The 50,101-nt window shown below is 72.4% G+C and carries 40 protein-coding genes; 17 read left to right on the forward strand and 23 right to left on the reverse strand.

The genetic code is table 11. The annotated features are described in order from the left end of the window. Positions 1 to 48: 48 nt before the first annotated feature. Entirely contained in the window at positions 49 to 525 is a 477-nt protein-coding gene (locus tag ABD481_RS40880; RefSeq protein ID WP_344671284.1) for a YqjF family protein, read from the reverse strand. A 314-nt stretch (positions 526 to 839) separates the two neighbouring features. Between ABD481_RS40880 and ABD481_RS40885 the strand changes: the two genes are divergently transcribed. Then, positions 840 to 1,358 carry a DUF3145 domain-containing protein gene (locus tag ABD481_RS40885; protein ID WP_344671285.1) on the forward strand — a complete coding sequence of 173 codons (519 nt, stop codon included), beginning with the start codon at positions 840 to 842 and terminating at the stop codon, positions 1,356 to 1,358. A 281-nt stretch (positions 1,359 to 1,639) separates the two neighbouring features. Here ABD481_RS40885 and ABD481_RS40890 read toward each other — a convergent pair whose 3' ends face one another. Continuing rightward, entirely contained in the window at positions 1,640 to 2,584 is a 945-nt protein-coding gene (locus ABD481_RS40890) for a nitrilase family protein (RefSeq protein ID WP_344671286.1), read from the reverse strand. A 69-nt stretch (positions 2,585 to 2,653) separates the two neighbouring features. On the opposite strand from ABD481_RS40890, the gene ABD481_RS40895 reads away from it, so the two are divergent. Beyond that, positions 2,654 to 3,571, forward strand: a complete 918-nt coding sequence (locus ABD481_RS40895) for a LysR family transcriptional regulator (RefSeq protein ID WP_344671287.1) — start codon at positions 2,654 to 2,656, stop codon at positions 3,569 to 3,571. On the opposite strand, the gene ABD481_RS40900 is transcribed toward ABD481_RS40895, so the two are convergent. Further along, positions 3,526 to 4,506: an ArsR/SmtB family transcription factor gene (locus ABD481_RS40900; protein ID WP_344671288.1), complete on the reverse strand. Its 981-nt coding sequence runs from the start codon at positions 4,504 to 4,506 to the stop codon at positions 3,526 to 3,528. The two genes, ABD481_RS40895 and ABD481_RS40900, sit on opposite strands and share 46 nt — an antisense overlap. Before the next feature lie 188 nt (positions 4,507 to 4,694). Here ABD481_RS40900 and ABD481_RS40905 point away from each other — a divergent pair, with 188 nt between their 5' ends. Both ABD481_RS40905 and ABD481_RS40910 read left to right on the forward strand, forming a co-directional pair. Then, a complete protein-coding gene (locus ABD481_RS40905; protein ID WP_344671289.1) occupies positions 4,695 to 5,216 on the forward strand; it encodes a tetratricopeptide repeat protein in 522 nt (173 codons plus the stop codon). Between the two features lie 62 nt (positions 5,217 to 5,278). Beyond that, entirely contained in the window at positions 5,279 to 6,304 is a 1,026-nt protein-coding gene (locus ABD481_RS40910) for a glycoside hydrolase family 130 protein (protein ID WP_344671290.1), read from the forward strand. A 123-nt stretch (positions 6,305 to 6,427) separates the two neighbouring features. Here ABD481_RS40910 and ABD481_RS40915 read toward each other — a convergent pair whose 3' ends face one another. From ABD481_RS40915 to ABD481_RS40940, 6 genes are all read right to left on the reverse strand, one after another. Continuing rightward, positions 6,428 to 7,906, reverse strand: coding sequence for a carboxyl transferase domain-containing protein (locus ABD481_RS40915; RefSeq protein WP_344671291.1), 1,479 nt, complete (start codon positions 7,904 to 7,906; stop codon positions 6,428 to 6,430). Between the two features lie 14 nt (positions 7,907 to 7,920). Further along, a complete protein-coding gene (locus tag ABD481_RS40920) occupies positions 7,921 to 9,165 on the reverse strand; it encodes a beta-ketoacyl-[acyl-carrier-protein] synthase family protein (protein WP_344671292.1) in 1,245 nt (414 codons plus the stop codon). 104 nt (positions 9,166 to 9,269) lie between these two features. Further along, the gene (locus ABD481_RS40925; protein ID WP_344671293.1) at positions 9,270 to 9,521 is read right to left on the reverse strand and encodes an acyl carrier protein; all 252 of its coding nucleotides are present in this window, start codon (positions 9,519 to 9,521) and stop codon (positions 9,270 to 9,272) included. 64 nt (positions 9,522 to 9,585) lie between these two features. Continuing rightward, positions 9,586 to 10,602 (reverse strand): beta-ketoacyl-ACP synthase III, encoded by a 1,017-nt coding sequence (locus tag ABD481_RS40930; RefSeq protein WP_344671294.1) that lies wholly within the window; start codon positions 10,600 to 10,602, stop codon positions 9,586 to 9,588. A gap of 33 nt (positions 10,603 to 10,635) precedes the next feature. Further along, positions 10,636 to 11,829, reverse strand: coding sequence for an acyltransferase domain-containing protein (locus tag ABD481_RS40935; protein ID WP_344671295.1), 1,194 nt, complete (start codon positions 11,827 to 11,829; stop codon positions 10,636 to 10,638). Between the two features lie 80 nt (positions 11,830 to 11,909). Then, positions 11,910 to 13,151 (reverse strand): PucR family transcriptional regulator, encoded by a 1,242-nt coding sequence (locus ABD481_RS40940; protein ID WP_344671296.1) that lies wholly within the window; start codon positions 13,149 to 13,151, stop codon positions 11,910 to 11,912. A gap of 107 nt (positions 13,152 to 13,258) precedes the next feature. Between ABD481_RS40940 and ABD481_RS40945 the strand changes: the two genes are divergently transcribed. Beyond that, positions 13,259 to 14,887, forward strand: a complete 1,629-nt coding sequence (locus ABD481_RS40945; protein WP_344671297.1) for a Rossmann-fold NAD(P)-binding domain-containing protein — start codon at positions 13,259 to 13,261, stop codon at positions 14,885 to 14,887. A 38-nt stretch (positions 14,888 to 14,925) separates the two neighbouring features. Further along, the gene (locus ABD481_RS40950) at positions 14,926 to 15,699 is read left to right on the forward strand and encodes an alpha/beta fold hydrolase (RefSeq protein ID WP_344671298.1); all 774 of its coding nucleotides are present in this window, start codon (positions 14,926 to 14,928) and stop codon (positions 15,697 to 15,699) included. A gap of 55 nt (positions 15,700 to 15,754) precedes the next feature. Here the strand turns inward: ABD481_RS40950 and ABD481_RS40955 are convergent, their stop codons facing one another. The 3 genes from ABD481_RS40955 to ABD481_RS40965 all read right to left on the reverse strand — a co-directional run bounded on the left by ABD481_RS40955 (position 15,755) and on the right by ABD481_RS40965 (position 20,571). Further along, positions 15,755 to 16,516: an SDR family NAD(P)-dependent oxidoreductase gene (locus ABD481_RS40955; RefSeq protein WP_344671299.1), complete on the reverse strand. Its 762-nt coding sequence runs from the start codon at positions 16,514 to 16,516 to the stop codon at positions 15,755 to 15,757. Between the two features lie 232 nt (positions 16,517 to 16,748). Next, positions 16,749 to 18,194: a peptidoglycan-binding domain-containing protein gene (locus tag ABD481_RS40960; protein ID WP_344671300.1), complete on the reverse strand. Its 1,446-nt coding sequence runs from the start codon at positions 18,192 to 18,194 to the stop codon at positions 16,749 to 16,751. 889 nt (positions 18,195 to 19,083) lie between these two features. Continuing rightward, a complete protein-coding gene (locus ABD481_RS40965; RefSeq protein ID WP_344671321.1) occupies positions 19,084 to 20,571 on the reverse strand; it encodes a peptidoglycan-binding domain-containing protein in 1,488 nt (495 codons plus the stop codon). 213 nt (positions 20,572 to 20,784) lie between these two features. On the opposite strand from ABD481_RS40965, the gene ABD481_RS40970 reads away from it, so the two are divergent. From ABD481_RS40970 to leuS, 3 genes are all read left to right on the forward strand, one after another. After that, positions 20,785 to 22,689 (forward strand): phosphatidylglycerol lysyltransferase domain-containing protein, encoded by a 1,905-nt coding sequence (locus tag ABD481_RS40970; protein ID WP_344671301.1) that lies wholly within the window; start codon positions 20,785 to 20,787, stop codon positions 22,687 to 22,689. Positions 22,690 to 22,720: 31 nt separating this feature from the next. Continuing rightward, positions 22,721 to 23,440, forward strand: coding sequence for a lysoplasmalogenase (locus ABD481_RS40975; RefSeq protein ID WP_344671302.1), 720 nt, complete (start codon positions 22,721 to 22,723; stop codon positions 23,438 to 23,440). A 195-nt stretch (positions 23,441 to 23,635) separates the two neighbouring features. Continuing rightward, positions 23,636 to 26,509 carry a leucine--tRNA ligase gene (gene leuS, locus ABD481_RS40980; RefSeq protein ID WP_344671303.1) on the forward strand — a complete coding sequence of 958 codons (2,874 nt, stop codon included), beginning with the start codon at positions 23,636 to 23,638 and terminating at the stop codon, positions 26,507 to 26,509. 145 nt (positions 26,510 to 26,654) lie between these two features. On the opposite strand, the gene ABD481_RS40985 is transcribed toward leuS, so the two are convergent. Further along, complete coding sequence (locus ABD481_RS40985) at positions 26,655 to 27,959, reverse strand: MFS transporter (protein WP_344671304.1); 1,305 nt, start codon at positions 27,957 to 27,959, stop codon at positions 26,655 to 26,657. A 127-nt stretch (positions 27,960 to 28,086) separates the two neighbouring features. Here ABD481_RS40985 and ABD481_RS40990 point away from each other — a divergent pair, with 127 nt between their 5' ends. Then, complete coding sequence (locus ABD481_RS40990; RefSeq protein ID WP_344671305.1) at positions 28,087 to 29,088, forward strand: LysR family transcriptional regulator; 1,002 nt, start codon at positions 28,087 to 28,089, stop codon at positions 29,086 to 29,088. Between the two features lie 39 nt (positions 29,089 to 29,127). Here the strand turns inward: ABD481_RS40990 and ABD481_RS40995 are convergent, their stop codons facing one another. From ABD481_RS40995 to ABD481_RS41015, 5 genes are all read right to left on the reverse strand, one after another. Then, entirely contained in the window at positions 29,128 to 29,979 is an 852-nt protein-coding gene (locus tag ABD481_RS40995) for a DegV family protein (protein WP_344671306.1), read from the reverse strand. A gap of 216 nt (positions 29,980 to 30,195) precedes the next feature. Beyond that, a complete protein-coding gene (locus ABD481_RS41000) occupies positions 30,196 to 31,143 on the reverse strand; it encodes a hypothetical protein (RefSeq protein WP_344671307.1) in 948 nt (315 codons plus the stop codon). Between the two features lie 185 nt (positions 31,144 to 31,328). Further along, positions 31,329 to 32,027, reverse strand: a complete 699-nt coding sequence (locus ABD481_RS41005) for a response regulator (protein ID WP_344671308.1) — start codon at positions 32,025 to 32,027, stop codon at positions 31,329 to 31,331. Then, positions 32,024 to 34,690: a DUF4118 domain-containing protein gene (locus ABD481_RS41010; protein ID WP_344671309.1), complete on the reverse strand. Its 2,667-nt coding sequence runs from the start codon at positions 34,688 to 34,690 to the stop codon at positions 32,024 to 32,026. Before ABD481_RS41010 ends, ABD481_RS41005 begins: the two co-directional genes overlap by 4 nt. Before the next feature lie 138 nt (positions 34,691 to 34,828). Then, on the reverse strand, positions 34,829 to 36,469 hold the full coding sequence (locus tag ABD481_RS41015; protein WP_344671310.1) for an amidohydrolase: 1,641 nt from the start codon (positions 36,467 to 36,469) through the stop codon (positions 34,829 to 34,831). 332 nt (positions 36,470 to 36,801) lie between these two features. On the opposite strand from ABD481_RS41015, the gene kdpF reads away from it, so the two are divergent. From kdpF to ABD481_RS41040, 5 genes are all read left to right on the forward strand, one after another. Continuing rightward, the gene (kdpF, locus tag ABD481_RS41020; protein ID WP_344656210.1) at positions 36,802 to 36,891 is read left to right on the forward strand and encodes a K(+)-transporting ATPase subunit F; all 90 of its coding nucleotides are present in this window, start codon (positions 36,802 to 36,804) and stop codon (positions 36,889 to 36,891) included. Then, positions 36,891 to 38,552, forward strand: coding sequence for a potassium-transporting ATPase subunit KdpA (gene kdpA, locus ABD481_RS41025; protein ID WP_344671311.1), 1,662 nt, complete (start codon positions 36,891 to 36,893; stop codon positions 38,550 to 38,552). The genes kdpF and kdpA overlap by 1 nt, the downstream gene beginning before the upstream one ends. Continuing rightward, a complete protein-coding gene (gene kdpB / locus ABD481_RS41030) occupies positions 38,552 to 40,678 on the forward strand; it encodes a potassium-transporting ATPase subunit KdpB (protein WP_344671312.1) in 2,127 nt (708 codons plus the stop codon). The genes kdpA and kdpB overlap by 1 nt, the downstream gene beginning before the upstream one ends. Positions 40,679 to 40,694: 16 nt before the next feature. Continuing rightward, positions 40,695 to 41,333 carry a potassium-transporting ATPase subunit KdpC gene (kdpC, locus tag ABD481_RS41035; protein WP_344671313.1) on the forward strand — a complete coding sequence of 213 codons (639 nt, stop codon included), beginning with the start codon at positions 40,695 to 40,697 and terminating at the stop codon, positions 41,331 to 41,333. A 339-nt stretch (positions 41,334 to 41,672) separates the two neighbouring features. Beyond that, positions 41,673 to 42,365: a response regulator gene (locus ABD481_RS41040; protein ID WP_344671314.1), complete on the forward strand. Its 693-nt coding sequence runs from the start codon at positions 41,673 to 41,675 to the stop codon at positions 42,363 to 42,365. A gap of 43 nt (positions 42,366 to 42,408) precedes the next feature. Here the strand turns inward: ABD481_RS41040 and ABD481_RS41045 are convergent, their stop codons facing one another. From ABD481_RS41045 to hemE, 5 genes are all read right to left on the reverse strand, one after another. Continuing rightward, a complete protein-coding gene (locus ABD481_RS41045) occupies positions 42,409 to 43,488 on the reverse strand; it encodes an AI-2E family transporter (RefSeq protein WP_344671315.1) in 1,080 nt (359 codons plus the stop codon). A gap of 301 nt (positions 43,489 to 43,789) precedes the next feature. Continuing rightward, positions 43,790 to 44,203: a hypothetical protein gene (locus ABD481_RS41050; protein ID WP_344671316.1), complete on the reverse strand. Its 414-nt coding sequence runs from the start codon at positions 44,201 to 44,203 to the stop codon at positions 43,790 to 43,792. Between the two features lie 93 nt (positions 44,204 to 44,296). Further along, on the reverse strand, positions 44,297 to 45,046 hold the full coding sequence (hemQ, locus tag ABD481_RS41055) for a hydrogen peroxide-dependent heme synthase (protein ID WP_344671317.1): 750 nt from the start codon (positions 45,044 to 45,046) through the stop codon (positions 44,297 to 44,299). Positions 45,047 to 45,057: 11 nt separating this feature from the next. After that, a complete protein-coding gene (hemG, locus tag ABD481_RS41060; protein WP_344671318.1) occupies positions 45,058 to 46,506 on the reverse strand; it encodes a protoporphyrinogen oxidase in 1,449 nt (482 codons plus the stop codon). Positions 46,507 to 46,638: 132 nt separating this feature from the next. After that, positions 46,639 to 47,667, reverse strand: a complete 1,029-nt coding sequence (gene hemE, locus ABD481_RS41065; RefSeq protein ID WP_344671322.1) for a uroporphyrinogen decarboxylase — start codon at positions 47,665 to 47,667, stop codon at positions 46,639 to 46,641. Positions 47,668 to 48,469: 802 nt separating this feature from the next. On the opposite strand from hemE, the gene ABD481_RS41070 reads away from it, so the two are divergent. Together ABD481_RS41070 and ABD481_RS41075 are read left to right on the forward strand one after the other, a co-directional pair. Next, on the forward strand, positions 48,470 to 49,069 hold the full coding sequence (locus tag ABD481_RS41070; RefSeq protein WP_344671319.1) for a DUF3000 domain-containing protein: 600 nt from the start codon (positions 48,470 to 48,472) through the stop codon (positions 49,067 to 49,069). Between the two features lie 627 nt (positions 49,070 to 49,696). Continuing rightward, on the forward strand, positions 49,697 to 50,101 hold a 405-nt coding region (locus ABD481_RS41075), incomplete at its 3' end, for a response regulator (RefSeq protein ID WP_344671320.1).

Below are 50,101 nucleotides of genomic sequence, written 5' to 3' on the forward strand. Positions count from 1 at the left end.
TCGTATGGCTTCGAGAACCTCGATCATCAGGGTCCGTGCCCGCTTTCATCAAGACTCTGCGAAAATCACACCGGCCACGCCCCAGGCCGACAAACTCGTACCACCAGACGAGAACGCAGAAGCCCTGACGCTGTAGCGGCCGCCGCCTTCGATGACGCCGAACGTGGCGCGGCGCATGCCGCCGAGCGCGGCGGCCAGCGCCGAGTCGGTGTCGCGGCGGAAGACGTAGACGCCGGTGGCGACGCCGTCGGGGGTGTCCCACTCGACGGCCATCCGGTGCGCGACCGATTCCAGGGTCAGGCCGGCGCGGGCCGGCAGGACGGACGGCAGGGCGGCGGGCCGGACTCCGCGCAGCCGGAGCAGGCAGATCCCCCCGAGCGCCGGGCCCAGGCCGAGGTCCGGACGGAACGGGCGCGGCAGCAGCGCGGCGGCGACGTTGGGTTCTATGGAGTACGTGAGCAGAATCCGTCGGGTTATCACCGCGGTGGTGGCGATCGGGGCTCTCGGGCCCGTCCGGCTGCGCATGAGGCGTGTCCCTCCCTGGTACCGCCGACTTGAGCGTTCGCTCAAAGCCCATGGTAGCGCACCCCTTGAGCATTCGCTCAAGGGGACAGAGCGGGTGATATCAACAGTCGTATCAACGGGTTCGAAGGATCACCCGGATGGCGGCCTGCGCGAGCCCTGCCCGGGCGCCTAGAGTGCAAGAGAACCAAGACAACTGGTGCCGCGCCCAGGGCGTGCGGCACAATAAAGGCCGCTGACATGGGGATCCACCGCGTGGCGTGTGGCAAGGCCGCTGGGGAAGGCGAACCTCGCCGCAGCACAGCCAGGAGGTCCCGATGACGGCACAGTCGACAAACAAGACAGTGACAAGCGGAGTCCTCTACATCCACTCCGCACCACGCGCGCTCTGCCCGCATATCGAATGGGCGGTGGCGAGCGTCCTCGGCGTGCGCGTGAGTCTGGACTGGACGCACCAGCCCGCCGAACCGCACATGTGGCGCGCCGAGCTGTCCTGGCGCGGCCAGCCCGGCACCGCCGGGCGCATCACGTCCCAGCTGCGCGGCTGGCAGCAGCTGCGCTTCGAGGCCACCGAGGACCCGGCCGAGGGCAGCGAGGGCGAGCGCTACTCGTCCACGCCGGCGCTCGGCGTCTACCGCGCGGCCACCGGGGCGCACGGCGACATCGTGATCAACGAGGACCGGTTACGCGCCGCCCTGGCCCGCGCCCACCGCGGCGAGTCCACCCTGGAGCGCGAGGTGGAGGCGCTGCTCGGCAAGCCCTGGGACGACGAGCTGGAGCCGTTCCGCTACGCGGGCGAGGGCGCCCCGGTGCGGTGGTTGCACCAGGTCGGGTGATGCCGGGCGGGCGGCCGGAAGCCGACGGAGCCGACGGAGCCGACGGACCGGGGCCGGGGTCACCCGGACGAGTGGTCTTCGGGGACTGATTTCGGGAGCCCGGTTCAGCGGGCGCCCGGCAGCAACCGTGTCCTGGACCACGCTGCCTCCGTCGCACCGGCGGTGGCAGCGGCCTTCGTCAACGGCGGCCACCGTGAGAGCACCGTGGACCATGGCGCTCCAGCCGCCAGCCGCCGGCCGTCAGACGCCAGCCGCCAGCCGTCAGCCGTCAGACCGCCCGCTCAGGTGAAGCGCGCCGTCCGCGCGTCCACCTCGTCGCCGTGCTTCGTGGTCAGCGGCCGGTAGAGCTCGGGTCGTCGGGCCCGGAGCCAGCGCCGTCCGGTGGACTGCGGGATCAGGTCCAGGTCGAGGTCGGCGGTGACCATGGCGTCGGCGGCGGCCCACGTTTCGGCGATGATCCGGCCGTAGGGGTCGATCACCATGGCGTTGCCGGTGCGGACCTCGTCGTCGTCGCGGCCGACGCCGTTGCTGAAGACCACGAACAGCCCGTTGTCGTGGGCCCGGGAGGGCAGCCAGCGCAGCAGCCATTCGCGGCCGTTCGGGCCGCGGAAGGCGTCCTGCACGGCGGCCGGGTCGGTGTCGCGGTTCTCCCAGACGCTCAGCGGGATCGGCTTCATGCCGTGCGGGCTCACCGAGTCGGTGCCGCCGGTCTGGTGCGGGGCCAGCAGGACCTGCGCGCCCAGGAGCGCGGTGGCGCGGACGTTCTCCACCAGGTTGTTGTCGTAGCAGATCAGGACCCCGACCCGGACGTCCCACGGCGTGTCGAACACGGTGTAGCGGCCGCCCGAGGAGATGGCCTCGTGCTCGAAGGCGTGCAGCTTGCGGTGGATGTGGACGGTGCCGTCGGGCAGGCAGACCGCGTAGGCGTTGAACAGCCAGCCGTCGCGCTCGGTGAGCAGTCCCACGCCGATGCCCAGGCGCAGCTCGGCGGCCAGGGCGCTGACCCGGGCGACGGACGGGCCGTCGTCGGGCTCGGCGACCGCGTGCAGGTAGTCGGCGTCGCGCTTGGTGAGATGCCAGTAGCCGAGCAGACACATCTCCGGGAAGGCGACGAGCTGGACGCCGTCCGCGGCGGCGGTCCTGGCGAAGTGCTCGACCCGGGCCAGGTTGTGCTCCTTGTCGCCCGGGCGGGGCTCGAACTGGACGGATGCGGCTCGCAGGATCATGCGTCCATCGAAACGCGCGACGTTCGATGCGTCCAATGACGATTTCCCGCTGTCCGATAACCTGGGGGAATGGAAGACCGGCTGGTCCGGGCGTTCGTCGCGGTGGCGGACCACGGGACCTACAACGCCGCGGCGCTGGCCCTGGCCGTGACCCAGCCCGCGCTGACCAAGCAGATCCAGGCCCTGGAGGCGCGGATCGGCGGCGCCCTGTTCCGGCGCGGACGCCACGGCGCCCGCCTCACCCCGCTGGGCCGCACCCTCCTGCCCGACGCCCGCGACGTGGTCGAGCGCCTCGACGGCTTCGAACTCCGGGCCCGCCGCCTGACCGCCGGCGGCGCGGGCAGCCTGGCGCTCGGCTTCGGCCTGTCCACGATCGACATCGCGCCCCGGGCGGTCGCCGAGTTCCGCCGCCGCCATCCGCGGGTCGCGGTGACGCTCGACGATATGGCCACCGCCGTCCAGCTGGAGCGCCTGCGCGGCGGCCAGCTCGACGCCGGGTTCGTCCGCCTCCCGGTCGGCGAGGACCTGGAGGTGCTGGAGCTCGGCGTCGACCGGCTGATGCTGGCGGTGCCGCCGAACGTGGACACCGCGCCGGGGGCCCGCGAGCTGATGCTGACCCACGGCCTGGTGACCCTGATGCAGACCAAGGGCCCCGGCTTCGTCCACCAGGTGGAGCGCTATCTCGAAGCGATCGGCGTCGAGCCGCGCGTGGCCCAGCGCGCCAACGACCTGCAGACGGTGATGGCCCTGGTCGCCGCCGGGGTCGGGGTGGCCCTGGTGTCGGCGGGCGCGCTCGCGGTGGTGGCGCCGGACCGGATCAACTGGCTGCCGATCGACCACGAGGCCGCGCGGTGGCGGATCGGGGTGGTGTGGGCGCGGGGGGAGCCCGCCGAGCCGCTGGCGGCGTTCCTGGAGGTGACGCGGGAGCTGGTGGCGGCCCCTCACCCGCCTCGGACCACCGCGTCGCCCAGCGCCGTCCGCCGGTAGCGGATCTCGTGCCGGTGCCGCTCCCCGACGACCATGCCGGCCGCGCGCAGCACCGTCAGGTGCTCCGACACCGTTCCGAGGGCCAGCGCGTGCCGGTGGGCCAGCCGGGTGGTGGAGGCCGGCTCCTCCAGCCCGGTGAGCAGCTGGGCGCGGGTGCGGCCGAGCAGCTTCGTCAGCGCCGCGGCGGTGCTGTCCGGGCGGGGCTCCCAGGCGTTGCCGAGGCCGCGGGCCGGGTAGACGAGCGTCGGCTGCCAGGGGGCGTCGGTGACGACGATCACCTCCTCCCACTTGAAGACGCTCGGCATCAGCAGCAGGCCGCGGCCGTCGAGGTCGTGGTGCTCGTCGCCGCCCGGGTCGCGGATCAGGGCGCTGCCGGTCCAGCGGACGGTGGGGTGCAGGTCGGCGAACAGCCGGTCCAGGCCGCCCTCGGCGAGCAGCCGCGACCGGTGGGCGACGTCGGCCTCCAGCAGCGCCAGGATCCGCTGCCACCGCGGCGCCACCAGGGCCTGCCACGCGCCGCGGATCAGCTTCGTCAGCAGGCCGAGCACCTCGGCCGGGTCGCCGAGCAGCAGGCGGCCGGTCGGGGTGTCCGCCGCGCCGGGGGTGTGGCGCAGCGCGAGTTCGATCTCGCGGCGGACCACCGGCGCCGGGGTGGCGGCGATGCGGGTCAGTTCGGCCTCGAAGTCGCCGACCGGGGCGGTGGGCGGCGGCGCCAGGAAGTCGGGGGTGTAGCCGCGGCGCGGCTGGAGCAGCACGATCGGTTCCAGGCCCAGGCCCGGCAGCTCCGCGCGGACGCTCTCCAGCCAGCGCCGATGATGGCCGGGCCCCTGGCTGCCGGTGGCGTCCCGGATCGCCGACAGCGTCTCGAACGCCGGGGAGATCGCGAACCGGCAGCGGGCCAGGTCCGCGGGGCCGAAGCCGAGGCTGATCGCCATGCCGGTCCTTCCTCGCGGGCGTGTCGAACCGGCGCTCCGGTCGCAAGCCGGTGGTCCTGCCGGTCTTCTCCCGGATCGCTTGTCGCCACCGGAGTCCTTCGGCGGTGGCCGAAAGACTTTCGACGATCCTATCGACTGGGGCAGGCTCGTCCCCGCACCGAGAAGCCCCCGAAGACTGGAGCAGCACCGTGACCGCCAGCCCGCAGTCCGCCGCCGAAACCGCCCTCAAAGCCGACGTCAACCGCCGTGCCACCGCCCTCTTCGCCGCCATCGACGACTACGACGAGGCGTCGTTCTTCGCCGCGATCGACGCTCTCGCCGCCGAGCTCCCCGAGGACGATGCCGACGCCCTCTTCCACCGCGCCAGCGCGCGCGACAGCAGGGGCCACTCCGACCGCGCCGTGCCCCTCTACGCCCGCGCTCTGGAACTCGGCGGCCTTACCGGTGAGAACCGCCGCCGCGCGGTCATCCAGATGTCCTCCTCGCTGCGCAATATCGGCCGCGTGGAGGAGGCTCTCGCGAACCTCCAGCGCGAGCGTGAGCTCGGCGCGGACCACCTGTCCGACGCCCTCGACTGCGTCCTCGCGCTGTGCCTGTCGTCCCTCGGCCGCGACCGGGAGGGCCTGTCGCTGGTGCTGGTCGCCATCGCGGCGCATCTGCCCCGCTACAACCGGGCGATGGCGAACTACGGCCGCGCTCTCGTGGAGTAATTCAGGGCACGGAGTTGCCCGGACTGGACGCTTGATCCGCCGGGCTGCGGCAATATGACTGCATGTTGATGAAGCGCCATCCCGCCAATCCGATCCTGACGCGGGACCCCGATCGCCCCTGGGAGGCCGGGTCGGTCCTGAACGGCACGGTCGTCCGAGGTACGGATGGGACCATCCACATGCTGTACCGCGCCACCAACGGCGTGGAGTTCGGCACTGCCGGCGAGTACGTGTCCTCGATCGGCATCGCCGACAGCACCGACGGCGTGCAGTTCGTCCGGCGCGCGGAGCCGCTGATCGTGCCGGACCGGCCCTACGAGGTGGGACTGGGCTGCGAAGACCCGCGCGTGGTGTTCCTCGACGGCGAGTACTACATCTACTACACCGCCGTCGAGGGCACGCCCCCGGACATCAAGGTCCGCATCGCCCTGGCCACCTCCCCGGACCTGCGCACGATCACCAAGCACGGCGTCGTCGGACCGAAGGGCGCGCCGTCCAAGGCCGCCACCCTGTTCCCGGAGCCGGTCGGCGGCCGCTACCTGTGGTTCTTCACCTGGTGCTCCGACACCCCCGGCGCCGCCATCCTGCACACCGTCTTCGACGACCTCGACGCCGTCCGCACCCCGCCGCCCGGCCACGTCGCCGCCGCCGTCGACGACTACGACAACAGCGCGGTCCTGATCCCCGGCGACCGCGTGGAGCCGGCCAAGGTCCGGGTCCGCCGGGGTCCGGAGCTCGGCGCGCCGCCGATCCGCACCGACGCCGGCTGGCTGTTCTTCTACTGCAACTCCGACAGCGAGATCGAGCCGGAGTGGCAGATCAGCGCCGCCCTGCTGGACCTGGAGGAGCCCTGGCGGGTGATCGCGAAAAGCCCGGCCGCGCTCATCACTCCGGAGACGGTGGAGGAGCTGGACGGGGTCGTGAACCGGGTGACGTTCCCCTCGGGCGCGCTGGTCATCGACGGGACCGTGCACCTCTACTACGGCAGCGGCGACCAGGGCATCTGCCTGGCCACCTGCGACCTCGACGAACTGCTGGAGTACCTGGCCCGGCACCCGGTGAAGGGCAACGGCGCCTGCGTGGGCTGAGGAACCAGGCCGGACAACCGGGCCGGACAGCGGTGACGGATCAGCCCTCGACACCCGGCGCGCGAAGGCGGGGTGTCGAGGGCTGATCCGTCAGTCCGGGGCGGCGAGGCGCCCCTTCGACGCCTACAGCGGGATGTTCCCGTGCTGACCGCGCACCAGCGCGTCGCCGCCGATCCCGCCCGGCGCGGCCGCGATCGCCGCCGCGAGCGCGCCGCGCGACCGGTCCGGCGCCACGATCTCGTCGACCACGCCGATCTCGATCGCCCGGCGCAGCCCGCCGGAGACCTGCTCGTGCTCCGCCGCCAGCTCCTGCTCCACCCGCGGACGGATGTCCTCGGAGACCTCTGCGAGCTTGCGGCGGTGGATGATCCGTACCGCGGCGACCGCGCCCATGACCGCGACCTCGGCGGTCGGCCACGCGAAGACCTTCGTGGCACCCAGCGCGCGGGAGTTCATCGCGATGTACGCGCCGCCGTACGTCTTGCGCGTCACCAGGGTCACGCGCGGCACCACGCACTCGGCGAACGCGTGCAGCAGCTTCGCGCCGCGGCGCACCACGCCGTCCCACTCCTGGCCGACGCCCGGCAGATAGCCGGGGACGTCCACCAGCACCACCAGCGGCACACCGAACGCGTCGCACATCCGCACGAACCGCGCCGCCTTCTCGGCGGAGGCCGAGTCCAGGCAGCCGCCCAGGCGCAGCGGGTTGTTCGCGACGACGCCGACGGTGCGGCCGCCGAGCCGGCCCAGCGTGGTCACCACGTTCGGCGCCCACCGCGGGTGCAGCTCCACGCCCGGGCCGTCCAGCACCGCGTTGACGAGCGGATGCACGTCGTAGGCGCGCTTCGGCGAGTCCGGCAGCAGGTGTTCCAGGTCCCGTTCCTCGACCGCGGCCGGGTCCAGGGTGCCCTGGCGGCCCAGCAGCGCGGCCAGGGTCCGGGCGTGGCCGTAGGCGGCGTCGTCGGTCTCGGCGACCACGTGCACGACGCCGGAGCGCCGGCCGTGCGGCTCCGGGCCGCCCAGGCGCAGCGCGTCCACGTCCTCGCCGGTGACCGAGCGGACCACGTCCGGGCCGGTGACGAAGATCCGGCCGGCCGGGCCCAGGATCACGATGTCGGTCAGCGCCGGACCGTAGGCGGCGCCGCCGGCCGCCGGGCCGAGCACTACCGAGATCTGCGGGATCCTGCCGCTGGCCCGGGTCATGGCCGCGAAGACCTGCCCCACCGCGTGCAGCGAGGCCACGCCCTCCTGGAGCCGGGCGCCGGAGGAGTGGAACAGGGCGATGATCGGGCTGCCGTCGGCCAGGGCCCGCTCGTAGGCGGCCAGGATCACCTGGCAGCCGGTCACGCCCATGGCTCCGGCCTGGATGGTGGCGTCGGAGGCGTAGGCCACCGCCGGCACACCGTCGACCAGGCCGGTGGCGGCCAGGAAGCCGGAGTCGTCGACCGGCGTCAGCAGCTCGGTGCTGCCGGCGTCGAACAGCTGCTCCAGGCGCTTGCGCGGGTGGCGCGGGTCGTCGGCCCGGTCGGCCCGGTCGGGCCGGGCCGCGCCGGGGCCCGCGGGCGCCGGGACCAGCGGCGCCGCGGCCTGCGTGACGGTCATCGGGCGCGCCCCGGTCACACGGACCGGAAGGCGACGACCACGTTGTGGCCGCCGAACCCGAAGGAGTCGTTCAGCGCCGCGATCTGGCCCTCGGGCAGCGCCCGCGGCTTGTCGCGGACGATGTCCAGGCTGATCTCCGGGTCCAGCTCGTCGACGTTGATCGTCGGCGGGGCCTGGCGGTGGTGCAGGGCCAGCACGGTGGCCACGGACTCGATCGCGCCGGTGCCGCCGAGCAGGTGGCCGTGCATCGACTTGGTGGCCGAGATGGCCACGTCGTCGGCGGCCGAGCCGAGGATCTTGGTGAACGCCAGGACCTCGGCGATGTCGCCGCGCGGGGTGCTGGTGGCGTGCGCGTTCAGGTGCCGGATGTCGCCGGGGGCCAGGTCGGCGTCGGCCAGCGCGTTGGCGATGGCCTCGGCGACGCCGCGGCCGTCCGGCTCGGGCTGGGCGATGTCGTGGGAGTCGGCGGAGAAGCCGACGCCGGCCGCCTCGGCGTAGACGCGGGCGCCGCGCGCGGCGGCGTGCTCGGCGGACTCCAGGACCAGGATGCCCGAGCCCTCGCCCAGCACGAACCCGTCCCGGCCGACGTCGTAGGGCCGCGAGGCGCGCTCGGGCTCGTCGTTGCGCTTGGACATCGCCATCATGTTGGCGAAGGCCGAGATCGGCAGCGGGTGGATGGCGGCCTCGGTGCCGCCGGCCAGCACCACGTCGGCGCGTCCGGAGCGGATCATCTCGATGGCGTGGCCGACCGCCTCGGCGCCGGTGGCACAGGCCGAGACCGGCGCGTGCACGCCGGCGCGGGCGTCGAACTCCAGGCCGACGTAGGCCGCCGGGGAGTTCGGCATCAGCATCGGCACGGTGCGCGGGCCGACCGCGCGCGGGCCCTTGGCGAGCAGGTCGTCGTAGGCGCTCAGCAGCGTGGTGACGCCGCCGATGCCGGAGCCGACCATCACGCCCAGGCGGGTGGGTTCGGCGAACTTGCCCTCGAAGCCGGCGTCCTTCCAGGCCTCGCGGGCCGCGATCAGCGCGAACTGCGCCGACCGGTCCAGGCGGCGGACCTCGACCGGCTTGAGCAGCTCGGACGGCTCCACCGCGATCCGGGCGGCGAACCGCACCGGCAGCGCCTCGGCCCAGTCCTCGGTGAGGGTGCGGACCCCGGAGCGTCCGGCCAGCATCCCGTCCCAGAACGAGGCGGCGTCCCCGCCGAGCGGGGTGGTCGCACCGACCCCGGTGACGACGACAGACTTGCGAGCAGTCACGAGCCTTTACCTTCTATCTGTGGTTCCGCGGGTTCTACTTCCGGCCGGACGGTCCGGGCCTTCCGCGCCGCGCGCCGTATCGCGCGCGGCGGGTGTTCACAGGCTCAGGCGGCCTGGTTCTTCAGGATGTAGCTGACGGCGTCGCCGACGGTCGAGAGGTCCTTGACCGCGTCGTCCGGGATCTTCACCGAGAACTTCTCCTCGGCGGCCACGACGACCTCGACCATGGTCAGCGAGTCGACGTCCAGGTCACCGGTGAACGACTTGTCCAGCTTGACCTCGTCCTTGTCGACACCCGCGACCTCTTCGACGATGTCGGCGAGGTCGGCGAGGATCTCTTCCTGGGTCAGAGCCATTGTTGGCGCTCCTTCATTGGTTGCTATTTCAGGGGGTACCGGCTTGCCGCGAGGCCGCGGGGCCTTAGGGGAGAGTAACGACCTGTGCCGCGTACACGAGACCCGCCCCGAACCCGATGAGCAGGGCCAGGCCGCCGTGCGGCGCGGAACCGTCCTCCAGCATCCGCTCCATGGCCATCGGAATGGTGGCCGCGGAGTTGTTGCCGAACTCGGCGATGGTGCGGGCGACCGGCACGTGCTCGGGCAGCCCGAGCACCTTCACCAGCCGGTCGGTGATGCGCATGTTGGCCTGGTGCGGGATGAACGCCTCCAGGTCGGCGGCGGTGATGCCGGCCGCCTCCAGGGCCTTCACCGAGACCTCGGCCATCTGGTAGGAGGCCCAGCGGAACACCGCCTGGCCCTCCATCTGCAGGAACGGGCCGCGAACCGCGCCGTCCTCGGCTTCGGACTCCGGCTCCGGCGCCTCGTTCCAGGCGAAGGTCTGGGTGATGGCGCCGTACTTGTCGCCCTCGGAGCCCCACACCACCGGTCCGATGCCGGGGACGTCGGAGGGGCCGATCACCACCGCGCCGGCGCCGTCGCCGAAGATGAAGGCGGTGCCGCGGTCGTGGATGTCGGTCAGGTCCGACAGCCGCTCCACCCCGACCACCAGCACGTACTCGGCCGAGCCGGCCTTGACCATGTCCGAGGCCTGGGCCACGCCGTAGCAGAAGCCCGCGCAGCCGGCCGAGACGTCGTAGGCGGCGCCGTTGGTGCCGAGCCGGTCGGCGATCAGGCAGGCCAGGGCCGGGGTCTGGTGCATGTGCGAGACGGTGGCCACGATCACCGCGCCGAGCTGGTCGCCGCTGACGCCGGCCGCGGCCAGCGCCTTGCCGGCGGCGTGCACGGACATCTCCAGCACGGTCTCCGCGGGGGTGGCCCACCGGCGGGTCTCGATGCCCGAGCGGGTCCGGATCCACTCGTCGGAGGAGTCGATCCAGGTGCAGACTTCCTCGTTGGTGACGACCCGGCTGGGCGTGTAGCCGCCGACCCCCAGAATGCGGGTGTGGGCCGCGCCCCGCTTCTCCTTGATGACTGCCATGATCGGTCCTCTTTTAACGGATGTCGGGCTGGCTCAGGCGTACGAGCCGGTCGGATGGACGCGCAGCAGCGGCTGCCCCGGCGCGACCGGATCCCCGTCCTCCACGAGCCACTCGAGGATCTCGCCCTCGTGCCGCACCGTGATGTCGTGCTCGTCACGCCGGGCGAGCACCGTGGCCACCACCGTGTCCGGCACCAGCTTGGCGCCCTCGGCGAGGCCGCCGCGCCGGATCGTGCCCCCGTGCGGCGCGATGACCAGACGCCAGGTCGGCGCGGTGTCCAGCTGGTGCGCGGCGTTCGGCTCGGCGTGCTTGGCCACGAACTCGCGCGCCGCGTCCAGGTCCTCGGGCGTCTTCAGGGCGAAGGTCTCCACGCCCTTGAGCGCCCGCTTGGCCAGCCCGGTCAGGGTCCCGGCCGGGGGCACCTCCAGCAGACCCGTTACCCCGAGTTCGGCGAACGATTCCTGGCACAGGTCCCAGCGCACCGGGTTCGACACCTGCGCCACCAGCCGGCGCAGCACCTCGCGGCCGTCGTGCACCACCGCGCCGTCGGCGTTGGACACCAGGCGGGTGCGCGGGTCGCGGGTGCTGATGCCCTTGGCCAGCGCGCCCAGGTGGGCCACGGCCGGGGCCATGTGCTCGGTGTGGAACGCGCCGGCCACGCTCAGCGGGCGCAGCCGGGCCGCGGCCGGGCCGTCCGCGCCGAAGGCCGCCAGCTGCTCCAGGGTGCCGGCCGCGACGATCTGGCCGGCGCCGTTGTTGTTGGCCGGGACCAGCCCGTGCTCGGCGATCTTGGCCAGCACCGCGTCCTGGTCGCCGCCCAGCACCGCGGTCATGCCGGTCGGCGTCACGGCCGCGGCCTGCGCCATCAGCCGGCCGCGCTCGCGCACCAGGACCATGGCCGCCTCGGCGGTGATCACCCCGGCCCCGGCCGCGGCGGTGATCTCGCCGACCGAGTGCCCGCCGGCCGCGCCGACCATCCGGAAGGCGTCGGCCGGGTGCGGGAACAGCGCCAGCGCGGCGCCGAGCCCGGCGGCCACCAGCAGCGGCTGGGCGATCGCGGTGTCCTTGATGGCGTCGGCGTCGGCCTCGGTGCCGTAGTGCACGAGGTCCAACCCGGCCACCGCGGACCACCAGGCGAGGCGGTCGGCGAAGCCCGGGACCTCCAGCCACGGGGTGAGGAATCCGGGAGTCTGGGCACCCTGGCCCGGCGCGACGAGAACTAGCACGGAATTCACTCTTGTCCTCTTGCCGCTTGTTTGCCTTTAGCGGCCTGGACGAAGATCTCGGTCCGGATCTTGGAGGGTTCCTACAAACCGTTCGCCGGACCGGCCAGTCTTCCCAGGGCCAGGGCCATGTGCAGGGTGAAGGCGGCGCGCGGCTGCGCGGGGTTCAGACCTGTGAGCTCGCTCACCCTTTTGAGCCGGTAGCGCACGGTGTTGGGGTGTACGAACAGCATCCGGGCGGCGCTTTCCAGCGAGGCGGCCTGTTCCAGATACGCGGAGACGGTTTCCAGCAGCGCGGCGCCCGCGGACTCCAGCGGCCGGTAGACCTCGACCACCAGTTGAGCCTTCGCGGCCTCGTCACCGGCCAGGGCCCGTTCCGGCAGCAGCTCGGCGGCCAGTACCGGGCGCGGCGCGTCCGGCCAGGCCGGGGCGGCACGCAGCGCGGACAGGGCGGCTTGGGCGGAAATGCCCGCCGACAGGAGGTCTTCGACAACCGGGCCGATCACCAGCGGTCCCGGTCCGAACTCGTTGGCCAGCGCGCGGGTGGCGGCCAGCGGGTCGTCGGCGCCGCCGATGATCACCACCAGCCGGTCCGACTGCACCCCGGTGAGCACCGTCAGCCGGGCCCGGCGGGCCGCCCGGTGCACGGCGTCCACCACCAGCGCGGTGTGCTGCCGGACGTCGTCGCGGCCGCCCAGCGGCTCCGGCGTGGCGCCGACGACCACCACCAGGTCCGCCGAGCTGTCCCAGCCCAGCGCGGCGGCCCGGGAGCGGACGGTGTCGTCCAGCACGTCGCCGCGCATCAGCTCGTCGACGACCAGCGCCTCCAGCCGGGCGTCCCACGCGCCGCGCAGCTCCGCGGCCTGCGCGTACACCTGCGCGGCGGCGAAGGCGATCTCCCGGGAGTAGCGCAGCATCCCCTCGCGCAGCGCGGCCTGCTCCGCCGGCCCCTGCGCGATCTGGCCGATGCCCTCCTCGACCACCTCTATGGTGGTGCGCACCAGCTCCACGGTCTGCCGCAGGGTCACCGACCGGGTCAGCTCGCGCGGCGCGGTGCCGAAGACGTCGGCGCTGATCGCGGTGCGGTCCTGGGGATTGCGGAACCACTCGACGAACGCCGCGATCCCGGCCTGCACCACCAGCCCGATCCAGGACCGGTTGTCCGGCGGCATCGCCCGGTACCAGCCCAGCCGCTCCTCCATGCGCTGGATCGCGACCCCGGCCAGCGAACCCGTCGCCTTCTCCAGCCGCCGGACCGCGGCCGCGCGCTGGGCCGGGGTGAGATCGTCGGTGGGGCCGGCGGTACTGGGGGTCACCCGGGCCATTAGACACCACAATCGGATCTCGGGTGGCGTCCGCGCGGCGCGCCCGGGCTGTGCGGCGGACGGCCGACGGAAACGGGCATATAGCAGCAATCTGGTATACGTGGCCTGTGAAGGACACGGACTGCGGCCACCCGGCCACGATCACCGAGCTGCGGGGCACGGCGGAGCAGGGCCGCCTGGTGCTGGCCGGGGTGCTGGACCGGCTGGACGGCGCGTTCCCCGCGGCCGCCCGGCGGCACCGGCTGGGACCGGGCGCGCACCTGGTGCCGCTGGGCGGCGGCAGTTCCCTGCTGATTGCCCTGGCCCCGGCCACCGCCTCGCGCGAGGGCTGGAGCGGGCAGCTGGTGCTGTCCGCGACCGTGCTGAACCGCTCCGGGCTCGGCGACGCCGAGGTGGCGAAAGCCCTGGCCTGCCTGCAATCGGTGCCGTTCACCGGCTCGGAGTGCGAGGCCTTCGGCGAGCAGCTGCCGCTGCTGGCCGGCCTGCCGAGGCGGGTGCCGGACAAGCCGCTGCGCGGCTGCGGGCTGCTGCTGGCCGGGCATCTGCTGTCGGACCTGGTGGTGCAGGCGCAGACGCTGATCGCGCTCGGGGCCCGGCCCGAGACGATGACCGTGCTGGACCGCGGCCGTCCGCACAAGTTCCGGCGGCGGGTCGAGGCGCACCTGGCGGCGCTCGGGATCGCGGTGCTGCCGGCCTCCGACGTGGAGACGGCGCTGCGGCTGCACGCGGCGCGGGTGATGGAGCCCAGCGTCGTGCTCGACGACGGCGGGCTCGTCGCCCCGGCGCTGGCGCTGCTGGCCCCGGAGCTGCTCCCGGCCTACCGGGGCCTGGTCGAGCAGTCGATGGCCGGGGTGGAGGTGCTCGAAGGACTCGGCGCGGACCTGCCGCTGCCGGTGTTCAACGTGGCGCGGAGCAGGGTCAAGCGCGGCATCGAGGCGCACTGGATCGCCGAGTCGGTGGTCCGCGCGATCCGCGAGCTGCTGCCCGGCGAGGGCTTCGACGGCGCCCCGGCGCTGGTGATCGGCTTCGGCACGGTGGGGGAGCAGGTCGCGGCCGTGCTGCGGGCGCAGCGGATGCGCGTCGCGGTCTTCGACAGCGAATGGCCGCGCCTGCTCGCCGCGCACGAGGCCGGCTACCTGACCTCGCCGGAGGTGCCCGCGCTGCTGGACGGGCACCGGCCGCTGCTCATCGTCTCCTCCACCGGCCGCACCGGCCTGGGCGGCGAGGACCTGGACTTCCTGGCCGGCGACTGCTTCGTGGCCAGCGTCTCCGGCCGCGCGACCGAGATCGACCTGCCGGGGCTGGCCCGGCGCGCGACCCGCGTCGAGGACCTGGGCCGGGTCGGCATGCGGTACCTGCTGCCGGCCGGGCCGGTCACGGTGCTGGCCGCCGGCCTGCCGGTGAACCTGCCGCGGGGCGACGCGGCGTCGGCCGCCCCGGCCCGGCAGTCGGACCTGACGATGGCCGCGGTGGTGTGGGGCGCGTGCGCGCTGGCCCGGCCGGGGCACGGGTTCGCGCCCGGACCGGACATGGCGGCCACGGACGCCTCGATCGCGGAGAGCGGGCTGGTGGAGCGGTACTACGGGTTGTACGGCGCGGGGGTCGGCGCCGGGGTGAGGGGGCGGTCGCGGTCGCGGGCCGGGGGGAGCGGCGAGGGGGCGCGGGCGGGGGCCGGGGCGGCGGGGCACGGGACTGCGCGGCGGAGTCGGGGGCGGGCGCGGATCAGTGAGGTTTGACCCTGCCGTGCCAGCACCCTGACGGGTCATACTGAATCATGGCGAATATTCAGCTGAACGATGTGACGACCTGGTACGACGTGCACGGCGAGGGCGACGGCGAACCAGTGCTGCTGCTGCATAGCGGCTTCGTGGATTCGCGGATGTTCACACCTGTTCTGCCCTTTTTCGTCGGAGACTTCCGCGTCTACACCGTCGACCGGCGCGGCCACGGCCGCACCCCCGACGTCGAAGGTCCGTACAGCTACGAAACGATGGCCGATGACGTCATCGCCTTCCTCGACAAGGTGGTGGGCGGGCCCGCGCACCTGGTCGGCCACAGCGACGGAGCCGACGTCGCCCTGCTGGTCGCCCTCAAGCGCCCCGACCTGGTCCGAAGACTGGTGCTCATCAGCGGACTCTTCCACTACGACGGCAATCTGCCCGGCACTCTGGTCGACTTCGACGAGCAGACGCAGAGCCGGATGAGCGCCCGCCACGGGGAGGTGTCCCCCGACGGCGAGGAACATTTCCCGGTCATCGCCCGCAAGGTCCTGGAGTTGGCCGCGACGGAGCCCACTCTCACCTCTGAAGACCTGCGGGCAGTCACCGCCCGTACCTTGGTCATGGGCGGCGACGACGACACGGTCTCGCTGGAACACACCATCGCGCTCTATCGAGGCATCCCGGATTCCGAACTGGCCATCGTTCCCGGCACCTCGCATCTGCTGGTTCTGGAAAAGCCTGACGCGGTGTACTCCCTGGTCGCCGAATTCCTCACCGCACAGCCCACGCCGACGTTCATGCCCGTACGCCGAGCCACGTCGGCCTGACCCGCGAGGATGCGGGCCGTTCGCGGCGTGACCGGCCCGGTCCCGGACGCGGCGGCTACTGCGCGAGGTAGCCGCCGTCGACCGGCAGGACCACGCCGGTGATGAACGACGCGGCGTCGGAGGCCAGGAAGGTGATGGCCGCGGCGACCTCGGCCGGTTCGCCGAGGCGGCCCATCGGGTGGGCGGCGGTGACCGTGGCCAGGTACTCCGGGCCGCCCGGTTCGTCCTTCAGGGCCCGTACCCGCTCGGTGCGGATGGTGCCGGGGGCGACGGCGTTGACGCGGATGCCGTGCGGCGCCCACTCGACCGCGAGGTGTTTGGTCAGCCCGGTGGCGACGAACTTGGCCGGGCCGTAGGCGGCCTGGCGCGCCTGCCCGGCCAGTCCGGAGATCGAGGAGACGCAGACCACGGATCCGCCGCCGCCCTGCCGGTGCATCGCGGCGATGGCGTGCCGGCAGGTGAGGAACATGCCTTTGCCGTCGACCGCCATCACCGAGTCCCAGTCCTGCTCGGTGGTCTCCAGCAGGCCGGACAGCGGGAGGATCCCGGCGTTGGCGACCGCCACGTCCAGGCGGCCGTAGGCGTCGAGCGCGGAGTTCACCATGTTGCGGACGTCGGCGTCGTCGGAGACGTCGCCGGTCACCGACACCACGGTGCGGCCGTCGGCTTCGAGCTCGGCGGTCAGCGCCTCCAGGCCGGCGGTGTCGATGTCCGCCGTGACGAGCCGCGCGCCCTCGGCGGCCAGCGCGAGCGCGGTGGCGCGGCCGATGCCGCTGGCCGCGCCGGTGACGAGACAGGACTTGTCGGACACTGTCATGGGTTCATCATGGCCGACGCGGCGGGCCGGTTCCGGCAGGACGCTCCGGGACCGGCACGACGCTCCCGGACCGGGAAGCCGCTCCGGTTCCGGGAAGCCGCTCCCGGACCGGAAAGCTGCTCCAGTTCCGGCAAGGCGCTCCGGGACCGGCCGCGCCGGGAGCTCCCCGGACCCGGCGCGGCCGGCCGGTGGTGCCGTGCTGGTCCCGGAGCGGTGTTCGTCCTTCTCAGCCTCAGCTCTGTGCCGCGGCCAGAGTGCTGATGGCCGCCGCGGTCGTCGGCCCGCACACGCCGCGCGGGTCGTCGGTGATGTTCAGCTTGTTCTGGACGTAGGCCACCGCGTCGGCGGTCCGGGTGTCGTAGACCCCGGTCACCGGTACCCAGGTCGGCGTCCCCAGCCGGTCCAGCTCGGTCTGGAGGTTCGCCACGTCGGTGCCGGTGTCGCCGGTCTGGAGCACCCGTCCGGTCGGCGCGGGCTGCCCGCCGGTCTCGGTCGGGGTCGGCGTCGGCGTGGTGGCCGTCGGCCCGGTGGGCGTCGGGGTCGGGGTGCTCGGCGGCGGGTCGCTCGGCGTCGTCGGGGTCGTGGCCGGCGGCGTGGGCGTCGGCGTCGTCGGGGTGCTCGGCGGCGTGCCGGTCGGGTCGGTGGCGCTCGGCGGCGTGGCCGTCGGCGGCGTGGTGACCGGCGCCGAGGACTCCGGCGTGCCGGGCAGCGACGGAGCGGAGCTCTGCAGCGGCCCGTTCGCCACCGGCGAGGAGGTGGACGCGCCGGTCGGGGCGCCCGCGGTCGCCGAACCGCTGACCGAGCGGTTGCCGGGCACGGTGGCCGGCGCGCCGGGCGCGTCGGACCGGACCCCGGTCGTCCCGCCGACGGTGTGCGCACCCGGGCCGGGCGAGGTGGCGTCGAACCCGGAGGACGCCGGGTCCGAGCCGGAGGCCGGGCCGTCGCCGTTCGCGCCGTCGACGCCGGAGGGCGCGTTGGCCAGGTTGGTCGTCACCGCCGAGTCGGCCGTGCGCGACGCCGAGTCCAGGGCCTGCGACTCCGGCGTCCCGGACCCGGTGGCGTGCACCAGGCCCAGCGCTCCGCCGCCGGCCGCCAGCACGGCGACCACCGGCACCGCGGCCCGCAGCATGGCGGGACGGCGCGATCCCCGGTGCCGGCCGCCGTTGCCGGCGCGCAGCGAGGGCGGCAGGTCGTCGCCGGAACCGTCGGCGGGCATGATCGCGGTCTCGGATCCCGGCCGGCGGGCCAGATCGCGCCCGGCGGACGGAGTCGTCGCGGGCGGCTGCCCCGACACCCGCAGGTCCGCGGACAGGATCCACTCGGGCTTGCGGCGGGCCGGCTTCGCACCCGGATTCGGCTCCGGCCGCAGGTCGGAGGTGGGGCCGAAGACCGAGGGGAGGGACGGGGCGCCGTCGGGCGGCAGCGGCCGACCGGGACGCGGACCCGCGGGCGCGGCCAGACCGGCGGAGAACCCGGTGTGCTGCGGCGGCCGCGCACCGCCCTGCGGAGCCGGCTGCCGGACGGGCAACGGCGGCGACGCGGGCTGCGCACTCTCCGGACGCGGCTGGAACGACGGGTGCTGATTCGGGTGCTGGCCCGGGTGCTGGCCTGGGTGCTGATTCGCGGCGGTCGGGCCGGGCGCGGCCTGGGACGCCGGGTTCGGCTGCTGCGGCCGCACGCCGGGATTCGGCTGCCACGACGGATGCTGCGCAGCCGGAGCGGCGCCCGGGTGGGACTGCCCTGGATGGGACTGCCCCGGGTGGGACTGCCACGACGGGTGCTGAGCGGCGGGAGCCGTCGGAGCCGGGGCCGGTGCCGCATGGGGACGCGGCTGCCACGACGGATGCTGACCGCTCGCGGCCGCGGCGGGACGCGGCTGCCACGAAGGATGTTGATTCGCAGGCGCCGCACCGCCCCCCGCGTCAGCCGTCGGACGGGGCTGCCAGGAAGGATGCTGATTCGCGGAACCCGCACCGCCCCCCGCGTCAGCCGTCGGACGCGGCTGCCAGGAAGGATGCTGACTCGCGTTCGGCGCGCCCGGTCCGGGTATTCGCGGCCCCGGGTTGGGCTGGAACGACGGGTGCTGGTTCGCCGCCGGGGCCTGGCCGGGGACCTGCCCCGCCGGTGGCTGCGCCGTGAACCAGGTCTCGCTGCGCCGTCCCGCGGCGCTGTCGCCGGGCAGCCCGGTCGGCCGGGCCTGCGGCACCGGCAGGGCCGCCCCGGGTTGTCGGGGATGCGCGCCGGGCGTGGGATTCGGTCTCGGACCGGGCCGCCGTCCGCCGTCGAACTCCGCCACGCTGAACTCCTCGGTACTCGGGCCGGTGCGCGCGGGCATCGGCTCTGGGTCTGGGTCTTCGTCGCGGGGCCCGGTGCGGTCGGGGTCGGGGCGGGAGAGGCCGGCCACGGCTTCCGGCAGGCGCACCGGTATCCGGGGTAAATCAGGCTCCGGTGGCCGGCGCCGCGATGCGGACATCTCTGCCTCCCGATCCTCCGTCGGTCGTGTGGCGCAACCTTAGGGTGATCACAGACGCTATCACTCGGATGTTCCCCCGCGAGGCGGAATGGCGTTATCCGTTCGTAGCCCCCTTGATCGCGTTCTGCAATGCTTGAGCGGTTGCCGCGCCGTAGACACCGTACCCGTCGGCGTCCGCGGTGCCGGGGTGGTTCATCTGGAAATCCTGGACCGCGCGCTTGGTCGGGCGGTCGAACTGGCCGTCCTGGTAGCCGTACATGTCCCAGCCGTAGCCCGCGGCCAACAGGTCCACCTGGAGTTTGCTGACCGCCGGACCGGAGTCGCGGTACTTCAACGCGACGAAGGACGCCGGCGTGGTGGGCGGCGCGGTGGTGGGAGGCGTGCTCGGCGGCGTGCTCGGCGCACTGCTGGTCGGCGCGCTGCTGCTGGGCCGCGGCGCCATCTCCGGCGTGGTCTTCTCGGTGCTCGGCGACGTCGAGGCCTTCGTCGGCGTCGGGCTCTTGGTGCTGCGCGTCGGCGTCGGGGTGGGTGTCGGCGCCGAGCTCGACGACGACCCCGCCGTGGTGCCCGCGGCGCTGCTGGACACGTCCGGCACGGCGGCCACCTGCGCCGGCGCGGCCCCGCTGGTGGGCACCCCGGCGGCCTGCGGCGTGCCGGTACCGGACTTGTCGGACCCGCCGGCGAACGCGCCGGCCACCGCGGCCCCGGCGGCGGCGACGCCGAGCAGCACCGCCGCGACCTTCAGCGTGCGCGGGGAACGCGCCCCGGCGCGGTGGCGGCCGTTGTCGTCGTGGTCGTGGAAGTGCCCGTACTCGCCGGGCGGGGCGTTGCGGACGTCGAGGTCCTCGATCGGCGCGGCCAGGATCGGCATCGTCGTCGTGAGGTCGCTCATCGGACGCCGGGCCGGCGCCGGCGGCCGCTCGCCGGGGCGGATCTGCCGGGCGACGGCGCGCGGCGCGGGCATGGGCGTGGGGATCAGGCTGGTGCTGGGGCCGGAGGGGCCGGGGCCGCCTTGGCCGCCGGGTATGCCGCCTTGTGAACCCGGTATGCCGCCCGGACCGGCCGGACCGCCCGGACCGCCTTGGCCGCCCGGTATACCCCCGGGACCAGGACCCGGAGCGCCCCCGTACCCGGGCTCGCCCCCGCCCCACCGCGGTCCGGCACCGCCGTCATGCGGCTCGGGGTGGTCGTACTGCTCCTGCGGGTACTGCCCCTGCTGAAAAGGTCCCTGCGGGTACTGCCCCTGCTGGAAAGGCTCCTGCTGGTAAGGCTCCTGCGGATACCCGCCCTGCGGGTATTGATCCTGCCCGTATTGATCCTGCGGGTACTCTCCCTGCGGGAATTGCCCTTGCGGGTACTGCCGCCCGTCCCCCTCGGCCTGCCGCACGAACGGCCGCACCACGTTCGGCTGACCGTCGTGCTGCCCTTGGTGCGCGCCGGGCTGCAGGCCCGGCGGCGGTCCGCCCGCCGGCCGGCCGCCGGACTCCGGCTGCTGCTGTCCCAGGCGGGCCATCTCCTCGGCCGTGGGCGGCCGTCCCTGGCCCTGCCGCGCAGGCAGCCGCCTCCCGGACTGCTGGTCCATGGTCACGCCCCCCAACCTTCGGTCCGCAAGTGATCGATAGCCACCGCCCCACCCGCGGCGATGCGGAGGTTACCAGGAAAAGTCCCGGACCCACCCGGTGCGGGGGAGTCGCGGGCCGGTCCGCCGCCCGGCGCACCCGGATGAACCCCGGCGTTGAGTAGATTGGAGCGGGATCGGTGACGAACCATGACATACCCGGAGGTAAGGGCGCGGATGACGGAGACAGCGAGCACCGGCCGGGCCCGGCGCTTCCGGGCCCGGATCCCCGCTGTGCTGGTCTGGTACTGCCGGATCGTGGCGCTGATGTCGATCCTGTCGGCGCTGTCGCCGCGCACCAACGAGCGGATCGACCGGCTGCCCGACTACATCCTGTTCAGCCTGGGCTTCCTGCTCGGCGTGCCCTCGCTCGGCTTCGGCGTGCTGATGCTGATGCTGGCCGCGGCGGTGCGCCGCCGCAAACGCGTGGCCTGGTGGCTGCTGATGGTGCTCGGCGTGTTCGTCGGCCCGCTGGGCTGGCTCGCCGTCAGCTATCTGTTCGACGACCTGACCTGGGCCGACCTGCAGCCGCTGCCCCCGCTGATCGTGTCCTTCCTGATCCAGGCGGTGTTCGTCGCGCTGGTGGTCTGGGCCCGCAAGGAGTTCTACGCGGTCTTCGACGCCGCCAACTTCCGCCTGGCGCTGGTCGTGCTCGGCGTCTCCGCCGCGCTGTCGACGCTGATCGGGATCACCCTGGTGGCCTGGAACGACGCCAACCCCCACACCGACCTCGGCGACCAGGCCCTCTACACGCTCAAGGCGGGCATGGCCGGCACCGGGCTGTGGTGGTACGACACCGCCGTCGAGGTGCCGCACTGGGTGGACGTGGCCGTCAACTTCCTGGGCAGCGTGATGATCCTGGCCGTGGCCTGGGCGCTGTTCCAGCCCCGGCGCGGCAGCGTCCGGCACGAGCCGCGCGACGACGCCCGGCTGCGCGCGCTGCTGGACAAGTTCGGCGACCAGGACTCCCTGGGCTACTTCGCGCTGCGCCGCGACAAGGCCGTGATGTGGTCCCCGACCGGCAAGGCGGCCGTGGCCTACCGCCCGGTCGGCGGCGTGTCGCTGGCCGCCGGCGACCCCATCGGCGACGTCGAGGCCTGGCCCGGCGCCATCGAGGCCTGGCTCGCCGAGGCCCGCCAGCACGCCTGGGTCCCGGCCGTGATGGGCGCCTCCGAGGAGGGCGGCAAGGTGCTGTCCCGCTTCGGCCTGGACGCCATCGAGCTCGGCGACGAGGCGGTGGTCGAGGTCGACGAGTTCACCCTGGAGGGCCGGGCCATGCGCGTGGTCCGCCAGGCCTACAACCGGGTCGAGCGGGCTGGCTACCGCACCCGCATCCGCCGCCACGCCGACATCCCCCGCCCGGAGATGGCCCAGCTCATGCGCCGCGCCGACGACTGGCGCGACGGCGCGGTCGAACGCGGGTTCTCCATGGCGCTGGGCCGGCTCGGCGACCCGGCCGACGGCCAGTGCGTGATGGTGGAGTGCCTCGACGCCGACGGCGTGCTCAGGGCCCTGCTGTCCTTCGTGCCCTGGGGGGTCAAAGGACTGTCGCTGGACCTGATGCGCCGCGAGCGCGGCACCGAGAACGGCCTGGTCGAGTTCATGGTCATCGACCTGATCAACGCCGGCCCGGAGCACGGCGTGGAACGCGTCTCGCTCAACTTCGCGATGTTCCGCAGCATCTTCGAACGCGCCGGGCGGATCGGCGCCGGGCCGTTCCTGCGCCTGGCGCGCGTCGTGCTGTCCGTGTTCTCCCGCTGGTGGCAGCTGGAGTCGCTGTACCGGGCCAACATGAAGTACCGGCCGGTGTGGGAGCCGCGCTACCTGTGCTTCCCGAAGGCCCGCGACCTGGCCCGGATCGCGATCGCTGCCGGGCGCGCCGAGGGCTTCCTGGCGTTCCCGACGCCCCGGTTCCTACGCCGACGGCGCAAGTGCGAACCCGCGCCGGAGCCGGCACCCGCGCCGGAACAGGAGTCGGAACAGGAGTCGGAACCGGCGTCCGAACCAGCATCGGAACCGGCGCCGGAATCGGATCCGCAAACGGACCCGACGACCGCCGCCACCCCTCCGCAGCAGGGCTGACAGCCAAGCTACCCGGTAGTAGCTTTCGGCTGTGCCCCTCACCTCGACCCTCCTCGTCTCCCTCACCCTCCTGGCGGCCCTCACCGACTGGGTCGCTGTTGCCCGGCGTGCCCACGACCCGGCCGCCCGCGCCGCCGAGTACGCCGCCAAGCCGCTGACCCTGCTCCTGCTGATCGGCGCCGCACTGGCCATGGCGCACGACCACGCCGCTCCGAACGTCCCCGCCCCGCACCACGCGACCGCCTATCTGGTCGTCACCACGGTCGCCGCGCTGACCCTGAGCCTGGTCGGCGACATCTTCCTGATGCTCCCCGAGGACTCGCCGGCCGCCGCCCGCAACTTCGTCCTGGGCCTGGGTGCCTTCCTGCTCGCACACGTCGCCTACATAACCGCCTTCGTCAGCCTGCGCGCCCACGGCGGCTACGCCATCTCCTTCGTGCTCACCGGGCTGGTGCTCGCCGGAGCCCTGTTCGCCACCGTCGGCCTGCGCGTCCACGCCGCCGCCAGGGCCGAGGACCAGGCGCTCGCCGGGCCGGTGCTGGCCTACGTCGCCGTCATCTCGCTGATGGTGGTGGCCGCGTGGTGGACCGGCGACCTGCGGATCATCCCCGGCGCGCTGCTGTTCGCCGCCTCCGACGCGATGATCGGCTGGACCCGGTTCGTGCGCCGTGACTGGGACCTGGACGTCCCGATCATCGTCACGTACCACCTCGCGCAGGTCCTGCTGGTCCTGGGGCTGCTGCGCAGGTAGGGCGGATATCCGCGGGGCACCGCTGGTACCCTTGAGGCATGCGGGCTGTGACGCTGCTCCTTATGTAGCCGCGCTGAAAGAGACCGGGCCGAGCACGGGTTCCGGGTCAGCGCGGCTCCCCTCCATGTCCGAGGGGTTTTTTCTTTTCCAGCCCAGTTCTTTCCCATCAGACGTACCCGCGGAGACTTGACCACAATGAGCGAGCAGACTTCACAGCCGAAGCCCAGCGACGAGCCTAAGTTCCGCTACACCGCCGCGGTGGCCGCCGACATCGAGCCCAAGTGGCAGGACTACTGGGCCGAGAACCACACCTTCGAGGTGCCGAACCACCCCGCCGACATGTCCGACCCCAAGGCCTACATCCTGGACATGTTCCCGTACCCCTCCGGCGCCGGGCTGCACGTCGGCCACCCGCTGGGCTACATCGCCACCGACGTGCTGGGCCGCTACAAGATGATGACCGGCCACCACGTCCTGCACACCATCGGCATGGACGCCTTCGGCCTGGCCGCCGAGCAGTACGCCGTCGAGCACGGCGTGCACCCCCGGATCAGCACCGAGGCCAACATCGCCCGCTACCGCGAGCAGATCCACCGCATCGGCTTCGGCCACGACACCCGCCGCGGCGTGTCGACCATCGACGTGTCCTTCTACAAGTGGACGCAGTGGATCTTCCTGCAGATCTTCAACTCCTGGTACGACCGGGACGCCGACCGGGCCCGCCCGATCGCCGCCCTGATCGCCCAGTTCGCCGACGGCACCCGCGCCACCCCCGACGGCCGCGCCTGGGACATCCTGTCCGCGCAGGAGCAGGCCGCCGTCGTCGACTCCTTCCGGCTGGCCTACATCGCCGAGGCCCCGGTGAACTGGTGCCCCGGCCTGGGCACCGTGCTGTCCAACGAGGAGGTCACCGCCGACGGCCGCTCCGAGCGCGGCAACTTCCCGGTGTTCAAGCGCAACCTGCGCCAGTGGATGATGCGCATCACCGAGTACGGCGACCGGCTGCTGGGCGACCTGGACCGGCTGGACTGGCCCGAGCCGATCAAGCTGCAGCAGCGCAACTGGATCGGCCGCTCCGAGGGCGCCCGCGTGCACTTCCCGGTGACCGCCGTGGACGGCGCGAGCAAGACCATCGAGATCTTCACCACCCGGCCCGACACCCTGTTCGGCGCCACCTACATGGTGCTGGCCCCCGAGCACGAGCTGGTCGACTCCTTCGTCGCCCGGGCCTGGCCGGCCGGCACCAAGCCGGAGTGGACCGGCGGCCACGCCACCCCGATCGAGGCGGTCGCCGCCTACCGGGCCCAGGCCGCCGCCAAGACCGAGGTCGAGCGGCAGACCGAGGGCCGCCAGAAGACCGGTGTGTTCACCGGCACCTTCGCGGTCAACCCGGTCAACGGCGAGGGCGTCCCGGTGTTCATCGCCGACTACGTCCTGATGGGCTACGGCACCGGCGCGATCATGGCCGTCCCGGCCCACGACCAGCGCGACTTCGAGTTCGCCCGGGCCTTCGACCTGCCGATGCGGATCGTCGTGGCGCCCCCGGCCGACTGGCCGACGGACGTCACCGAGTGGACCGAGTCCTACGACTCCAAGACCGCGCAGATCACGGACTCCGCCAACGACGAGATCAGCCTGGAGGGCCTGCCGGTCCCGGCCGCCATCCGCGCCGTCTCCGAATGGCTGCGGGAAAAGGGCATCGGCGAGGGCACCGTCACCTACCGTCTGCGCGACTGGCTGTTCTCCCGCCAGCGCTACTGGGGCGAGCCGTTCCCGATCGTCTACGCCGTCGACGGCCCCGACGCCGGCGTCGCCCGCGCCCTGCCGGAGTCCATGCTGCCGCTGGAGCTGCCCGAGGTCGACGACTTCTCGCCGAAGACCTTCGAGGCCGGCGACGTCACCAGCGCCCCCGAGCCGCCGCTGTCCCGCGCCGCCGAATGGGTGAACGTCACCCTGGACCTGGGCGACGGGCCCCGCCGGTACCGCCGCGAGACCAACACCATGCCGCAGTGGGCCGGCTCCTGCTGGTACTACCTGCGCTACCTGTCCCCGGACGACGACAGCCGGTTCGTCGACGCCGAGGCCGAGAAGTACTGGATGGGCCCCCGGGACGCGGCCGACACCGGCGGCGTCGACCTGTACGTTGGCGGCGCCGAGCACGCCGTGCTGCACCTGCTGTACGCCCGCTTCTGGCACAAGGTGCTGTTCGACCTGGGCCACGTCACCAGCGCCGAGCCGTTCCGCAAGCTGTTCAACCAGGGCATGATCCAGGGCGCCTCCTACACCGACGCCCGCGAGGTCTACGTCCCGGCCGACCAGGTCGAGGAGGTCGACGGCGCCCACTACTACCAGGGCGAGAAGGTCACCCAGCACTTCGGCAAGATCGGCAAGTCGCTGAAGAACGTGATCTCCCCGGACGACATGATCGACGAGTACAGCGCCGACACCCTGCGGATCTACGAGATGTCGATGGGCCCGCTGGACATGTCCAAGCCCTGGGACACCCGCGCCTCCATCGGCTCCTTCCGCTTCCTGCAGCGGCTGTGGCGCAACATCGTCGACGAGGAGACCGGCGAGGTCACCGTCACCGACGCCGAGCCCGACGAGGCCACGCTGCGGATCCTGAACAAGACGATCGACGGCGCGCGCAACGACATGGAGGCGATGCGCTTCAACACCGCGATCAGCAAGCTGATCGAGCTGAACAACCACCTGACCCGACTGCCCGCGGTGCCCCGCCCGGCCGCCGAGACCCTGGTGGTGCTGACCGCCCCGTTCGCCCCGCACATCGCCGAGGAGCTGTGGTCCCGCCTGGGCCGCACCGACACGGTGGCGCACGCCGGCTACCCGGTCGCCGACCCGGCGTACCTGGTCGACGAGACGGTGACCTGCGTGGTCCAGGTGGCCGGCAAGGTCAAGGACCGCCTGGAGGTGCCGCCGGGCATCGCCGAGGACGCGCTGCGCGAGCTGGCGCTGGCCTCCGAGGGCGTGCAGCGGGCCCTGGAGGGTCGCGGGGTGCGGACGGTCATCGTGCGGGCGCCGAAGCTGGTGAACGTGGTGCCCGCGTAACCGCGGCCGGACGACGTTCTGCCGGGCCTGGTGCCGATCGCGAGCGCGATCGGCACCAGGCCCTCGGCGTTTATGGGCTCAGAGTTGGAACTCAGGGCTGGAGCTCGGAGTCGGAGTCGGAGTCGGAGTCGGAGTCGGAGTCGGCTCAGGGCTGGAATTCAGGGCCCGGATTCGCGAACCGCGCCCGGGCCCCGGCCCCCAGCAGCACCGCCGGCGTCAGTAGCAGGAGCGTGCCGGCCAGGCCGAGGCCGAAGCGCGGGCTCGTCGCGGCGGCCAGCAGGCCCCAGGCCGCGGTGCCCAGAGCGATGCCCGCCTTGGTGGTGACCGACCAGGCCGCCAGGACCCGGGCGACGTGCGTGGATGCGGTCTGCTCCAGCCGGAGGGTGGCCACGACCGGCGCGTAGACCGCGGAGCTGGTGATCAGGACCGCCTCGACGGCGATGACGAGCAGCAGGCCGGCCAGTCCGGGTCCCAGGCAGACCAGGCCGATCGGCGGCAGGACGCGCAGGGTGCCGGAGACGGTCAGGACCCGCTGCCGCCCGAAGCGGGCCACCAGCGGCGCGGACAGCCGGGAGCCGATCAGGCCGCCGACGCAGGGGATCGCGAAGGCCAGGCCGTACTGCCAGGGCGGGAAGCCCAGGCGGCCGAGCATGAGGACGGCCAGCAGCGGCTCGGTGGCCATGATCAGCGAATTGACGACGACGTTGGTGAAGTACAACGGGCGCAGCGCCGGGTTGCCGAGGATGTGGCGCCAGCCGTCGAGCAGGCCGGCTTTCGGCGCGGCGGTCGGTGGGTTCGGTGGGTTCGGTGCGGTCGGCGTGGTCGACGCGGTCGGCGCGTCCGCCGCGGCCTTCTCGGCCGCCTCCGGCCTCGCCTCCTCGCCGCCGATCGCCCGGATCCCGAGCGCCGACAGCACATAGCTGACCGCGTCCGCCACCACCGTCACCACCGGACCGAGCGTCGCCACCGCCAGACCCCCGAGCGGCGGCCCGAGCACGATCGAGGCCCACGTCGTCGACTCGAACCGGCCGCTGGCCACCATCAAGTCCTCCCGCGCGACGATCGACTTCACATAGGCCCCGGAGGCCGCGCCGAAAGCGATGTCGCAGGCCCCGACGACGACCGACACCGCGAGCAGCTGCGCGAACGTCAACGCGCCGAACGCGTATGCCACCGGGATCGTCAAGAGCGCGGCGAACCGGACCAGATCCATCGCCACCATGACCGGACGCTTGCGCCGGACCTCGATCCACGGCCCGAGCGGCACCGCCGCCAGCGCCGCGACCGCCGGACCGGCCGCCGCCAGCATCGCGACCTCGACCGGGCCGGAACGCAGCACCTTGATCAGGATGACATTGAACGCGTTGAAGGCCAGCCAGGTGCCCAGACTGCTCACCGCGTACGCGGACCACAGCCACCCGAACCGCCGACCCAGCCGCCTGCCCGCCACGCGCACTCCCCGTCCGCCCACAACCCGACGATGACCACTGAATCAAAGCGAGAAAAGAAACCCCAGGTCAAACAACCAATAGGCGGCCTGAACACAACCAATCGTTGTGATACTAGGCTGACCCGTCATGGAACTCGACGCAGTGCGGACCTTCGTCGCCGCAGCCCGCCTCGGCAGCTTCCAAGAGGCCGCCACCGAGCTCGCGATCACGCAACAAGCGGTGTCGAAACGCATCGCCGCGTTGGAGCGGGAGCTCGACGTCCGGCTGTTCACCCGCGGCGCGCGCGGCGCCCAGCCCTCCATCGACGGCCAGGCGTTCCTGCCCCACGCCACGGCACTGCTCCAGGCTGCGGAACGCGCCGTCGCCTCGGTGCGGCCCGGAAGCCGGACGCTGCGGGTCGACGTCATCACCATGAAAAGCCAGCCGAAGATGCTGCTGCGCGGCTTCCACGAGGCGCACCCGGACGTGGGCCTGGACGTCGTCACGCTGTTCGACGGCGACTCCGCGATCGCGGCCGTGCAGGCCGGGACGATCGATGCCACGTTCCGCTACGTCGCCCGCGACCGGCGGCTGCCCGCCGGCGTCGAGGCGGCGCGGGTGCTGGACGAACCCCTGGACCTCATGGTCGGACCCCGGCACGCGCTGGCCACGGCGCGAAGCACGACCCTGGCCCGCCTGGCCGGCCACCGGATCTGGATCCCGGGGATCGTGCCCGGCGTCGAGTGGGGCGTCTACTACGAGCGGCTCGCGGCGGAGTTCGGGCTCGCCATCGACAGCGTGGGCCCGAACTTCGGGACCGACCATCTCATGGACGTCATCGCCGGATCCTCGGACGTGGCGACGTTCCTGGGCGACCGAACCCGGCTCGCCTGGCCGGCCGGGCACGACCTGCGCCGGATCCCGGTGCTCGACCCGACCCCGGCCTACCCGCATTCGCTGGTCTGGCGGAGCGACAACCGGCACCCGGGACTCCGGGCCCTGCGCAGACACCTCGCGGCCCGGCGCGCGCCCGACCGTGACGACCGGTTCTGGACCCCGGAGACCCTGGACACGGTGGATTCCGTGGACGCCTTGGACCGTCCTGACACCGTGGACGCCTGGGACCGCCCGGGCACGGTGGACGCGTGAGGACCCGGAGCACTCCGCCCCCACCACCGACCGGCGCGCCTACAGCGGCGAGACGATGACTCCCAGCACCCCGGGCCCGACATGCGCGCCGATCACCGCGCCGACCTCGCAGACCGTGATCCCGCTCAGCCCGGGCAGCCGCTCCCGCAACCGGGCGGCGAGCGCCTCGGCCCGCTCGGCGGCGTCCAGATGCTGCACGGCGATGTGCACCGAGGAACCGTCCCCGCCGGTCCGCTCGACCGCTATCTCCTCCAGGCGCGCGATGGCCCGCGCCGAGGTGCGGACCTTCTCCAGCGGCTCCACCCGGCCGTCGGCCACGTGCAGCAGCGGCTTCATCGCCAGCGCCGAGCCGAGCAGGGCGCGCGCCGAGCCGATGCGGCCGCCCCGCCGCAGGTATTCGAGGGTGTCGACGTAGAAGAAGGCCGAGGCGGTCGCCGACCGCTTGGCGGCGATCTCGGCGACGGCGTCCAGGTCGTGCCCGCCGTCCTGGCCGGCCTCGGCGGCGGCCAGCACCGCGAACCCGAGCGCCATCCCGACGGTGCGGCTGTCCAGCACCCGGACCGGCACCGGCGCGTCCTTGGCGGCCAGTTCCGCCGCCTCCAGCGTGGCCGACAGCTCGGCGGAGATGTGCACCGACACCACGCCCTCCGCCCCGGCCTCCGCCGCCGCCCGGTACGCGGCTGCGAAGTCCTCCGGCGAGGGCCGCGACGTCGTGGCGGCCTCGTGCGCCCGCAGCGCCTCGACCAGCACCGACCCGGTCTCGGGAGCGTCCTCCCGATAGGGCGTCCCCCGGATGATGACCTCCAGCGGGACGGCGGTGACACCCAGAGCGGCCGCCGACTCCGCCGACAGACAGGCCGTGGAGTCGGTGACGAGCGCGATTCGGGGCATACCGCTGAGGTTATCCGGAGGTGGCGTCCGGGCAAATGGGCGGGAGCCGCCTCCGGTGCTCGAATCGCTCGCGATCTGCGTCCCTTGTCGGTGAACACCCTGTTCGAAGCTTGGGAACGGCACGCTCCGCCAGGAAACAAGAGGGCCCGGCCCGATCCCACGACGGATCGGTACCGGGCCGGATCGGTACCGGGCCGGAACGATGGCCGGGCGGCGCTACCGCCGGGCGCCTCGGCGCACGAAGAGTACGCCGCCGGTGATCAACGCGAGGCCCGCGGCGCCGATCGCCGCGAGCATCGGGCCGGACAGGCCGGTGAAGGCCAGGAAGCCGTTCTTGTGGCCGCCGCCGGCCGCAGCCAGCGCCAGCTTGGCGCAGTCGGGTCCGGCAGCCGCAGCCGCAGCCGCAACCTTGCCGCAGCACGGCTTGGCACTCACGCCCGCCTTGCCGTCCACGCAGCACGTGCTCGCGGCTCGCGGCACGTCGCCGCCGGCGCTGTTGTCACAAGCCCCGGCCTCCCTCGGCGCGGCGGCCAGGTCTCCCGCGTTTCCCGAGTCCCCCGCGTCAGCCAAAGGCGGCGCCACGGCCGGTGGCGGCGGAGCCGCCAACCCCGGATGCGGCCGGGCCGCCGCCGGCTCCGACGTCAGCGGCTCCTTCAGCGCCGCGTGCATCATGGGAGCGGCGGCGGCCGGGCCCGGGGCCGGTGGCGGTGGCGGTGGTGGCGGCGGCAGGAACCCGGTGTAGTGCAGCGGCACCGACCGGACCAGGTCCTCCCCGCCCGGCACGTGCGCACTGGCCTTCGCCAGCAGGGTCCGGTAGCCCACCTCGGCCGTGACCGTCGCCGTGCACTGCAACGACTGCCCCGGCTCCAGCGACAGCCGGCCGTCGACGCCCGCCGGGCAGGTCACCGGCAGCGGGTGCGGGTCCAGGTCGTCCAGGCCGACGGTGATGTCCCGCAGGTCGGACTCGCCGGGGGTGTCGGCGACGGTGATGGTGACCAGGTGCTGGGTGCCGACCAGGAGCCGCTGGTCCTGGCCCTCCATGGTGGCGGTCAGGGTCAGGCCGGCGCCGCCGCCGGCGAAGGCCGGCACGGTGCCGGCGGCCGCCGAGGCGAGCAGCGGGGTCAGGCCGAGTCCCCACGCGGCCACGAAACGCAACGAACGCATGCTTCCAGATATGGGGGCGGCGGCGCCGCGTCATGCACGGCGCGCCGTCGGTTCCGCCCGATGGCATATTCCGCGACCGGGCGTCCATTGATCAGATCAGTAGCGGCCCGGTCGCCGAGCTGGAGCGTTCCGCACTCGGGGACTTTGCCGCGATGCGCGGACCTGGGTGTCGGAATTCCGGAATATCAGGGCTGGAAGCGGTATCCCATTCCGGGCTCGGTCAGCAGGTGCACCGGCCGCGACGGCTCCCGCTCCAGCTTGCGCCGCAGCTTCGTGAAGTGGAACCGCAGCAGCGGCGTGTCGTTCTCGTAGCCGTGCCCCCAGACCTCGCTGAGCAGCTGCTTGGCCGACACCAGGCGGCCGGAGTTCTTCAGCAGCACCTCGACGATGCCCCACTCGGTCGGCGTCAGGTGCACGCTCAGCGGCACCGCCTCCGGCGCCTCGGGCGCCCGGCTCACGGTGTGCGCCGCCACGTCCACGTCGAAGTCGCCGATCCGCTGCACCGCCGCCTTCGGCGCGTTGCGGTCGGCGTGCCGCCGCGCCACCCGCAGCCGGGCCAGCAGCTCCTCCATCGAGAACGGCTTCGTCAGGTAGTCGTCGGCGCCCGCGTCCAGCGCCTCGACCTTGTCCGAGGCGTCGGCACGGCCGGACAGCACCACGATCGGCACCTCGGTCCAGCCCCGCAGCCCCTTGATCACCTCGGCGCCGTCCAGGTCCGGCAGCCCCAGGTCCAGGACCACCAGATCGGGCAGGGTCCGGGCCGCCAGCGCCAGCGCGGACGTGCCGTCCACCGCCGTCACGACCTCGTATTTGCGCGCGGTGAGGTTGATCCGCAGCGCGCGCAGCAGCTGCGGTTCGTCGTCGACCACCAGGACCTTGATCATCGTGCGGGCTCCTCGGCACCGGAAGCGGCGGCGGTCTGTTCCCCGTTCATACCCGGACCAACGTCTCCGGGCCCCTCGTTGTTCGCGGCCCCCGCCGCCGGCAGCGACACCACCATCGTCAGCCCTCCGCCCGGGGTCTCCTCCGGGGTCAGCGTCCCGCCCATCGCCTCCACCAGCCCCCGGGCCAGCGCCAGCCCCAGCCCCACGCCGGTGGTGTTGTCCCGGTCCCCGAGGCGCTGGAACGGCGTGAACACCCGCTCCCAGTCCGCCGGCCGGATCCCCGGTCCCCGGTCGGCCACCCGCAGCTCCACCCGCCCGGCCAGCTCCGAGGCGGTGATCAGCACCGGCACGTCCAGCGACCCGTGCTTCAGCGCGTTCCCGATCAGGTTCGCCACCGCGCGCTCCAGCAGCACCGGGTCGGCCACCACGTCCGGCACGCCGGCCAGGTCCCCGACCTCCACCCGGGACCGCTCGGACCGGTCGGTGCCCAGGGAGTCCAGCGCCATCGCCGCCACGTCCTCGACCGCCACGTCCTCCAGCGCCAGGTTCAGCGCCCCGGCCTGCAGCCGGCTCATGTCCAGCAGGTTGTCCACCAGCCGCGACAGCCGGTCCAGCGACTCCTCGGCCCCGGCCAGCAGCTCCGCGCGGTCCTGTTCGGACCACTGCACCGAGGTGTCCCGCAGCGACGCCACCGACAGCTTCGCCGCCGACAGCGGCGTGCGCAGGTCGTGCGACACCGCGGCCAGCAGCGCCGTGCGCATCTTGTCCGCCGCCGCCAGCGGCACCGCCTCGGCGGCCTGCCGGGCCAGCTTCGACCGCTCCAGCGCCACCGCCGCCTGCGCCGCGAACGCGGTCAGCACGTGCTGGTCCGAGGCCGGCAGCGTGCGCCCGCACAGCACCAGCATCGCGTCCGGCCCGGCGTGCACCACCACGTCGCCCTGGGCCGGGGCCCGGCACGGCATCGCCCCGGACGCCGAGGTCGCGGCCACCATCCGCCACGCCTCCGGGTCGTCGGCCTCGTCCGGGAGCAGCGGCGAGTCCGGCTCCGCGCGCTCCAGCAGCGACACCGACTCCATCCCGAACGTCTCCCGGAACCGGGCCAGCAGCGCCCCGATCGCCTCGTCCCCGCGCAGCACCGACCGCGCCAGCTCGGACAGCGTCTCGGCCTCCGCGCTGGCCTTCGCCGCCCGCCGCTCCTGCCGCGAGGCGAAGTCCACCACCGAGGCCACGATCAGCGCCACCAGCGTGAACACCACCAGCGCCACGATGTTCTGCGGATCGTTGATGGTCAGCCGGTAGAACGGGCTGATGAAGTAGTAGTTCAGCAGCAGCGAGGCGGTGAGCGAGGCGAAGAACGCCGACCGCAGCCCGCCCAGGCGGGCCACCGCCACCACCCCGGCCAGGAAGATCAGCACCTGGTTGGTCAGGTGCAGCTGGCCGCGCAGATTCGCCAGCACCAGCGTCAGCAGGACCGGCACCACCAGCCCGGCCACCGGCCCCCACCAGCGCGGCCCGGTCTCCGGCTGCCGCACCACCCGCTTGACCCAGGTCCACCGGCTGCGCTCGGCCGCCGAGCGCTCGTGCGTCACCATGTGCACGTCGATGTCGCCGGAGCGCTGCACCACGGTCTCGCCGATGCCGTAGCCGCCGTTCAGGAACCGCTCCAGCCGGCCCCGCCGCGACACCCCGACCACCAGCTGCGTGGCGTTCTCGGCCCGGGCGAACTGGAGCAGCGCCTCCGGGACGTCGTCCCCGACCACCGAGTGGAAGCTGCCGCCGAGGGACTCCACCAGCTCCCGCTGCTCGGCCAGGGTGGCGGGGGAGGCCCCGGTCAACCCGTCGGAGCGGGCCACGTGCACCGCCATCAGGTCCGAGCCCTTGGCGCCGAGCCGCTGCGCGATCCGGGCCGCCCGCCGCACCAGCGTGGCGCCCTCCGGTCCGCCGGTCAGCGCCACCACGACGCGCTCGCGGGTCTCCCAGACCTTGTCGATGCCGTGCTGGTCCCGGTAGTGCTGGAGCGCCTCGTCCACCCGGCCGGCCACCCACAGCAGCGCCAGCTCGCGCAGCGCGCCGAGGTTGCCGGGGCGGAAGTAGTTGGACAGCGCCGCGTCGATCTTCTCCGGCTTGTAGATGTTGCCGTGCGCCATCCGGCGGCGCAGCGCCTCCGGGGCCTGGTCTATCAGCTCGATCTGGTCCGCGGCCCGCACCACCTCGTCCGGCACGGTCTCGCGCTGCGGCACGCCGGTGATCTTCTGCACGACGTCGTTCAGCGACTCCAGGTGCTGCACGTTGACCGTGGTGATGACGTCGATCCCGGCCGCCAGCAGGTCCTCGACGTCCTGCCAGCGCTTGGCGTTGCGCGAGCCCGGTACGTTGGTGTGCGCGAGCTCGTCCACCAGCGCCACCGAGGGGTGCCGGGCCAGGACCGCTTCGAGGTCCATCTCCTCGAACTCGGCGCCCCGGTACTCCATCCGGCGCCGGGGCACGACCTCCAGGCCGTCGACCATCGCCTGCGTGTGCGGCCGGTCGTGGGCCTCCACGAACCCGACGACGACGTCGCCGCCCCGCTCGGCGCGCCGCTGGGCCTCGTCGAGCATGTGGTACGTCTTGCCCACGCCGGGCGCCGCCCCGAGGTAGACGCGCAGCCGGCCGCGCTGGCTCATCGCGGCGTCACCGCGCGGCCCGGGAAGTCCGCCGAATCCGTCACGTGATCGATCGTCCCATGGCCGTGAAGTGCCAGCTGACCATAGGCGTTTGCATCACGTTTGCGATTCGCGGCGGCGGGTCCGGGTCGGGTCGGGTCAGGCCGGCGGGCGCGGACCGGCCTCGTGCACGACCCGGCCGCCGACCACCGTCAGCACCGACTCCAGCCCGGCCAGCTCGTCGTCCGGCACGATGAAGTAGTCCGCCGACAGCACCGCGAAGTCCGCCAGCATCCCCGGCGCCAGCTCGCCGCGCCGCCGCTGCTGGCCGGTGAACCACGCGCTCCCGCCGGTGAACAGCCGCAGCGCCAGCGTGCGGTCCAGCCGGTCCTCCGGGCGCCACATCTCCAGCCCGCCGAGGGTGGTGCCGGTCGTGAACCACCGCAGCGCCTCCCACGGGTTCGCCGAGGCCAGCCACGTGCCGTCGGTGCCGCCGCCCACCGGCACGCCGCGCGTGAGCATCTCCATCACCGGCTGCGCCCGCCGGGCCGCGTCGGGCCCGTACCGCTTCAGGAACTGCTCGCCGCGATAGGCCATCCGATGCTGCACCGTGATCCCGCCGCCGAGCGCCGCCACCCGGTCGATGGTCTCCGGCCGGATCGTCTCGGCGTGCTCCACGGCCCAGCGCAGCCCGTCGAACGGCAGGTCGCGGTCGACCTTCTCCAGCACGCCCAGGAACCGCTGGATCGACTCGTCGTAGGTGGCGTGGAAGCTGAACGGCCACCGCCGTTCCACCAGCAGCCGCACCACCGGCTCCAGCTCCCGGCCCAGGGCGTCGGACAGCTCCGGCCGGGGCTGGGCGAAGTTGGAGAAGTCGACGCCGTCCAGGACCGGCGCCTCGCCGACGCCGTTGAACCACAACAGGCCGTCGGTCCCGCGTTCGAGGTCCTCGGTGAGCCGCTCCAGGTCCTCGCGCTCCCGTCCGGGCCGCGAGGCGGACACGTTCAGCGCCGTGCGCACGCTCAGCCGGTTCTGCGCCCACAGCGTCCGCAGGGCGCCGTAGCAGTCCGGGAAGCCGGTGGCCCCGGCGTCGATCGCCCCGGTCACCCCGAGGCGGTTCAGCTCGTGCAGGAAGCGGTGGGTGGAGTTCAGGCGCCCCTCCTCGTCGAGCTGCTGTGCGCCCTGGACGGCCGGCGCCAGCACCGCCGGGCCGGGCCGGGCGATCAGCAGCCCAGTGGGGTTCCCGGCGTTGTCGCGCCGGAACTCGCCGCCGGGCGGGTCCGGCGTGGTCTTGTCGTAGCCGAGGGCGCGGACGGCGGCGCCGTTGAGGAACGCCGCCGTGTCCAGGAAGACCACCAGGACCGGCACCTCCGCCGACACCGAGTCGAGCTCGGCGAGGGTCGGCAGCCGGTGCTCGGCGAACTGGGCCTCGGACCATCCGCCGATCACCTGCACCCACTGCCCGGGAGCGGCCTGCGCGGCCCGCCGCCGGAGCAGCCGCAGCCCGTCGGCCAGCGAGGGGACGCCGTCCCAGCGCACCTGGAGGTTCCAGCTGTTCCCGGCGTCGGCCAGGTGCAGGTGGGAGTCGTGCAGACCGGGGACGACGGTGCGCCCGGCCAGGTCGAGCACCTCCGTGGACGGGCCCACCAGGGCCGCCGTCTCGCGGTCGTCGCCGATCGCCGCGATCTCGTCGCCGACCACCGCCAGCGACGACACCACGGTCCCGGCCGGGTCCAGGGTGTGGATCCGCCCGCCGCGGACAATCAGGTCGGCCTGACGGATCACCGGCATCTCGCTCATGAGCAGCACCTGGGGGTCGTTCCGAACAATCGGTATCCGGTCACCTCACGGATCGTAGGCGGGCCGTCACGGGGTCGCATGTCCGCGTCGCGTGTCCGGGTCGGATGTTCAGGTCGCATGTCCGCGTCGCGTGTTTGGACCGCGTGCGCATAACCGGCGGCCGCGCTTGCATCCCGCTTGCGGCCCCGGAAACCGCGATCGGCGCGACTTGACTGATCCGCGTACCCCGTTTCCCCAAGTCAAGGAGCACCTGATGGCCGACGTGGTTTTCGTCGGGCTCACGATCGCTTTCTTCGGTCTGCTGGCCCTGATCGTCAAGGGGGTCGAACGTCTTGAGCGCTGAGAACATCGTCGGCCTGGTCGTGTCGGTCCTGCTGGTCGGCTACCTGATAGCGGCCCTGATCCTCCCGGAGAAGTTCTGATGTCGGACACCTGGGCCGGCGTGCTGCAGGTCGCCGCTCTGGTCCTGCTGCTGGCGGTCTCCTACCGGCCGCTCGGCGACTACATGGCGCACATTCTCACCACGAAGAAGCACCTTCGTGCGGAGAAGGTTCTGTACAAGACGATGGGTGTGGACGCCGAGGCGGACCAGACCTGGGGCGTCTATCTGCGGTCGGTTTTCGCGATCTCGGCTGTCGGCGTTCTGCTGCTTTATCTGATCCTGCGGGTGCAGCACCACCTGATGATGGCGCTGGGCATGCCGAAGATGCAGGCGGATTTGGCGTACAACACCGCTGCCTCGTTCGTCACCAACACCAACTGGCAGAACTACTACGGCGAGAACACCCTGGGCTATCTGGCGCAGATGATCGGTCTGACGGTCCAGAACTTCGTCTCGGCCGCCGTCGGCATCGCCGTCGTCGCGACGCTGATCCGTGGTTTCACCCGGAACCGGACCGACCGGCTGGGCAACTTCTGGGTGGACCTCACCCGGATCCTGATCCGCCTGATGCTGCCGTTCTCCATCGTGTTCGCGATGGTCCTGATCGCCGGCGGCGTCACGCAGTCGCTGGGCGAGCACCTGACCGTGGTGCACACGATCAACGGGGACCAGAACCTGTACACCGCCGGAACCGGGTCGCAGGAAGTCGTCAAACTCCTGGGCACCAATGGCGGCGGCATTTTCGACGCCAACAGCGCTCATCCCTTTGAGAACCCCAATGGCTTCACCAACCTCATTGAGATCTATCTGCTGCTGGTGATCGGGTTCGCGCTGCCGCGGACGTTCGGGAAGATGGTCGGCTCGCACAAGCAGGGCTACACGATCCTCGCGGTCATGGCCGCGATCTGGGTGGGTTCGCTGGCGTTCGCGACGTTCTTCGAGGTGCACCACCACGGCATCGACCTGGCCAACGGGCATGCGGCGTTGGAGGGCAAGGAGGCCAGGTTCGGCATTCCGGCTTCGACGTTGTTCATGACGTCGACGACGTTGACCTCGACCGGTGCCGTGAACTCGATGCACGACTCGTACACGCCGTTCGGCGGCGGTGCGGCGATGTTCAACATGATGCTGGGCGAGATCGCACCGGGAGGTACCGGATCAGGGCTCTACGGCATGCTGGTCCTGGCCGTCATCACGGTGTTCGTCGCCGGTCTGATGGTCGGGCGCACGCCGGAGTACCTGGGCAAGAAGATCCGGCCGGCCGAGATGAAGTACGCGGCCCTGTACATCCTCACCACCCCGGCGGTGGTGCTGGTCTTCACCGGCATCGCGATGGCCCTGCCGGGTGAGACGGCGCGGATGACGAACTCCGGTCCGCACGGCTTCTCAGAGGTCTTGTACGCCTTCACCTCGATGGGCAACAACAATGGCTCGGCCTTCGCCGGCCTGGGCGGCAACACCCACTGGTGGAACACCGCCGGTGCGCTGGCGATGCTGTTCGGCCGGTTCCTGCCGATGATCTGGGTCCTGGCGCTGGCCGGATCCCTGGCCAGGCAGAAGCCGGTCCCGGAATCCGAAGGCACCTTGAAGACGGCCTCGCCGCTGTTCGCCGGGATGCTGCTCGGCACCGTGCTGCTGGTCGTCGGCCTCACCTACTTCCCGGCCCTGTCGCTGGGCCCGCTCGCTGAAGGACTGCACTGATGTCCACGAATACGCTGGCTGAGAAGCCTTCCTCCCCGGCTCCCCGGCCGAAGCCGGACGGCGCCGAGCCGCGCCGGGTCGGCGGCGGGTTCCTGGATCCGCGGATGCTCTGGAAGTCGCTTCCGGACGCCTTGAAGAAGCTCGATCCGCGCACCATGGTGAAGAACCCGGTGATGTTCGTGGTCGAGATCGGGTCGGTCCTGACCACCTGGCAGGCGATCGCGCACCCCTCGGTGTTCGCCTGGGTGATCACGGTGTGGCTGTGGCTGACCGTGGTGTTCGCGAATCTGGCCGAGGCGGTGGCCGAGGGCCGCGGCAAGGCGCAGGCCGCGACGCTGCGCAAGGCCAAGACCACGACCGTGGCCCGGCGCCTGGCCTCCTGGTCCCCGGGGCAGGCGGGTGCGGTGTCGGAGGTTCCCGGCACCGATCTCCAGCTCGGCGACCATGTCGTCGTCGAGGCCGGCCAGATCATCCCGGGTGATGGCGACGTTGTCGAGGGCGTGGCCTCCGTCGACGAGTCGGCGATCACCGGCGAGTCGGCCCCGGTGATCCGGGAGTCCGGCGGCGACCGGTCGGCCGTCACCGGTGGCACCCGGGTGCTGTCCGACCGGATCGTGGTGCGGATCACCTCCAAGCCCGGCGAGACGTTCATCGACCGCATGATCAGCCTGGTCGAGGGGGCGAACCGGCAGCGGACGCCGAACGAGCTGGCGCTGAACGTGCTGCTGGCCTCGCTGACGATTGTGTTCCTGCTGGCGGTGGTGACGCTGCAGCCGATGGCCACCTGGGCCGGGGCTGCGCAGTCGCTGGTCGTCATGGTGTCGCTGCTGGTCGCGCTGATCCCGACCACGATCGGCGCGCTGCTGTCGGCGATCGGCATCGCCGGCATGGACCGGCTGGTGCAGCGCAACGTGCTGGCGATGTCCGGCCGCGCGGTCGAGGCCGCCGGGGACATCAACACCCTGCTGCTGGACAAGACCGGGACCATCACGCTGGGCAACCGCCAGGCCAGCGAGTTCGTCCCGGTGGCGGGGGTGGAGCAGAACGTGCTCGCCGACGCGGCGCAGCTGTCCTCCCTGGCCGATGAGACCCCCGAGGGCCGCTCGATCGTGGTCCTGGCCAAGTCCCGCTACGGCCTGCGCGAGCGGCACTCCGGCGAGCTGTCGGGTGCGGAGTTCGTGCCGTTCACCGCGCAGACCCGGATGTCCGGCGTGAACCTGGCCGACGGCCGCGAGGTCCGCAAGGGCGCCGGGTCGGCGGTCATGAAGTGGGTCCGCGACAACGGCGGCCACCCGACCCGCGAGGTCGGCTCGCTGGTCGACGCCATCTCGGCGGCCGGCGGAACGCCGCTGGTGGTGGCCGAGAAGACCCCCGAAGGAGTGGCCCGCACCCTCGGTGTGATCCATCTGAAGGACGTCGTCAAGGACGGCATCCGGGAGCGGTTCGCCGAGCTGCGCTCGATGGGCATCAAGACGGTCATGATCACGGGCGACAACCCGCTGACCGCCAAGGCCATCGCCGAGGAGGCCGGCGTCGACGACTTCCTCGCCGAGGCCACGCCCGAGGACAAGATGGCCCTGATCAAGAAGGAGCAGGAGGGCGGCAAGCTGGTCGCGATGACCGGCGACGGCACCAACGACGCCCCCGCCCTGGCGCAGGCCGACGTCGGCGTGGCCATGAACACCGGCACCTCGGCCGCCAAGGAGGCCGGGAACATGGTGGACCTGGACTCCAACCCGACCAAGCTGATCGAGATCGTCGAGATCGGCAAACAGCTGCTGATCACGCGGGGGGCGTTGACGACGTTCTCCATCGCCAACGACGTCGCCAAGTACTTCGCGATCATCCCGGCCATGTTCACCGTGGTCTATCCGGGCCTGCACGTCCTGAACATCATGGGCCTGCACTCTCCGAAGTCCGCGATCACCAGCGCCATCATCTTCAACGCGCTGATCATCATCGGGCTGATCCCGCTGGCCCTGCGCGGCGTGCGCTACAAGCCGTCCTCGGCATCCGCGCTGCTGCGCCGCAACCTGTGGATCTACGGCGCCGGCGGCCTGGCCCTGCCGTTCGTCGGCATCAAACTCATCGACCTGGTCGTCCAGACCGTCCCCGGATTGAAGTAGGAAGGAGCCGACCGACATGAAATTCGGAGCAGCGATCAGGCGGCACACCGCCGCCGTCCGGGCCATGGTGGTCTTCACGATCATCCTCGGAATCGCCTACCCGCTGATGGTCACCGGCATCGCCCAGCTCGCCTTCAAGAACAAGGCCAACGGCTCCCTCATCACCGACGCCTCCGGCCAGGTCGTGGGCAGCAGCCTGCTGTGCCAGCAGTACGTCGACAAGAACGGCGACGCCCTGGCGCAGTACTTCCAGGCCCGGCCGTCCAACGCCTCCGGCGGCCCCACCGACCCCGGCTGCAACTACACCCTGTCCGGCGGCGGCAACCGCGGCACCAACGACCCGACCCTGAAGGACACCATCCGCGGCCGTATCGACGCCTACGCCAAGGCCTACAGCATCGACCCGGCCAAGGTCCCCGAGGACGCCGTCACCGCCTCCGGCTCCGGAGAGGACCCCGGCATCTCGGTGGAGAACGCCGACTACCAGGCTCCCTCGGTCGCCAAAGCCCGCAACCTCGACCTGTCCGTGGTGCGCAAAGCCATCAAGGAAAACACCGACGGCCGCAACCTGGGCTTCCTTGGCGAGGAATACGTCAACGTCGTCACATTGAACCTCGCCCTCGACAAGAACCACCCGGTCGCCGCCGCGGGCTGACCCACATTCCCGCACTCAGAAGCCTTTCCGGGGACCGGGCCCGGGCCTGAAGATGGAGGATCGACCGGCGGGGCCGGCGCGCGGCGGGGCGTGCTGGCCCCGCCGGCCGTGTCCTGTTTCCGGCCGCTATCGGTGCTTCTGGGGCTTTGGTCTCGCGGTCCGAGCGTGAACATCGGCGTTTGCATCGCCCCGGCCGCCGTTTGCATTCCGCGAGCAAACGTCCCGGCCGCCGATCAAGCATGTTGACTTGTCACAGTGCCCGGCTTCTCAGTCGTCGGCCCTGTCCCCGGGTCCCAGCCCACCGCCCGCCGCCCACTCCCACCGGAACAGAGGGAGCCAGTGACCCGCATCCTGGTCGTCGACGACGAACCGCAGATCCTGCGCGCCCTGCGCATCAATCTCAAGTCCCGCACCTACGAGGTCGAGACCGCCGCCAACGGCGTCGACGCCCTCGCCTCGGCCGCCCGCCGCCTGCCCGACGCCGTCCTGCTGGACCTGGGCCTGCCGGACATGGACGGCGTCGAGGTCATCCTCGGCCTGCGCGGCTGGACGACGGTCCCGATCGTGGTGCTGTCCGGCCGGACCGACCCGGGGGAGAAGATCCACGCCCTCGACGCCGGCGCCGACGACTACGTCACCAAACCGTTCGCCATGGAGGAGCTCCTGGCCCGGCTGCGCGCCGTGATCCGCCGCCACCAGCAGGTCGCCGCAGGCCTCGGCAGCGCCGGGACCAGCTCGGTACGCCTGGGCGGCTGCGAGGTCGACCTGGTCGCGCACAGCGTCAGCCGCGAGGGCGAGACCGTCCGCCTGACCCGCACCGAGTGGGCCCTGCTGGAGATCCTGCTCCGCCACCCGGGCCAGCTCGTCAGCACCTCGCGCCTGCTCGCCGACGTCTGGGGCAACAGCCACACCGGCGAGGCCGGATACCTGCGCTTCCACATGGCCCGCCTGCGGCGCAAGCTTGAGGACGATCCGCAGAACCCGCGGCACCTCATGACGGAGTACGGGACCGGCTACCGGTTCGTGCCTTAGGCGGCCGGGCGCCAGGCGGTCAGGCGGTCAGGCGGCCAGACGGTCAGGCGGATCCGCGCTCCGCCGGTTCCGGCTCGGCCACTTCGTAGCGGGTGATGTACGCCGAGACGAAACTCTGCACCGTGGCCGTCAAGGGGATCGCAATAATCGCACCAACCCCACCCAGCAGCGCCGCGCCCGCGATGACGGCCCCGAAGGCCACCGCCGGGTGGATCTCGACCGTCTTGGCCGTGATCCGGGGTTGCAGGATGTAGTTCTCGAACTGCTGGTAGACCACCACGAACGCCAAGATCACGATGGCTGCGCCGGGCCTCCCGTTGGTCAGCGCGATCAGGATCGGCAGCGCCCCGGCCAGGTACGTCCCCACGGTCGGGATGAACTGCGACACCAATCCGACCCAGATCGCCAGCGCCAACGCGTAGGGCAACCCGATGATCCAGAACAGAATCCCGTGCGCGACCCCCGAGACCAGCGCCATCAGCGCCCGCGAGTAGATGTACCCGCCGGTCTTCTCCAGCGCGATCTTCCACGCGCGCATGATCGCGCCTTGCCGCCCCGGCGGGAACAACGACACCAGCTCCGCGCGCAGCTTCGGGGCGTCGGCCGCCAGGTAGAACGTGAACAACGCCACCGTGAACGTCTTGAACACGCCGCCGAGCACCGACGACGACACGCCCCACACGTTCCCGGCCAGCTGCTCGGCGTAGTTCTTCAGCGAGTTCGAGTCGCTCAACAGCTTCGATTGCAGATCCTGCACCGAGATCTTCTGATCGAAGGTCCGGTTGACCCACGACACCACCGAGTCCACATAGTGCGGCAGGTTCCCCGCGAACTGCACCACCTGGTCCACGAACAGCGACCCGAGCGCGAACACGAACAGCGCCACCGACGCCAGCAGCACCACGAACACGAACATCACCGCGACGCCCCGCCGCATCCCGCGCCGCGCCATCGCGTCCACGGCCGGCTCGATCGCCAACGCCACGAACATCGACACCAGCAGCGTGATCAGCAGGTCCTTCAGGCGTCCGAGCGCCCACTCGCTGATCAGGAACCCGGCGTAGAACAGCAGCGCGAGCGCCAGCGCGCGCGGCAGCCAGCGGGGAACGGCGGACTCGGTCATGTCCGCCAGTCTCACCGCTGACGCCCCCAAACCCGTGTAGCCGGGACCGGTGTCTTCGGTGTCGACGCCCCGCCGCCGCCCCCGCTCAGCACTGCCGGGACGGTGACGAGGCTCTGTCCCGGCCTTAAGCGTTTCGATAACCAGTGATCTCTGCCAAGGTGGGGCCTCTGGTCGGCGGCGGGCGCCGGCCCGTCGGGAGGGGACCCATGCTCCGGCAGCGATGGACGCTGGCTTTGGCCTGCGTACTCACGGTTTTTGCGGCAGCGGCCTGTCAGTCGTCGGACGGCGGCTCGGCCTCGCTTCAAGGCGTCGGCGCGGGCATCGTGAGTGCGAGCAGTACGGCCACGGACTCCGCCGCACCGGAGGGCGCCGCGGCGTCCTCTCCGTCCTCCGGGTCCTCCGCATCGCCGTCAGAGGCAGCCGCAGGGGCTCCCACGGCACCGGCGGCACCCGCGGCCCCGACCGCGACAGCCGGGTCGACTTCGCATTCTGCGAAACCGTCACCCACCCACACCACGGCGACCCACACCACGGCCGCGACGCACACCACCTCCGCGCCCCACACCTCGGCCGCCCCGGCGACCCACCCCAAGACCTCCAGCGCCCCGGCCGCGACCGGCTGCACGCACCACGCCACCATCGACGACGGCACGGCCCGCTGCGGCGCCGGCGAGTCCCACCCGGCCGGCACCACGGCCCAGTGCCACGACGGCACCTACAGCGAAAGCACGACGCCGCAGGGTACGTGTTCGCACCACAGCGGCGTCGCCGTTTGGTATTACTGAAAGTCTGAAAGGGCCGTCGGGTATTAGGGAAGCGACTGCGCGATTTCTGTGATCGTGCGTCGCTTCCCGGTGTAGAACGGCACTTCCTCGCGCACGTGCCGCCGGGTCTCCGACCCCCGCAGGTGGCGCATCAGATCGACGATCCGGTCCAGGTCGTCGGCCTCGAACGCCAGGATCCACTCGTAGTCGCCGAGCGCGAACGACGGCACGGTGTTCGCGCGCACGTCCGGGTACTCCCGCGACATCATCCCGTGCTCGGCCAGCAGCCGCCGCCGCTCGGAGTCCTCCAGCAGGTACCACTCGTAGCTCCGGATGAACGGATACACCGCGACGTAGCCGCGGGCCTGCTCGTCCGCCACGAACGCCGGAATGTGGCTCTTGTTGAACTCCGCCGGCCGGTGCAGCGCCATCTGCGACCACACCGGCTCGGTCAGCCGTCCGAACGCGGTGCGCCGGAACCGCTGGTAGGCGTCCTGCAACGCGTCGGAGGTCTCCGCGTGCAGCCAGAACATGAACTCCGCGTCGTGGCGGAACCCGGCGACGTCGTACACGCCGCGCACCACCACGTCGTCCTTGGCCAGCGCCTCGAACAGCGTCTCCACCTCGGCGGCCAGGTCCGCGCGCGCGTCGTCGGAGGCCGGCAGCTCGGCCCGCACCTTGAACACCGACCACAGCGCGTACCGCGTGACCTCGTTCAGCTCCACCGCGCGCTTGCCGATGCGGACGCTGCTCACCACACCCGCCGGGCGCTCGTTCGTGTTGTCGTCACTCATGCCGCCACCGCTCATGTCGCCAATCTTTCCTCTTGGGTGATCTCTCGGGCCGCGCGCCGGGCCGAGGCCACGCACGCCGCGATCCCGACGCCGTCGTACGCCGCTCCGCACACCGCCAGGCCCGGCTGCGACGCCACCGCCTCGCGGATCCGCGCGACCCGCGCGACGTGGCCGACCGCGTACTGCGGCAGGCCGCCGCCCCAGCGCTGGACGTGCGCGTCGAGGGGAGTGCCGAGCGCGTCCGGCCGGCCCAGCGCGGTGCGCAGATCGGCCAGCGCGAGCGCGGCCAGCTCGGCGTCGTCGCGTTGCAGGTCGGCGGTCTCCCGGTGCCGGCCGACGGAGGCCCGGACCACGGTCCTGCCCTTGGCGGACTCGGCCAGCCAGGACCATTTCTCGCTGGAGAAGGTCGAAGCCTTGATGAACCGGCCGTCCGACGGCGGCACCAGGAACCCGCTGCCGCCGGGCAGCGCCGCGTCGTCGAACACGAACGTGGCCAGCGCCACCGACGCGTACTCGATGCCCGCGAGCTCCGCCGCCGCGACCGGCGCGGCGTCCTGGAGCAGCCGGGCGGCCGGGGTGCCGGGCACGGCCACGATCACCGCGTCGAACGCGTGCGCCTCGGCGGCGGGCACCGGCCCGGACACCAGCCGCCAGCCGTCCGGGGTGCGGCTCAGTTCTCTGACCATCGCGGTGCGCCGGATCTCGATGCCGGCGGCTTCGCAGGCCTGCGCCAGCGCCGTCGGGAACCGCCCGATGCCGCCGCGGATCCCGGCGAAGACCGGGGTCGGGGTCGGGCTCGGGGCGGTGTCCGGGCTCGTCTTCGCGGACTCCGCCGCCGGCTGCGCACCCAGGATCCGCGCCACCGCCTCGTCCAGCGGCTCGCCCGACTCGTAGGCCGGGACCAGCGCCGGGACGGCGGCCCGCAGCGAGATCTCGGCGGCGTGCCCGGCGTAGACGCCGCCGAGCAGCGGCTCGACCAGCCGGTCCACGACCTCGGGCCCGAACCGGTCGGCCACGAAGGTGCCGACCGCGACGTCGTCGGTCTCGGCCTCGGCGCGCAGCCGCGCCCGGGACGGCAGCGACGGTCCGGACTCGGCCCGCTTGAGACCGGCCGGGGACAGCAGTCCGGCCAGCACGGCCGGGTCGGCGGGGATGCCCATCAGGTGGCCCTTGGGCATCGGCACCAGCTCGCCGCGGCTCCACACCGAGGCCGAGATGGACGCCGGGTGCACCACGTCCTCGGCCAGGCCGACGGCGCGGACCAGGTCCACGGCCTCGGGGCGGCGGTTCAGGATCGACTCGGCGCCGAGGTCCACCTGGACGCCGCCGACCTCGCCCACGGCCAGCTTGCCGCCCAGCCGCGGGGAACCTTCGAACACTGTCACAGTGGTCTGCGGCGCGGCCTGCTTCACGTACCAGGCCGCCGCCAGACCGGAGATCCCGCCGCCGATCACGGCCACGGTCCGCGGCCGCCGCCCGGGCAGCCGGTCGGAAAGCGCGTCTGAAAACCCGTCTGAAAACCCGTCTGAACGTCCGTCCGAAAGCCCGTCCGGCGTCGAACCCTGGGACGCCCCCTGCATGGTGCCCACCGGTCAGCGCGCCGAGGCCTCGTGGACCAGTTCGACGATGCGGGTCAGGACGTCCGGGTCCATCTCCGGCAGCACCCCGTGGCCCAGGTTGAAGATGTGCCCCGGGGTCTTGGCCCCGTCCGCCAGGATCTCCCGCACCCGCGCCTCGATCACCGGCCACGGCGCGAAGACCACCGCCGGATCCAGATTCCCCTGCACCGCGAACTCCGGACCGATCCGCCGCGAGGCCTCGTCCAGCGGCACCCGCCAGTCCACCCCCACCACATCGGCACCCGCCGCGGCCATCAACGGCAACAACTCCCCAGTGCCCACCCCGAAGTGGATCCGCGGCACCCCCAGGCCGGCCACCGCGTCCAGCACCTTCGTACTGTGCGGCATCACATAACGCTGATAATCCCGCGGCGACAACGCCCCCACCCAGGAATCGAACAACTGCACCACCGAGGCGCCCGCCTCGATCTGCACCTTCAAGAACCCGGCCGTCAAATCCGCCAGCCGGTCCAGCAGCGCCGCGAACAACTCCGGCGCGCCATGCATCATGGCCTTGGTCTTCTCATGGTTCTTCGACGGCCCGCCCTCGATCAGGTACGACGCCACCGTGAACGGCGCCCCACCGAAACCGATCAACGGCGTCGCCCCCAACTCGCCCACCAACTGCCGCACCGCCTCGGTGACGAACCCCAGATCCGCCTCCGGATCCAACGGCCGCACCTGCTCCAACCCCGAAGCGTCCCGCACCGGATTCGCGATCACCGGACCCACATCCGGCACGATCTCCAAATCCACCCCGATCGCCTTCAACGGCACCATGATGTCGCTGAAGAACACCGCCGCGTCCACCCCGTACCGACGCACCGGCTGCAACGTGATCTCGGTCACCAGATCCGGCCGCGTGCACGACTCCAACATCGGAATCCCAGCCCGCACCTTCCGATACTCCGGCAGCGCCCGACCAGCCTGTCGCATGAACCACACCGGGGTGTGCGACACGGGCTCACGACGGGCGGCCCGCAGGAAGTCGCTGTCCTGCACGGCCGACTGCCCGACCGAGGGGGCGGCGCCACCGGCCGTGGCGCTGCCGCGAGCCTCGCCACGGGGTCCGGGGACTTCGGTCAACGCCTCGATGGCCGACGGGCCCAGGTCTGCCGCGGGGTTCAGGCTTTCGGTCACGCTCTCGCGCACGGCATCACTCCTGTCGTCGGTCACCCCTCGATGGTCGCACGCTCCCCAGGGTGCTCGGTGCCCGGGTAGGCATCCGAGCAGGGGTTTGCCGACGAGGCGTCGGCATCGGGGGCTGCGACGGGGCTTTCGCGGGTGGCTTGGCGGGCCTTGGTCGGCGATGCAGCGACCGAACGGTTTCGATAGGTTTCACCAGATTTAAGAATCCATGCCCGCGCTGCCGCACAACAGCCACCTGAACTCGACTCCGCCCGCCCAAGCCCGCCTTCCTTCGCCCGCCTGCACCCGCCTGCACCGGACTTCAGCCGCCTCTGCCTGGCTCGGGCTGCCCTCGCCACGCTTCGCCTACGTGCCTTCGCCAGACTGCGCCCGCCTGCGCGTGACTTCACCCGCCTTTGCGTGGCTTCGGCCGCCCTCGCCAGGCCTCGGCTACGCCCGCCCGCACCTGACTCCACCCGCCCGCACCCGCCTTTGCCTGGCTTCGACCGTCCTCGCCAGCCTTGGTCCGCCTTGGCCGGTCTTCAGCCGTCTCCGCCTGCCTTCACCCGCCTTCACCGCCGTCGCCCCACCCGAACCTCAGCCTCCGCGCGGGAATCCGCCGTCCGCCGAGCGTGCCTGCCATCGTCCGGCTCGGGCTGCGGCGTACGCTTCACCCATGGCACTCAGCCGTCCGGCCGAACCGCGGGAGTTCACTGAGGCCGTCGCCGCGCTGTCGGCGGCGCCGCTGCCGGCCGCGATCGACCTCGAAGCCCTGCCCGCCCCGGTCAACCTGGCCCCGTTCGCGCACGCCGTGGGCGGTGCCGTGCTGTCCGCGTCCGGCGAGGACGACCTGGCCGGCGGCCGCCTGGTGCTGCTGCACCGGCCCGGCGGCCACGAGGAGTGGCGCGGCGCCTGGCGTTGCGTGGTCCTGGTCGAGGCCGACCTGGAGGCGGAGATAGCGGAGGACCCGCTGCTGGCCGAGGTCGGCTGGTCCTGGCTGATGGACTCGCTGCGCGACCACGGCGCCGGGTTCACCGCCGAGAGCGGGACCGTCTCCCGCTCCTCCTCGCGCGGCTTCGGCGGCCTGTCCGGCCGCCCCGCCACCACCGCCGTCGAGATCCGCGCCTCCTGGACCCCGGCCCCGGTGCCCGACGCCGAGGGGATCGACTTCGCGGCCCACCTCCAGGCCTGGTGCGGGCTGATGATGATGTGCGCCGGCCTGCCGCCGGAGTACGAGGGAGTGGCGAACCTGCCGCCCGCCGGCTCGCGGCGCTGACTTCGAGGCGCCGGTTCCAAGGCGCCGATTCCAAGGCGCCCGGCCTTCCTGGGGGACTCGCTCTGCGCGGCGCCACTTTCCCAGCCGATCCCGGCGCCGCTCCACCTCGAACGTGCTTTCCGCGATCGTGCTCTCCGGCAGCGTGCGTCACTCGACCGGTGCCGGATAAATCCGATTGACACTGGTTCGCCACCATCCCGATGGGCCCGACCGCCCCGACCGCCCCGACCATCCCGGTCGTTCCCGCCGCCCCGGCCGCCTCATTCTGTTACGTCCTGCTCACCTGAACAGCCGAGCCGCATCCCCCGTACGGCCCAGCCCCGCACCTCTTGCGTCCATCCCGCCCCACCAGTCGCGGAACCGCACGTAAGACGTCCAACGAGGCGGCCGGACGGTGCCGCCGCGCCACCTCCAAGCGCCCGGGCGGGTGACAGCCCTCCCCGTATCTCCCCAGGTCAGAGGCTTTAGTCGGATGATCATATGCCCGACGCCGTCCCATTCCTTGAACTTGCGCGCATTAGCCCTAAAGGTGCCTGCTTGATCTGCCGATGACCTGAATGGGTCGATCCGCGAAGGCGCGGACCCGGCCGTTGAGCACAAGCTCGCAGCACCCCAGGAGGAGGTTCGGTGTCGGTACTCGTCGACAACACCGCCAACCTGATCGCATATCGACCGGCGCGGCTCACCGCGATGGTCGTGGTCGCCGACCCCAGGGTCCGCCAGTCGGTGACCCGGCACCTGTGGGCGCTCGGCGTCCGCGACGTCCTGGAGGCGCAGACCGCCGCCGAGGCGCGGAGCCGTATGTCCGCCACCCGCGACCTGGCGGTCGTGGACATCCATCTGCCCGACGGCAGCGGCTTGCAGCTGCTCGCCGAGATGCGGGCCGCGGGCTGGGCCGGCGGCCTGGCCGTGTCCGCCGCCGACGACGCCGGCGCGGTCCGCGCCGCGTTGGCCAGCGGCGTGCGCGGCTTCGTCATCACCGGCGCGCGCCCGGTGGCGGCCGGGCTGCCGGAGCTGCCCGGCGTGCACGCC

Origin of the sequence: Catenulispora yoronensis (assembly GCF_039531695.1) — a bacterium.
Taxonomy (GTDB): Bacteria; Actinomycetota; Actinomycetes; order Streptomycetales; family Catenulisporaceae; genus Catenulispora; species Catenulispora yoronensis.

What these genes read in the sequence shown, in the direction of transcription:
- ABD481_RS40880 (WP_344671284.1), bottom strand. Translation starts at nt 525, where the DNA reads ATGCGCAGCCGGACGGGCCCGAGAGCCCCGATCGCCACCACCGCGGTG.
- ABD481_RS40885 (WP_344671285.1), top strand. Translation starts at nt 840, where the DNA reads ATGACGGCACAGTCGACAAACAAGACAGTGACAAGCGGAGTCCTCTAC.
- ABD481_RS40890 (WP_344671286.1), bottom strand. Translation starts at nt 2,584, where the DNA reads ATGATCCTGCGAGCCGCATCCGTCCAGTTCGAGCCCCGCCCGGGCGAC.
- ABD481_RS40895 (WP_344671287.1), top strand. Translation starts at nt 2,654, where the DNA reads ATGGAAGACCGGCTGGTCCGGGCGTTCGTCGCGGTGGCGGACCACGGG.
- ABD481_RS40900 (WP_344671288.1), bottom strand. Translation starts at nt 4,506, where the DNA reads ATGGCGATCAGCCTCGGCTTCGGCCCCGCGGACCTGGCCCGCTGCCGG.
- ABD481_RS40910 (WP_344671290.1), top strand. Translation starts at nt 5,279, where the DNA reads ATGTTGATGAAGCGCCATCCCGCCAATCCGATCCTGACGCGGGACCCC.
- ABD481_RS40915 (WP_344671291.1), bottom strand. Translation starts at nt 7,906, where the DNA reads ATGACCGTCACGCAGGCCGCGGCGCCGCTGGTCCCGGCGCCCGCGGGC.
- ABD481_RS40925 (WP_344671293.1), bottom strand. Translation starts at nt 9,521, where the DNA reads ATGGCTCTGACCCAGGAAGAGATCCTCGCCGACCTCGCCGACATCGTC.
- ABD481_RS40930 (WP_344671294.1), bottom strand. Translation starts at nt 10,602, where the DNA reads ATGGCAGTCATCAAGGAGAAGCGGGGCGCGGCCCACACCCGCATTCTG.
- ABD481_RS40940 (WP_344671296.1), bottom strand. Translation starts at nt 13,151, where the DNA reads ATGGCCCGGGTGACCCCCAGTACCGCCGGCCCCACCGACGATCTCACC.
- ABD481_RS40950 (WP_344671298.1), top strand. Translation starts at nt 14,926, where the DNA reads ATGGCGAATATTCAGCTGAACGATGTGACGACCTGGTACGACGTGCAC.
- ABD481_RS40955 (WP_344671299.1), bottom strand. Translation starts at nt 16,516, where the DNA reads ATGACAGTGTCCGACAAGTCCTGTCTCGTCACCGGCGCGGCCAGCGGC.
- ABD481_RS40965 (WP_344671321.1), bottom strand. Translation starts at nt 20,571, where the DNA reads ATGGACCAGCAGTCCGGGAGGCGGCTGCCTGCGCGGCAGGGCCAGGGA.
- ABD481_RS40970 (WP_344671301.1), top strand. Translation starts at nt 20,785, where the DNA reads ATGACGGAGACAGCGAGCACCGGCCGGGCCCGGCGCTTCCGGGCCCGG.
- leuS (WP_344671303.1), top strand. Translation starts at nt 23,636, where the DNA reads ATGAGCGAGCAGACTTCACAGCCGAAGCCCAGCGACGAGCCTAAGTTC.
- ABD481_RS40990 (WP_344671305.1), top strand. Translation starts at nt 28,087, where the DNA reads ATGGAACTCGACGCAGTGCGGACCTTCGTCGCCGCAGCCCGCCTCGGC.
- ABD481_RS40995 (WP_344671306.1), bottom strand. Translation starts at nt 29,979, where the DNA reads ATGCCCCGAATCGCGCTCGTCACCGACTCCACGGCCTGTCTGTCGGCG.
- ABD481_RS41000 (WP_344671307.1), bottom strand. Translation starts at nt 31,143, where the DNA reads ATGCGTTCGTTGCGTTTCGTGGCCGCGTGGGGACTCGGCCTGACCCCG.
- ABD481_RS41005 (WP_344671308.1), bottom strand. Translation starts at nt 32,027, where the DNA reads ATGATCAAGGTCCTGGTGGTCGACGACGAACCGCAGCTGCTGCGCGCG.
- ABD481_RS41010 (WP_344671309.1), bottom strand. Translation starts at nt 34,690, where the DNA reads ATGAGCCAGCGCGGCCGGCTGCGCGTCTACCTCGGGGCGGCGCCCGGC.
- ABD481_RS41015 (WP_344671310.1), bottom strand. Translation starts at nt 36,469, where the DNA reads ATGAGCGAGATGCCGGTGATCCGTCAGGCCGACCTGATTGTCCGCGGC.
- kdpA (WP_344671311.1), top strand. Translation starts at nt 36,891, where the DNA reads ATGTCGGACACCTGGGCCGGCGTGCTGCAGGTCGCCGCTCTGGTCCTG.
- kdpB (WP_344671312.1), top strand. Translation starts at nt 38,552, where the DNA reads ATGTCCACGAATACGCTGGCTGAGAAGCCTTCCTCCCCGGCTCCCCGG.
- kdpC (WP_344671313.1), top strand. Translation starts at nt 40,695, where the DNA reads ATGAAATTCGGAGCAGCGATCAGGCGGCACACCGCCGCCGTCCGGGCC.
- ABD481_RS41045 (WP_344671315.1), bottom strand. Translation starts at nt 43,488, where the DNA reads ATGACCGAGTCCGCCGTTCCCCGCTGGCTGCCGCGCGCGCTGGCGCTC.
- hemQ (WP_344671317.1), bottom strand. Translation starts at nt 45,046, where the DNA reads ATGAGTGACGACAACACGAACGAGCGCCCGGCGGGTGTGGTGAGCAGC.
- ABD481_RS41070 (WP_344671319.1), top strand. Translation starts at nt 48,470, where the DNA reads ATGGCACTCAGCCGTCCGGCCGAACCGCGGGAGTTCACTGAGGCCGTC.